General features: G+C 66.0%; 56 protein-coding genes and 1 tRNA gene (2 of these 57 cut by a window edge). 24 read left to right on the forward strand and 33 right to left on the reverse strand.

All coding sequences use genetic code 11. The annotated features are described in order from the left end of the window. From AC1DQQ_RS13965 to AC1DQQ_RS13975, 3 genes are all read right to left on the reverse strand, one after another. Positions 1-255, reverse strand: partial view of an NADH-ubiquinone oxidoreductase-F iron-sulfur binding region domain-containing protein gene (locus tag AC1DQQ_RS13965; RefSeq protein ID WP_478045503.1) — the 5' end (the start) only. The gene continues 1302 nt to the left of window position 1, outside the view; 255 of the gene's 1557 nt are visible here — the first part of the coding sequence; the start codon lies at positions 253-255; the stop codon falls past the left edge of the window. Continuing rightward, entirely contained in the window at positions 252-734 is a 483-nt protein-coding gene (locus AC1DQQ_RS13970) for a formate dehydrogenase subunit gamma (RefSeq protein WP_478045542.1), read from the reverse strand. Before AC1DQQ_RS13970 ends, AC1DQQ_RS13965 begins: the two co-directional genes overlap by 4 nt. A gap of 96 nt (positions 735-830) precedes the next feature. Beyond that, on the reverse strand, positions 831-1718 hold the full coding sequence (locus tag AC1DQQ_RS13975; RefSeq protein WP_478041038.1) for a LysR family transcriptional regulator: 888 nt from the start codon (positions 1716-1718) through the stop codon (positions 831-833). Between the two features lie 128 nt (positions 1719-1846). Between AC1DQQ_RS13975 and AC1DQQ_RS13980 the strand changes: the two genes are divergently transcribed. The 6 genes from AC1DQQ_RS13980 (at position 1847) to AC1DQQ_RS14005 (ending at position 9101) form a co-directional block, all read left to right on the forward strand. Continuing rightward, positions 1847-3232 carry an RNB domain-containing ribonuclease gene (locus tag AC1DQQ_RS13980; protein WP_478045504.1) on the forward strand — a complete coding sequence of 462 codons (1386 nt, stop codon included), beginning with the start codon at positions 1847-1849 and terminating at the stop codon, positions 3230-3232. A gap of 306 nt (positions 3233-3538) precedes the next feature. After that, positions 3539-4483: a sulfate adenylyltransferase subunit CysD gene (gene cysD, locus AC1DQQ_RS13985; protein WP_478045505.1), complete on the forward strand. Its 945-nt coding sequence runs from the start codon at positions 3539-3541 to the stop codon at positions 4481-4483. 115 nt (positions 4484-4598) lie between these two features. After that, positions 4599-6518, forward strand: a complete 1920-nt coding sequence (cysN, locus tag AC1DQQ_RS13990; RefSeq protein WP_478041041.1) for a sulfate adenylyltransferase subunit CysN — start codon at positions 4599-4601, stop codon at positions 6516-6518. Further along, on the forward strand, positions 6515-7267 hold the full coding sequence (locus AC1DQQ_RS13995) for a 3'(2'),5'-bisphosphate nucleotidase CysQ (protein ID WP_478030372.1): 753 nt from the start codon (positions 6515-6517) through the stop codon (positions 7265-7267). Before cysN ends, AC1DQQ_RS13995 begins: the two co-directional genes overlap by 4 nt. A gap of 79 nt (positions 7268-7346) precedes the next feature. After that, positions 7347-8549, forward strand: a complete 1203-nt coding sequence (locus AC1DQQ_RS14000) for a TetR/AcrR family transcriptional regulator (RefSeq protein WP_478045506.1) — start codon at positions 7347-7349, stop codon at positions 8547-8549. Positions 8550-8576: 27 nt separating this feature from the next. Further along, positions 8577-9101: a gamma carbonic anhydrase family protein gene (locus tag AC1DQQ_RS14005; RefSeq protein WP_478030376.1), complete on the forward strand. Its 525-nt coding sequence runs from the start codon at positions 8577-8579 to the stop codon at positions 9099-9101. 200 nt (positions 9102-9301) lie between these two features. On the opposite strand, the gene AC1DQQ_RS14010 is transcribed toward AC1DQQ_RS14005, so the two are convergent. Then, positions 9302-11890, reverse strand: coding sequence for a M1 family metallopeptidase (locus AC1DQQ_RS14010; RefSeq protein WP_478045507.1), 2589 nt, complete (start codon positions 11888-11890; stop codon positions 9302-9304). A 162-nt stretch (positions 11891-12052) separates the two neighbouring features. Here AC1DQQ_RS14010 and AC1DQQ_RS14015 point away from each other — a divergent pair, with 162 nt between their 5' ends. Continuing rightward, a complete protein-coding gene (locus AC1DQQ_RS14015; RefSeq protein ID WP_478045508.1) occupies positions 12053-13006 on the forward strand; it encodes an NAD(P)H-dependent flavin oxidoreductase in 954 nt (317 codons plus the stop codon). Positions 13007-13039: 33 nt separating this feature from the next. Here AC1DQQ_RS14015 and AC1DQQ_RS14020 read toward each other — a convergent pair whose 3' ends face one another. Then, complete coding sequence (locus tag AC1DQQ_RS14020) at positions 13040-13501, reverse strand: DUF1465 family protein (RefSeq protein ID WP_478030381.1); 462 nt, start codon at positions 13499-13501, stop codon at positions 13040-13042. 84 nt (positions 13502-13585) lie between these two features. After that, the gene (locus tag AC1DQQ_RS14025; protein ID WP_066811480.1) at positions 13586-13783 is read right to left on the reverse strand and encodes a YdcH family protein; all 198 of its coding nucleotides are present in this window, start codon (positions 13781-13783) and stop codon (positions 13586-13588) included. 144 nt (positions 13784-13927) lie between these two features. Here AC1DQQ_RS14025 and AC1DQQ_RS14030 point away from each other — a divergent pair, with 144 nt between their 5' ends. Then, complete coding sequence (locus tag AC1DQQ_RS14030; RefSeq protein ID WP_478030382.1) at positions 13928-14083, forward strand: YdcH family protein; 156 nt, start codon at positions 13928-13930, stop codon at positions 14081-14083. Between the two features lie 46 nt (positions 14084-14129). Here the strand turns inward: AC1DQQ_RS14030 and AC1DQQ_RS14035 are convergent, their stop codons facing one another. The 5 genes from AC1DQQ_RS14035 to AC1DQQ_RS14055 all read right to left on the reverse strand — a co-directional run bounded on the left by AC1DQQ_RS14035 (position 14130) and on the right by AC1DQQ_RS14055 (position 16832). After that, positions 14130-14504, reverse strand: a complete 375-nt coding sequence (locus AC1DQQ_RS14035; protein WP_478030384.1) for a PilZ domain-containing protein — start codon at positions 14502-14504, stop codon at positions 14130-14132. A 108-nt stretch (positions 14505-14612) separates the two neighbouring features. Further along, positions 14613-15071, reverse strand: coding sequence for an RNA polymerase-binding protein DksA (dksA, locus tag AC1DQQ_RS14040; protein WP_478030385.1), 459 nt, complete (start codon positions 15069-15071; stop codon positions 14613-14615). 531 nt (positions 15072-15602) lie between these two features. Then, positions 15603-16145 carry a hypothetical protein gene (locus AC1DQQ_RS14045; protein ID WP_478030386.1) on the reverse strand — a complete coding sequence of 181 codons (543 nt, stop codon included), beginning with the start codon at positions 16143-16145 and terminating at the stop codon, positions 15603-15605. Positions 16146-16175: 30 nt separating this feature from the next. Further along, positions 16176-16367 carry a hypothetical protein gene (locus AC1DQQ_RS14050; protein ID WP_478045509.1) on the reverse strand — a complete coding sequence of 64 codons (192 nt, stop codon included), beginning with the start codon at positions 16365-16367 and terminating at the stop codon, positions 16176-16178. Between the two features lie 24 nt (positions 16368-16391). Next, positions 16392-16832, reverse strand: a complete 441-nt coding sequence (locus tag AC1DQQ_RS14055; protein WP_478045510.1) for a host attachment family protein — start codon at positions 16830-16832, stop codon at positions 16392-16394. Between the two features lie 86 nt (positions 16833-16918). On the opposite strand from AC1DQQ_RS14055, the gene serS reads away from it, so the two are divergent. The 5 genes from serS (at position 16919) to AC1DQQ_RS14080 (ending at position 21686) form a co-directional block, all read left to right on the forward strand. Then, positions 16919-18196: a serine--tRNA ligase gene (gene serS / locus AC1DQQ_RS14060; protein WP_478045511.1), complete on the forward strand. Its 1278-nt coding sequence runs from the start codon at positions 16919-16921 to the stop codon at positions 18194-18196. Next, positions 18193-18957 carry a 5'/3'-nucleotidase SurE gene (surE, locus tag AC1DQQ_RS14065; protein ID WP_478030390.1) on the forward strand — a complete coding sequence of 255 codons (765 nt, stop codon included), beginning with the start codon at positions 18193-18195 and terminating at the stop codon, positions 18955-18957. The genes serS and surE overlap by 4 nt, the downstream gene beginning before the upstream one ends. Then, the gene (locus AC1DQQ_RS14070) at positions 18954-20030 is read left to right on the forward strand and encodes a peptidoglycan DD-metalloendopeptidase family protein (protein WP_478045512.1); all 1077 of its coding nucleotides are present in this window, start codon (positions 18954-18956) and stop codon (positions 20028-20030) included. The genes surE and AC1DQQ_RS14070 overlap by 4 nt, the downstream gene beginning before the upstream one ends. A 25-nt stretch (positions 20031-20055) precedes the next feature. Beyond that, on the forward strand, positions 20056-21282 hold the full coding sequence (gene tyrS, locus AC1DQQ_RS14075; protein WP_478045513.1) for a tyrosine--tRNA ligase: 1227 nt from the start codon (positions 20056-20058) through the stop codon (positions 21280-21282). An 86-nt stretch (positions 21283-21368) separates the two neighbouring features. After that, positions 21369-21686 carry a PilZ domain-containing protein gene (locus AC1DQQ_RS14080; protein ID WP_478030393.1) on the forward strand — a complete coding sequence of 106 codons (318 nt, stop codon included), beginning with the start codon at positions 21369-21371 and terminating at the stop codon, positions 21684-21686. A 26-nt stretch (positions 21687-21712) separates the two neighbouring features. Here AC1DQQ_RS14080 and recG read toward each other — a convergent pair whose 3' ends face one another. Then, positions 21713-23764: an ATP-dependent DNA helicase RecG gene (gene recG / locus AC1DQQ_RS14085; RefSeq protein WP_478041050.1), complete on the reverse strand. Its 2052-nt coding sequence runs from the start codon at positions 23762-23764 to the stop codon at positions 21713-21715. Between the two features lie 72 nt (positions 23765-23836). On the opposite strand from recG, the gene AC1DQQ_RS14090 reads away from it, so the two are divergent. The 3 genes from AC1DQQ_RS14090 (at position 23837) to AC1DQQ_RS14100 (ending at position 28382) form a co-directional block, all read left to right on the forward strand. Further along, on the forward strand, positions 23837-24103 hold the full coding sequence (locus tag AC1DQQ_RS14090; protein ID WP_478041051.1) for an FAD assembly factor SdhE: 267 nt from the start codon (positions 23837-23839) through the stop codon (positions 24101-24103). Positions 24104-24259: 156 nt separating this feature from the next. Continuing rightward, positions 24260-27715, forward strand: a complete 3456-nt coding sequence (mfd, locus tag AC1DQQ_RS14095; RefSeq protein ID WP_478045514.1) for a transcription-repair coupling factor — start codon at positions 24260-24262, stop codon at positions 27713-27715. 157 nt (positions 27716-27872) lie between these two features. Further along, on the forward strand, positions 27873-28382 hold the full coding sequence (locus AC1DQQ_RS14100) for a GAF domain-containing protein (RefSeq protein ID WP_478030400.1): 510 nt from the start codon (positions 27873-27875) through the stop codon (positions 28380-28382). Here AC1DQQ_RS14100 and AC1DQQ_RS14105 read toward each other — a convergent pair. After that, positions 28358-28774, reverse strand: a complete 417-nt coding sequence (locus AC1DQQ_RS14105; protein WP_478030402.1) for a hypothetical protein — start codon at positions 28772-28774, stop codon at positions 28358-28360. The two genes, AC1DQQ_RS14100 and AC1DQQ_RS14105, sit on opposite strands and share 25 nt — an antisense overlap. A 353-nt stretch (positions 28775-29127) precedes the next feature. Between AC1DQQ_RS14105 and AC1DQQ_RS14110 the strand changes: the two genes are divergently transcribed. Beyond that, positions 29128-29637 (forward strand): GAF domain-containing protein, encoded by a 510-nt coding sequence (locus AC1DQQ_RS14110; RefSeq protein ID WP_478045515.1) that lies wholly within the window; start codon positions 29128-29130, stop codon positions 29635-29637. A gap of 25 nt (positions 29638-29662) precedes the next feature. Here the strand turns inward: AC1DQQ_RS14110 and AC1DQQ_RS14115 are convergent, their stop codons facing one another. Continuing rightward, a complete protein-coding gene (locus tag AC1DQQ_RS14115) occupies positions 29663-31594 on the reverse strand; it encodes a putative bifunctional diguanylate cyclase/phosphodiesterase (protein ID WP_478045516.1) in 1932 nt (643 codons plus the stop codon). A 162-nt stretch (positions 31595-31756) separates the two neighbouring features. Here AC1DQQ_RS14115 and moaA point away from each other — a divergent pair, with 162 nt between their 5' ends. The 3 genes from moaA to AC1DQQ_RS14130 all read left to right on the forward strand — a co-directional run bounded on the left by moaA (position 31757) and on the right by AC1DQQ_RS14130 (position 33659). After that, entirely contained in the window at positions 31757-32755 is a 999-nt protein-coding gene (gene moaA, locus AC1DQQ_RS14120) for a GTP 3',8-cyclase MoaA (RefSeq protein ID WP_478045517.1), read from the forward strand. Next, positions 32752-33516, forward strand: a complete 765-nt coding sequence (locus AC1DQQ_RS14125) for an NAD kinase (RefSeq protein ID WP_478030409.1) — start codon at positions 32752-32754, stop codon at positions 33514-33516. Before moaA ends, AC1DQQ_RS14125 begins: the two co-directional genes overlap by 4 nt. Positions 33517-33584: 68 nt before the next feature. Next, positions 33585-33659 (forward strand) — tRNA-Asn (locus AC1DQQ_RS14130). Positions 33660-33703: 44 nt separating this feature from the next. On the opposite strand, the gene AC1DQQ_RS14135 is transcribed toward AC1DQQ_RS14130, so the two are convergent. Beyond that, positions 33704-34096, reverse strand: a complete 393-nt coding sequence (locus AC1DQQ_RS14135; RefSeq protein ID WP_478045518.1) for a MerR family transcriptional regulator — start codon at positions 34094-34096, stop codon at positions 33704-33706. A gap of 67 nt (positions 34097-34163) precedes the next feature. Between AC1DQQ_RS14135 and AC1DQQ_RS14140 the strand changes: the two genes are divergently transcribed. From AC1DQQ_RS14140 to AC1DQQ_RS14155, 4 genes are all read left to right on the forward strand, one after another. After that, a complete protein-coding gene (locus AC1DQQ_RS14140; RefSeq protein ID WP_478045519.1) occupies positions 34164-34814 on the forward strand; it encodes a cation efflux transmembrane domain-containing protein in 651 nt (216 codons plus the stop codon). Positions 34815-34897: 83 nt separating this feature from the next. Then, a complete protein-coding gene (locus tag AC1DQQ_RS14145) occupies positions 34898-35176 on the forward strand; it encodes a hypothetical protein (protein ID WP_478045520.1) in 279 nt (92 codons plus the stop codon). Between the two features lie 76 nt (positions 35177-35252). Next, positions 35253-36389, forward strand: a complete 1137-nt coding sequence (locus AC1DQQ_RS14150; RefSeq protein WP_478045521.1) for an efflux RND transporter periplasmic adaptor subunit — start codon at positions 35253-35255, stop codon at positions 36387-36389. Positions 36390-36392: 3 nt separating this feature from the next. Beyond that, a complete protein-coding gene (locus tag AC1DQQ_RS14155) occupies positions 36393-39581 on the forward strand; it encodes an efflux RND transporter permease subunit (protein WP_478045522.1) in 3189 nt (1062 codons plus the stop codon). A gap of 208 nt (positions 39582-39789) precedes the next feature. On the opposite strand, the gene AC1DQQ_RS14160 is transcribed toward AC1DQQ_RS14155, so the two are convergent. The 18 genes from AC1DQQ_RS14160 to AC1DQQ_RS14245 all read right to left on the reverse strand — a co-directional run. Continuing rightward, the gene (locus AC1DQQ_RS14160) at positions 39790-39927 is read right to left on the reverse strand and encodes a hypothetical protein (protein WP_478041060.1); all 138 of its coding nucleotides are present in this window, start codon (positions 39925-39927) and stop codon (positions 39790-39792) included. 146 nt (positions 39928-40073) lie between these two features. Then, complete coding sequence (locus tag AC1DQQ_RS14165; protein ID WP_478045523.1) at positions 40074-40913, reverse strand: HAD-IIA family hydrolase; 840 nt, start codon at positions 40911-40913, stop codon at positions 40074-40076. Beyond that, positions 40906-42375, reverse strand: coding sequence for a biotin carboxyl carrier protein (locus AC1DQQ_RS14170; protein ID WP_478045524.1), 1470 nt, complete (start codon positions 42373-42375; stop codon positions 40906-40908). Before AC1DQQ_RS14170 ends, AC1DQQ_RS14165 begins: the two co-directional genes overlap by 8 nt. Further along, entirely contained in the window at positions 42375-43733 is a 1359-nt protein-coding gene (locus AC1DQQ_RS14175; RefSeq protein WP_478041063.1) for an acetyl-CoA carboxylase biotin carboxylase subunit, read from the reverse strand. Before AC1DQQ_RS14175 ends, AC1DQQ_RS14170 begins: the two co-directional genes overlap by 1 nt. A gap of 3 nt (positions 43734-43736) precedes the next feature. After that, positions 43737-44189, reverse strand: coding sequence for an acetyl-CoA carboxylase biotin carboxyl carrier protein (locus tag AC1DQQ_RS14180; RefSeq protein WP_478041064.1), 453 nt, complete (start codon positions 44187-44189; stop codon positions 43737-43739). Then, positions 44186-45226, reverse strand: a complete 1041-nt coding sequence (locus AC1DQQ_RS14185) for a PEP/pyruvate-binding domain-containing protein (RefSeq protein ID WP_478041065.1) — start codon at positions 45224-45226, stop codon at positions 44186-44188. The genes AC1DQQ_RS14180 and AC1DQQ_RS14185 overlap by 4 nt, the downstream gene beginning before the upstream one ends. Further along, on the reverse strand, positions 45219-47060 hold the full coding sequence (locus tag AC1DQQ_RS14190) for a PEP-utilizing enzyme (protein WP_478041066.1): 1842 nt from the start codon (positions 47058-47060) through the stop codon (positions 45219-45221). Before AC1DQQ_RS14190 ends, AC1DQQ_RS14185 begins: the two co-directional genes overlap by 8 nt. A 114-nt stretch (positions 47061-47174) precedes the next feature. Beyond that, on the reverse strand, positions 47175-48134 hold the full coding sequence (locus AC1DQQ_RS14195; RefSeq protein ID WP_478041067.1) for an AraC-like ligand-binding domain-containing protein: 960 nt from the start codon (positions 48132-48134) through the stop codon (positions 47175-47177). 50 nt (positions 48135-48184) lie between these two features. Then, the gene (locus tag AC1DQQ_RS14200; protein WP_478045525.1) at positions 48185-49186 is read right to left on the reverse strand and encodes an alcohol dehydrogenase catalytic domain-containing protein; all 1002 of its coding nucleotides are present in this window, start codon (positions 49184-49186) and stop codon (positions 48185-48187) included. A gap of 3 nt (positions 49187-49189) precedes the next feature. Continuing rightward, the gene (locus AC1DQQ_RS14205; protein ID WP_478045526.1) at positions 49190-50311 is read right to left on the reverse strand and encodes an NAD(P)-dependent alcohol dehydrogenase; all 1122 of its coding nucleotides are present in this window, start codon (positions 50309-50311) and stop codon (positions 49190-49192) included. Positions 50312-50337: 26 nt separating this feature from the next. Then, complete coding sequence (locus AC1DQQ_RS14210; RefSeq protein ID WP_478045527.1) at positions 50338-51186, reverse strand: SDR family NAD(P)-dependent oxidoreductase; 849 nt, start codon at positions 51184-51186, stop codon at positions 50338-50340. A gap of 7 nt (positions 51187-51193) precedes the next feature. Next, entirely contained in the window at positions 51194-51727 is a 534-nt protein-coding gene (locus tag AC1DQQ_RS14215; RefSeq protein ID WP_478045528.1) for a 2,4'-dihydroxyacetophenone dioxygenase family protein, read from the reverse strand. Positions 51728-51739: 12 nt separating this feature from the next. Then, positions 51740-52276 (reverse strand): 2,4'-dihydroxyacetophenone dioxygenase family protein, encoded by a 537-nt coding sequence (locus tag AC1DQQ_RS14220; RefSeq protein ID WP_478045529.1) that lies wholly within the window; start codon positions 52274-52276, stop codon positions 51740-51742. A gap of 13 nt (positions 52277-52289) precedes the next feature. Continuing rightward, the gene (locus tag AC1DQQ_RS14225; protein WP_478045530.1) at positions 52290-52823 is read right to left on the reverse strand and encodes a 2,4'-dihydroxyacetophenone dioxygenase family protein; all 534 of its coding nucleotides are present in this window, start codon (positions 52821-52823) and stop codon (positions 52290-52292) included. A gap of 18 nt (positions 52824-52841) precedes the next feature. After that, complete coding sequence (locus AC1DQQ_RS14230) at positions 52842-53627, reverse strand: SDR family oxidoreductase (protein ID WP_478045531.1); 786 nt, start codon at positions 53625-53627, stop codon at positions 52842-52844. Further along, entirely contained in the window at positions 53624-55234 is a 1611-nt protein-coding gene (locus tag AC1DQQ_RS14235) for a flavin-containing monooxygenase (RefSeq protein WP_478045532.1), read from the reverse strand. The genes AC1DQQ_RS14230 and AC1DQQ_RS14235 overlap by 4 nt, the downstream gene beginning before the upstream one ends. After that, positions 55231-56133: an alpha/beta hydrolase gene (locus AC1DQQ_RS14240; RefSeq protein ID WP_478045533.1), complete on the reverse strand. Its 903-nt coding sequence runs from the start codon at positions 56131-56133 to the stop codon at positions 55231-55233. The genes AC1DQQ_RS14235 and AC1DQQ_RS14240 overlap by 4 nt, the downstream gene beginning before the upstream one ends. 61 nt (positions 56134-56194) lie before the next feature. Next, a protein-coding gene (locus AC1DQQ_RS14245) for a TonB-dependent receptor (RefSeq protein ID WP_478045534.1) crosses the window boundary here: on the reverse strand, positions 56195-56557 show its 3' portion. The gene runs 2226 nt beyond the window's last position; only the last 363 of its 2589 coding nucleotides appear in the window; its start codon lies off the right edge, out of view — the gene reads right to left on this strand; the stop codon is at positions 56195-56197.

The raw sequence follows: 56557 nt of genomic DNA on the forward strand, positions 1-56557 counted from the left end.
GAATGGCATAGCGGATACGTCGCCAAGCCGCGCGGGATGGCTGCCGTCGAGCACCAGGGTGGCATCGGCGGCCGCGACCGGGCCGAACCCGACCCTGCCTTCCGGCGTATCCACCTCGACCAGCGGCTCCAGCCGAAATAGCCCGCGGCTACCCGTCCGCACGACCTGAGCGCCGGCGGCAGAAAGAGCCTCAGCCACAGCATCGGCGCCGAGCGCGACCGCCGCCATGTCCTTGCTGACATAGACGCGCGTCATCGCGTCAATTCCCCGAGCAGGCGATCGAGCGTCGCGGGATCGATCCGCGACACCGGGACGCCGTCGATCATCGCATTGGGGCCGGTCGCACAAAGCCCCAGGCAATAGACGGCATCGAGCGTCACCTGCCCATCTGCGCTGGTCTCGCCCATCCGCAGGCCCAACCGGTCGGTCGCAATACGCTCGATCGCCGCGGCACCGCGCGCCTGGCAACTCTCGGCGCGGCACAGCCGTACCCGGTGCCGGCCAGCGGGCTGGCGGCGGAAATCGTGGTAGAAGGTCACCACGCCGTGTACATCGGCGCGACTGATGTTAAGCGCCGATGCGATCGCCGGCACCATCAGGTCGTCGATATAGCCGAATTCCTCCTGCAGCGCGTGCAGCATCGGCAGCAGCGCGCTCTGTTCGCTGCCGAAATCCTCGACCAGGCGCGCAACGGCTGCGGCGTAATCGTTCGCATGGGTCGCATCGCTGGCGATCGACCTGTCATTCCGTGCTGCACTCACCCAGAGATTAGGAGCCCGAGCCGGCGCCAAGTCAAATCGACAATCCTTGATTTCGATAGAAAGTCTCTATCACAGCAGCGCCGCTAGCGATCGGGCAGTAGCAAGCGCGGCGCTCGCCAGCGGACCAATCGGCGCGCGATCGAGCACGATCAGGCCGATGCGGCTCGGCGGAAGCGGATCATCGAACGGAACGATCCTGGCCCAGCCGCCACTAGGGATGATTTCGGCATAAGTATCAGGAACGATCGTCGCGAACGGCCCCGCCTCGACCATTGCCAGCAAGGCGACATAGCTGTCGGCAGTCGCCGCCGGCCGCACGGCCAGTCCTTTACGCGAAAGATGATCGTCGAGGATGCGCCGGTTCTGCATGCCTTCGTGAAGCAGGCAGAGCGGGAAGGAAAGCGCCGCGCTCCAGCCGATCCCCGCGCAATCGGCGAGCGCATCGCGGTGACACAGGAACATCGCCCTTTCCGCATAGAGCGGCGCCGCCAGCACCGAGGTCGGCGGCTCGTGATCGAGATAGGTGATCCCCGCATCGAGCTCGAATGCGGCGAGCCCGCGCTCGATTTCGCGCGAGGTCAGCGATCGCACGCTCAGCACCAGATCCGCATGTGCTGCCGCGAGCGCGCGCGCGAATTGCCCGACCACCGGCATCGCCGCGGGGATGACGCCGAGGCGCAATGTGCCGGTCAGCGGCCCGTGTGCCAGTTCAGCGGCATGCTCCAGTCCTTCGATCATCGCGATGGCCTGTTGCGCCCAGGGCAGCGCCGCGCGTCCTTCGTCGGTCAACCCGGTAAAGCGCCGATCGCGCTGGATCAGCCGTCGCCCGAGCTGTTCCTCCAAGGCGGCGATGCCGGCCGACAAGGTCGGCTGCGACACGTTGCACGCCGCCGCTGCCCGGGCGAAATGCCGTTCGCGTGCGACCGCCACGAAATATTCGAGTAACCTGAGATTCACGCCGTATCGATTTACCTCGCGACGGCGGGTGTCAACCGGCGCCGGGATCTCGCAGCCCCTGCCTCACTCGCGCTCCGCTGCTGCGCCAGGGCTTTCCCCGCCTTGATCGCCCGCTATACCGACCGGCGATGAAGACGCTCGTCGATCCGTCCAATGCGCTCGCGCAGGGACTCGCTACGGTCCGCAGCCAGTTCAAGGTTCCCGCCGCTTTCCCCCCGACTGTGCTCGCCGCCGCCGAAGCGGCCGCGAAACGCATGCCGACCGAGCATGTCGATCGCACGACCGTGCCCTTCGTCACGCTCGACCCGGCGACCTCGACCGATCTCGATCAGGCGTTCGCGATCGAAGCGGCCGGCAGCGATCTGTTGCTCCGCTATGCGATCGCCGACGTCGCCTGGTTCGTTGGCGATGGCGACGCGATCGATCTTGAAGCATGGGCACGCGGCACGACGCTCTATCTGCCCGACGGCAAAGCGGGCCTTTATCCGCCGGTGCTGGCCGAAGGCGCCGCCAGCCTGCTCCCCGACGGGCCCCGCCCCGCGATCATCTTCACGGTGCGCGTCGCGTCCGATGGGTCGGTCAAGCTCGATGGCGCCGAACGCGCGCTGATCCGCAGCCGGGCCAAGCTCGCTTATGACAGCGTCCGCGACAGCGACTTGCCGCCCGATTTCGCCGAACTCGCGCGCCGTATCACCGCCGCCGAGGATGCGCGCGGCGCCTCGCGCGTCGATCCGCCGGAACAGGAAGTGTCCGAGCAAGCCGACGGCACGTTCGAACTCCATTTCCGCCCGCGGCTGGAAGCCGAGGACCGCAACGCCGCCATGTCGCTGGCGACCAATCTGGCGATCGCCAATGCGCTCCAGGCGCACCATACCGGCCTGTTTCGCGTCATGCCCGCGCCGGACGAGCGCGCGATCCTCCGCCTGCGCAACACCGCCCGTGCGCTCAAGCTCGACTGGCCCGCCACCGTCGCGCTCGAGGATTACGAAAAGGGCCTCGACCCCAACGACCCGCGCCAGGCCGCGTTCATGCTGGCGATCCGGCGCGCGGGCGGCGGCGCCTCGTACCAGCCCTATCGCGATGGGGTCGTACCGTGGCACGCGCCGATGGCGGCGACCTATGCTCAGGCGACCGCGCCGCTGCGCCGGCTAGCCGATCGCTATGTCGTGCGCGCGACGCTGGCGATCGCCAACGGCCAGCCCGTGCCGGGCGTCGTCGTCCAGGCCTTCGAGAAGCTGCCCAGCGTGATGGCCCATGCCGACGCCACCGGCGGTCAGATCGATCGCGCCGTGATCGATCTGGGCGAAGCAGTAATGCTGAAGGACCATGTCGGCGAGATTTTCGGCGCGGTCGTAACCGACCTCGACGATCGCGGCGCGCGCATCCAGTTGAGCGACCTACCGGTCGTCGCACGAGTCGACGCGCACGGCGTCGAACCCGGCGACACGATCCGCGTGAAGCTAACCGTCGCTGACCCGGATCACCGGTCGATCACCTTCGCCAGGGTCAACTGATCAAGGAGTTTCGCTACGCGAAGCTCAATCGACCTGCGCGCCAACCAAACTTTTCTCTTCTTTGCGCCTTCGTGTCTTTGTGCGAGCCAATTATCCCGTCGGGCTCGCACCGTCGGCCTGATTTCAACTCGCACGAAGACACGAAGCCACAAAGGAGGTCCGCATTGGATACGCCCGGACTCAACCGACCCTTTCCGGCGCTAAAGAAAGCGCAGTTATGCCTGCGGCGCACTATCCCTATGTAGCGCTCTCGAAATTGGTGCATTTCCGGCGCAGCTGGCTAGGCTGCGCCCCGAAAGGTAAAGCATGGCGACCCGGCCGTTGGCCCAGACTTCCGAGACGATCGAACCCGCGGCGCTCACACACCTGCAGCGGTTGGAAGCGGAGAGCATCCATATCCTGCGCGAAGTGGTGGCCGAAGCCGAGCGTCCGGTGATGCTCTATTCGGTTGGCAAGGACAGCGCGGTCATGCTGCATCTGGCGCGCAAGGCCTTTTACCCCGCGCCGCCGCCCTTCCCGCTGCTCCATGTCGATACGACCTGGAAGTTCCGCGACATGTACGCGCTGCGCGATCGTGCCGCGCGCGAGGCCGGGATGGAATTGCTCGTCCATCACAATCCCGATGCGATGGCACGCGGGATCAACCCGTTCGACCATGGCGCGCTCCACACCGATCTTTGGAAGACCGAGGGGCTGAAGCAGGCGCTCGACAAATATGGTTTCGACGCGGCATTCGGCGGCGCGCGGCGCGACGAGGAGAAGAGCCGCGCCAAGGAGCGCGTCTTCTCGTTTCGCTCCGCCTCGCATCGCTGGGATCCCAAGAATCAGCGTCCCGAGCTCTGGCACCTCTATAATGCGCACAAGGCCAAGGGCGAAAGCATCCGCGTCTTCCCGCTGTCGAACTGGACCGAGCTCGACATCTGGCAGTACATCCATCTCGAGGGGATCGAGATCGTTCCGCTCTATTTCTCGGCGCCGCGTCCGACGGTCGAGCGCGATGGGCTGATCCTGATGGTCGATGACGACCGCTTTCGCCTCAATCCCGGCGAAGTGCCGGTCGAACGCTCGATCCGCTTCCGCACGCTCGGCTGCTACCCGCTGACCGGCGCGGTCGAGAGCGATGCGGCGACCTTGCCGCAGATCATCCAGGAGATGCTGCTGACCACCACGTCGGAACGCCAGGGCCGCGCGATCGACAAGGATTCCGGCGGCGCGGGGATGGAGAAGAAGAAGCAGGAGGGGTATTTCTGATGCGGCGGGAGCTATCCAAGATCGTCGCCCCGGCGAAGGCCGGGGCCGCTGGCGATCGCGCCCTCCCGCCTGCCGCCGGCGATCCCGGCCTCCGCCGGGATGACGGTGATCCGTCATGACCACCCCAACCTACCGCCCTGACGCGCTCATCGCCGAGGACATCGACTCCTATCTCGCACAGCATCAGCGCAAGACGCTGCTGCGCTTCATTACCTGTGGCTCGGTCGATGACGGCAAGTCCACGCTGATCGGACGGCTGCTCTACGACAGCCGGATGATCTTCGACGATCAGCTCGCCCAGCTCGAGGCCGATAGCAAGCGGGTCGGCACGCAGGGGCAGGAGATCGATTTCGCCCTCCTCGTCGACGGGCTTGCCGCCGAGCGCGAACAGGGCATCACGATCGACGTCGCCTATCGCTTCTTCGCGACCGAAAAACGCAAGTTCATCGTCGCCGATACGCCGGGCCACGAGCAATATACCCGCAACATGGTCACCGGCGCGTCGACCGCCGACCTCGCGGTGATCCTGATCGACGCGCGCAAGGGCGTCCTCACCCAGACGCGGCGTCATTCGTACCTCGCCCATTTGATCGGCATCCGCCACATCGTGCTGGCGGTGAACAAGATGGATTTGGTGGGCTACGATCAGGCAACGTACGATGCGATCGTCGCCGACTATGCCGACTTCGCGACCAGCATCGGTATCGAGCACTTCACCCCAATCCCGATTTCGGGGTTCAAGGGCGATAACGTCACCGCTTTGTCGGGCAACACGCCCTGGTATGTCGGCCCGACGCTGATCGAGTATCTCGAGACGGTCGAACTCGACAGCGAGACCGACCGCGCCAAACCGTTCCGCATGGCGGTGCAATGGGTCAACCGTCCCAATCTCGATTTCCGCGGCTTTGCCGGATTGATCTCCGAAGGGACGATCGCGCCGGGCGACGCTGTGCGCATCCTGCCCTCGGGGAAGACCACCCGGGTCGAGCGCATCGTGACCTTGGATGGTGATCTCGACGTCGCGGTCGCTGGCCAGTCGGTCACCCTGACGCTGGCTGACGAGATCGATTGCTCGCGCGGTGACGTGATCGCCGCAGCCGATTCCCCGCCCCAAGCGGCCGACCAGTTCGAAGCGACGATCGTGTGGATGGCCGACGAGGAACTGCTCCCCGGGCGCGGTTATTGGCTCAAGCTCGGCACGCAGACCGTCAGCGCGCAGATCCACCAGCCGAAATATCAGGTCAACGTCAACACGCTCGAGCAGATCGCGACCAAGACGCTCGATCTCAACGCGATCGGCGTCGCCAATCTGGTCACCGACAAGCCGTTGGTGTTCGAGCCCTATGCCGACAGCCGCGATCTCGGCGGGTTCATCCTGATCGACAAGCTGACCAACGCCACCATTGCCGCGGGTATGCTGCACTTCGCGTTGCGTCGCGCGCGCGACGTCCATTGGCAGTCGATCGACATCGGCCGCGCCGCGCACGCGCAGCAGAAGGGTCAAGAGCCCAAGGTGCTGTGGTTCACCGGCCTGTCGGGTTCGGGCAAGTCGACCATTGCCAATCTGGTCGAGAAGAAGCTCTACGCGCTCGGACGCCACTCCTATCTGCTCGACGGCGACAATGTCCGCCACGGGCTCAACAAGGATCTGGGCTTCACCGATGCCGACCGCATCGAGAATATCCGCCGGGTCGGCGAGGTGGCCAAATTGATGACCGATGCCGGGCTGATCGTCCTGACCGCCTTCATCTCGCCGTTCCGCGCCGAGCGCGATATCGTACGCGCGATGCTGCCCGAAGGCGATTTCGTCGAGATATTCGTCGACACACCGATCGAGGTCGCCGAAGCGCGCGACGTCAAGGGGCTCTACAAGAAGGCGCGCTCGGGCGAGATCCGCAACTTCACCGGCATTTCGAGTCCCTATGAACGCCCCGAGCGGCCCGATATCCGGGTCGACACGACGCGCGAAACGCCCGAAGCGGCGGCCGAGCGCATCGTCGAGCATATCATGGGCGTGTGGAGCCCCGACCTGTGAGCTGGACCCAGGCCGACGCCGATTTCGCGGCGGAGATTGCCGCGGCGGCAGGCAAATTGCTGCAGGAAGTCCGCGCCTCACGCACCTGGGATGCCAAGGAACTGGGCAAGGTTGGCGACGCCGCCGCCAATGAATTACTGTGCCACGCCATCGGCACCGAGCGGCCCGACGACGGCCTGTTGTCGGAAGAGCGCAAATGCGACGGCAGCCGCCTGGCGAAGTCGCGGACCTGGATCATCGATCCGGTCGACGGCACGCGCGAATATGGCGAGGAACGCGACGATTGGGCGGTCCATGTCGCCCTCTGCATCGATGGACGGCCCGAGCTGGGCGCGGTCGCGCTGCCCGACGCCGGTCTGGTGCTGCGCTCGGACGCTCCCCCTGCCCTGCAGCCGCTCAACGACCCGCCGCGCATGGTAGTCAGCCGCACGCGCCCGGCGCCCGAGGCGATCGCAGTCGCCGAAGCGATCGGCGCCGAATTGGTGCCGATGGGATCGGCCGGCGCCAAGGCGATGGCGGTCGTCCGCGGCCTCGCCGATATCTACCTTCATTCCGGCGGGCAGCATGAATGGGACAATGCGGCGCCGGTCGCGGTTGCCCTCGCCGCCGGCCTGCACGCGACGCGGCTCGACGGATCACCCTTCGTCTATAATTGCGCCGAGACCTGGGTCCCCGATCTGCTGATCTGCCGCAAGGAGTTGCTCGCCCAGGTGACAGACGCGTTGCGTGCGACGGCCGTGGCCGGCTGATCGAAACTTCCGCATCTCAAGCAGAGACCGCTCTTCAGCGACGATTTGTCTCGCTTGGGCTAGCCAGTATAGTGGCGCCATGACCGTCGACCCCGCCCGCCAGACGCCACGCTTCGCGCGGCGCCGCGGCGAGATTCTCGACGTCGCCTCGAACCTCATCAATGTACACGGCACGCGTGGCATGACGCTGACCGCGGTCGCCAAGGCACTCGGGCTCGATACGTCGAGCGTGACCTATTATTTCAAACGCAAGGACGTGCTGGCGGCGGCCTGTCTGGAGCGCACCTTGCTTCGCCTGCGCGACAGCGCGGCGACGGCCGCGCACGGGCCCGATCCCCGCTCGCGCGCCCGCGCTTTCCTGCACGACCAGTTCGAACTGCATCTTCGCCAACGGCTGCCGGGCGCGACGAAACTGGCGCTGCTGTCCGATATGCGTGCGCTCGACCCCGACACGCGCGCGCCGCTCGATGCGCTCTACACCGAGATGGCGCGGCTGGTGCGTGGCTTTTTCGACGCCGGCGAAGCGCCCGAGGCGGAATCGCGCACGCTCATTGCCAGCTCGATCCTGATCCACAATGTGCATTGGCTGCCGGCCTGGCTGCCGCATTATCTCGAACGCGACCTCGATCGGGCCGAGGCGCGGTTGTTCGACATCCTCGATCGCGGTCTTGCTGCCGCCCGCGACTGGCCGGTCGACATCGCCCCGCTCGATCCGCCGGACGGCGGTGACGCGCAGACGCGCTTCCTCCATGCCGCCACCAATTTGATCAATCGCGAAGGCTATGTCGGCGCGAGCGTCGAAAAGATCGCCGCCGAGCTCGGCGTGTCGACCGGCAGCTTCTATCATCACCTGGAGAACAAGGACGATCTGGTCGTCGCCTGTTTCGACCGCAGCTATGCGTTGCTCGATGCGGCCCAGGCGCGCGCCGACGCGTCCGGCAGCGACGAAGGCGAGCGGCTGGCGATCATGGTGTCGAGCCTTGTCGCGCTGCAATTCGCCGCCGACAGTCCGTTGCTGCGCACCAGCGCCTACCAAGCGTTGCCGATCGACCTGCGCGAACAGATGTTGCAGCGGACCGACCGCGTCACGCGGCACATCGCCGGCACTATCGCCGACGGCGTCGCCGACGGATCGGTTCGCGCGGTCGATCCGGAGATTGCCGGCCATGCGATCATGGCCGCGATCGACGCCGCCGCATCGTTGCGGCGTTGGGCGGGACAGCACCCGCTGGGCGATGCCGTCGCGCAATTCTCCGCGGCCTTGCGCTCCGGCATCTTCTGATCTTAGTCGCCTCGCGAGGAGAACCAGGTGCCCATCTACGAACTCGACGGGAAAGTCCCGGTCATCGGCAGCGGCGTGTGGATCGCCCCCGACGCGCATGTCATCGGCGAGGTCGTGCTGGGCGACAATGTCGGCGTGTGGTTCGGCACAGTGATCCGCGGCGACACCTCCCTGATCACCGTCGGCAGCGGTACCAACGTCCAGGATGGGACGATGCTGCATTCCGATTATGGCGTGCCGCTGACGATCGGTGAGGATTGCACGATCGGCCATCACGCGATTCTGCACGGCTGCACCGTCGGCAATCGAGTCCTGGTCGGCATGGGAGCGACAGTCCTCAACCAGGCGGTGATCGGCGACGAATCTGTGATTGGCGCCAACGCCTTGATCACCGAGGGCAAGACGTTCGAGACAGGCAGCCTGATCGTCGGCTCGCCGGCGCGCGCGACCAAGACGCTCGACCCCGGCAAGCGCGCGTTCCTGAAGGCGTCGGCGGAGCATTACATCGCCAATGCACATCGTTTCGCGAAAGGGCTGAAGCGGATCGACTGATCCGCACCAGACTCCGGAGTCCCAATCGTCACCCCCGCCTTGTGCCCGTTCGAGTTTTGGCTTGCCCCCGGCAAGCCAAGATCGTGTCCGGGGGACAGGATCTCGCTCGAACGCCAACCCTCCACAACGGAATCCAGCCGCCGTTGCGCGTTGGATGCCGGGACAAGCCCGGCATGATGATCGTGGCTTAGATTAGCCCCTCAGTTCCCCTTCGCCGCCCAGGCCATCACCCCCGCTCGCAGCCGATCCGCCGCAGCCTTGCGCACGGCGATCGTCGCCAGCGCGCGCTTGGCGCCACCGCGCGATGCCGCCGGCAGGTTCTTCTCGGCATAAGCGGTGATCTTGCCCGGCATCGCCGGATCGTTCGACCCCGCTCCCAGGCGGACGATATAGCCAGCGCGCGTGCTCGCTTCGAGGAAGCCGTTGACCATGTCGGCGTTGGCGACGGCATAGTCGAACGCCAAATCGGGATTCCCGCCCGCCACTGCGCCCAGGATCACCGGCTTTTGCTGCGCGGTCAGCACGTCGGTCTTGAGTAGGTCGAGCGCCTTCTGCGCCAGCGCAGGATCACGCGTCGCCCCGAGCAGGCGGACATATTCGTTCTTCACGACTGGATTCGTCTCCGCTTTGGTCAGCGCGAGCAGCGCGTCCCAATCGGCCGGCGTCGCATTGCGGGCGAAGGTGGCGAGGATCGGCGCGCGGATCGCCGGCGGGATCGCCGAGCTATCGGTGCGGAGTTTGGCGAAATAGGCGCGGGCCCGACTCAGCACGTCCGGATCGCCGGCCGCCCCCAGGCGCCCGACCAGATCCTCGCGCAAATTGGTTACCAGCGGCGACTCGCCGGCCTTGGCCTCAAAACCGATCGACGCGAGCACGGGATCGAGCCGCCTGATCGTCAGCGCGTTGACCTGATCGCGGAGCGGACTGCCTTCATAGAGGCCGGACAGCGAACCCAGCTCGGCCGAGAGCAGCGACCATTCGAGCGGGCTGGCATCGTGCGGCACCGCGGCAAACGTCGCCGCCCAGGCCGAGAAATCCTGATCGCCCGATCGCGCCAGCGCGAAATCGTCGCCCAACGTTCCCAGCCGATCGGCGAGCGCCAGCTTGGCGTAGTCAGCTACCAGCGCCGCATGGGCGTCGCCCGCATAGCGCGCGCGCAAATAGCTGCCCTTGCCGACGTTGAGTACCACCGGGCCGCAGCCCGGCATGGTGACGTTGGTCGACGCACCGGTGGCGATCGCCCGTACCGGCTCGCCGCCGACCGTCCCGACCCGCAACGGCACACGCCAGGTCGTCGCCGCCTTGGAGGCATCGTCGAGCCCGAACCGCCCCTGCGCCAGCGCCGCGACAGTCTGGCCGTTGACGCACTTGCTCGACGCGAGCGTCACCATCGGCACGCCGCCCTGCAAGGTGAAATCGTGCGCACTATCCTTGATCTTGACGCCCGACGCCGCTTCCAGCTCGTCCCACAACATATCGGTCGAGGTGTTGCCGTATTTGTATTTCGCCATGTAGCGGCGGATGCCGTCCCGGAACTTGTCCGGACCCAGCACCGACTCGATCATCGTTATGACCGCCTGGCCCTTTTGATAGGTGATGCCGTCGAACGCTTCGCCAATCTGATCGACGGTTTCGACATGGCGGATGATCGGGTGCGTCGCGCTGGTCGCGTCAGTCCCGATTGCGCCTTCGCGGTCGAACGCTACCGCCGATTCGCGGGCGAACCAGTCGGGATTGAGATCACCCGAGGTCTTGTTCTCCATCCACGAGGCGAAGCCCTCGTTGAGCCACAGATCGTCCCACCAGCTCATCGTGACGAGGTCGCCGAACCATTGGTGCGCCATTTCATGCGCGACCACGGCGAAGATGCGCTGCTTGTCGCTCTCGGTCGCGCGCTTCGGGTCGAACAGGAGCTCCGGCTCGAAATAGAAGATCGCGCCCCAATTCTCCATCGCACCGAAGAATTGCGACGAGCCCGGACCAGCGATCATGTCAAGCTTGGGCAGCGGATAAGGCTGGCCGAAATAGTCGTTATAATAGGTCAGCAGCCGCTTGGCCGAGGCGAGCGCGTAATCGCCCTGATCCTTGACGCCCTTGCGCGTGATGACGCCGATCTCGGTCTTGCCGGCCATCACGGTCTTGCGCTCCATGTCCCCCATGCCGAGGAACAGGAGGTAGCTCGACATGATCGGGCTCTGCCGGAAGCTATAGAGTTGGGTGCCGTCGGGACGGTTGGTCATGGTGGCGGGCATGTTGGAGAAAGCGAGCTGCCCCTTGGGCGCCACCGCCGACAGCTTGAACTTGGCCTTGAAGCTGGGCTCGTCCCACATCGGTGCGAAACGGCGCGCATCGGGCGCCTCGAACTGGGTCGCGAGCATCCGCGCCTTCGACCCGTCGTCATTGGTGTAATCGATCGCGAAGAAGCCGGCGGCCGATTCGTTGATCTTGCCGATCCAGGCGAAGGTAATGACATGGTTGCCGAGCTTGGCCGGCGCCGGGAGCGTCAGGGTCAATTGCTGCGCATCGTTGTCGAGCTTGAATGGCACCGCCTTGCCGTCGATCGTCGCGCGGCTGATCGTCATGTCGGCGGCATTGAGGATGATCGTGCTGGTCGCCTTCTTCACCGTGACGTTGACCGTCTCGGTGCCGGTGAAGGTCATCTTCTGCGCGTCGGGATCGACTTTGATGTCGTAGGACACCGGCAGGACGTCGGTCGGCAGCCGCGCTGCGGCGAGCGCCGGCGTGGAGACGGTGGCGAGCAGCAGCACGGCAGTGACGGCGATCTTCATGCGATTCTTGGACCTTGGTGATATGGTGTATTGTTTGGCCATAACGCGGTGCGTGCGAATGGCAAATGGATCGATTCGGCCCGATTCGCCCATTCCGTACCGTCAATTCGAAAATTTGTCCGGGCTGCTGGACTGTGGTTTCGGTTGCGCTATGAAACCGGCATGAGGACGCCGATATTCGATCGCCTGCGCCTGCCCGTGATCGGGTCGCCGCTGTTCATCATCTCCGGACCCGATTTGGTAATCGCCCAGTGCAAAGCGGGAATCGTCGGGTCCTTTCCGGCCTTGAACGCGCGGCCGCAGACCCTGCTCGACGAATGGCTGCATCGGATCACCGAGGAACTCGCGGCGTGGAATCGCGACAATCCCGATCGCCCCGCCGCCCCCTTCGCCGTCAATCAGATCGTCCACAAGTCGAACGACCGGCTGATGGGCGACCTCGCGATTTGCGAGAAGTGGCAAGTGCCGATTACCATCACCTCGCTCGGTGCGCGCGAGGAACTCAATCAGGCCGTGCACGCTTGGGGCGGGATCACGCTTCATGACATTATCGACGACCGTTTCGCGCGCAAGGCGATCGAAAAGGGCGCCGACGGGCTGATCGCGGTCGCGGCGGGCGCCGGTGGCCATGCCGGACGCCTGTCGCCCTTCGCGATCACCCAGGAAATCCGGCAATGGTTCGATGGCCCGCTGGTCCTGTCGGGCGCGATCGCGACCGGCGGCGCGGTGCTTGCCGCCCAGGCGATGGGCGCCGACCTCGCCTATATCGGCTCGCCTTTCATCGCGACCGACGAAGCCAATGCCGTCGAGGCCTACAAACGGGGCATCGTCGAGAGCAAGGCGGCGGACATCGTCTATTCGAACCTGTTCACCGGCGTGCACGGCAATTATCTGCGCGGCTCGATCGTCGCGGCGGGCATGAATCCCGACAATCTGCCGGAGGGCGATCTCAGCACGATGAACTTCGGCGGCAATCGCGARGCGAAGGCCTGGAAGGACATCTGGGGATCGGGCCAGGGCATCGGCGTGATCGACAAGGTCGAGTCGGTCGCCGCACGCGTCGATCGGCTTGAAGCAGAGTATAAGGCAGCGAAGGCGCGCATTGCCGCGCTGTAACCCTCACATAGTGCGACGGGCGATGACGACCTTCTAAAACGCCATTGCCAGACGGGCCTGCATCCACTGCACCGGGCTATCGGCGGGCAACGAGTCGGCCTGCGCGCCGTCCAGACGCGCGACGCGACGATGGAGATCGATGCTGGCGGTGATCAACGCGCGCGCATCGGCCGGCATCTGCTCGATCACCCCGCGGTCGGTGATCGGCGCATCGCCAAGACGCCGTGCGGGATCGAGCGCGTCGCGTGGCGACAATTCCCCCGAATCGACCGCGCGCTGGGTCAGCAGCCAGGCGATGACGTGCATCAGCCGCGTCGTCACCTTGAGCGATTCGCACGAGAAGGTGACGCGGCCGAGCGGATCCAGCGCCTCGCGCTCGACGCGCGCGCCCTGGTCGAAATAGCCGCGCGCCTCGTCCGCCAGCACCATCGCCTCGACGTAGAGCGAGTCGATCATTTTGCGATGGATGCGCAGTTCGGTGACTTCACCTGTCATGCGCAACACGATTGCCACAAACGACGGTTCCCGCAAGCGGCGAAAGGACCACCGCGTCCCAAATTCGATCAGGGCCGGATTCGATCACGCGATGATGTCGGGAATCAACTGGTTCTCCAGCGCGGTAACCTCATCCTTCAACAACAGCTTGCGCTTCTTCAGCCGGGCAATCTGGAGCTGGTCGCTCGACCCCAATACCCGCAACGCCTCGATCGCCGAATCGAGGTCGCGATGCTCGGTCCTGAGGGCGTCCAGCCGTTTGTGGATCTGCGCTTCGTCCATCGCTCTCCGCGTCCCTTGGGCCCTCGAAGACCGATCTGTCGCCAAAACGATGCGCCGCGTCGAATCGAAAGTGAAATCGATGGCGACAAATCGCGCGACTCGTGTTCTATTGGTCCACCCACCTTGATGAAGGAGGTCGCTCCCATGCAGAACTCGCACCTTTCAGCTCTTGAGGCGAAGCATTTGGTGTTGGACCGGCAGATCACAGCCGAAAGCCAGCGCCCAGCGCCCGACACCCGCATCCTCGCGAATCTCAAGAAGCAGAAATTGCGTGTGAAGGAAGCAATCGCGGCGATCTGATCCCGCGTGCACCGGGGCCCGGGTGCGATGCGCCCGGGTCGTCCCGTCAGAATAGCGGCTTGATCGGCTTGTCCTTGACCGGACCCGAGTTGGCTACGACCGGCTTGCGCGCGGCCTGAGGATCGATCGGGTGATCGAATGCCACGCCGGCGCGGCCAGCCGCGATCCAGGCGATGCGGCCATTGACCCAACCGACGCCGCGCACCTCTATCTCGACCATCGTACCGATATCGATCGGCTTGGGCACGTCGGCCATCAGTCCGCCGGATGACAGGTTACGGACGCGCACCTGCGTGGTTTCAGTCGAGCCTTCGATGCGAAACCGCGCCACCAGCAACAGACTGTCGCGCGCGTCGTTACGCTGTGCCACCGCGTCTTCGGCGCCGCCGTCGGTTAAGGGATCGTGCGAAACGTGGTCCATATGCCTGCCAAAAACGCGTCCATGCCGCCCGCGAACGCTTAGGCCGAAAGATTATCGAAAGCGTTAAACCGCAGGCCCAACGAAAAATCCGATCCAGAACGGATCGGATCAGTCCTCGCGCGACACTTTCTCGTTGCGCTCGTGACGCTCCTGCGCCTCGACGGTCATCGTCGCGATCGGTCGCGCCTCGAGCCGGCCGAGCGAGATCGGTTCGCCGGTGACTTCGCAATAGCCGTATTCGCCTTCATCGAGCCGGCGCAGCGCGGCATCGATCTTGGAGATCAACTTGCGCTGGCGATCGCGCGTGCGCAATTCGATCGACCAGTCGGTCTCGCTCGATGCGCGGTCGGTTAGATCCGCCTCGCGCAGCGGCTCGACCTGAAGCTGCGACAGCGTCGTTTCCGCTTCCTTGAGGATCGCTTCCTTCCAGCGCAGCAGCTTGTCGCGGAAATATTCCTGCTGACGCGGATTCATAAAAGGTTCGTCAGGGCTCGGCCGATAGCCGTCGCCATCGTTGGCCGGTACGCTGAAACTGGAATCATCCATGCGATTCAAAGCCGTTGCCATCCCCACTCTCCGTTTGGCCCTTGGAACACTGTTCCCGTGCGCCTGTCGGACCCCTAATGACGAGCGGGCCTATAGCGGCGTGGAAGCGGCTCCACAAGCGATTGGCGACAAACAAAAAGCCCGTCGCGTCCGCGGCACGATAATGGGGAGTTGATGACGACGGCGTGAACCGCCCCTTCACCCTTTGGTCACATGTCGAGACCCTGGATCGGGCGAAGAAGTTAACCCAGGCCGTATCACAATGACACGTTAACCATAACTGCACCTCCATCGATCGATATAAAGATCAAATCGGGCGACTATAATTGGTTAACGGAATTGCGCTTAATTCTTTGTTTTGCACTATCGCACTAGCAGCGAAGTAACTGCGAGAATCACCACCGTCTCTGTGGGGTCAGCGACGGTTAGAGAGAAAGTAGACGCGATGTCTGTCCGGATGGCGATGGCTAAACTATGCGCCTGCGCATGCGGGGGCGCCATTATCGGCGGCGGTGCGGTCAAAGTGGCCGACGGCGCCAAGGCTCGTCCCGTTTATGCCAAGACGTACAAGCGACATGTCGTGCGGGCCCGGGTAGCGAGCGCCGCCCGATCGCGCGTTCGCAAGGTGGTGACGACCACGACGACCTGCCCACCCGCGATCGTGACGGTCGCCGGTGGCGCTCCGTTGCCGATGCCGCCTGCCTTCACCGGCTCGAGCGGCGGTGTGCCGATCGTTGGCGGAAGCGGTGGAGGCTGGGGCGGCGGCGGTGGCGGATTCTTCGCCGGCGGCTTTGGTGGCGGTGGCGGTGGCAGCGGCGGGATTGCGATCTCGTCGACCTCGTCCAGCTCGGGCGGTTCGTCCTCGACCTCTTCCTCAACCGGCGGCTTCTCGTCGGGCAGCACCTCCTCTACCTCGTCGGGTAACGTCTCCTCGTCGTCGTCGGGCGACGTGTCGTCCTCAACCTCATCTTCGGGTGACGTCTCGTCCTCCTCGTCGACCTCGAGTTCCTCTAACGGCTCGTCGTCTTCGACGTCTTCATCCTCGAACGGATCGAGCTCGTCCAACTCGTCCGCCAGCTCGGGCTCTTCCTCCACGTCTGGCTCCTCGTCGACCTCGTCGTCGAGCTACGGCTCGTCGTCCAGGGGCTGGAGTTCGAACGGCGGCTGGTCGTCGAACGGCGGCTGGAGCTCGACCGGTGGCCACGGCTCCTCGACTGGGTCGACCGGCGGCACACCAGCCCCGGTCCCCGCGCCGCCGATGATTCTGCTCTTCGGTGGCGCCGCGGCCGCGATGGTCGCGCGCAAGCGCCTGGCCAAGAAGAAGGCTGAAACTGTTGCGGCCTAAGCCGCGCTCAACGCTTTCTCGATTTCGGGAATAGGATGGCCGGTGAGGTTCTTCGGGACTTCGCCGGCCAATCTGTTGGCGACCTCGACATGATAATGTTTGCGCAACTCGCCCAGCGTGTGCGGCGGCGCAGCAATGATCAGTGATTCGAATTCGTTGGCGAGCGCGCGTTCCTTGAGCATCGCCCCGACATCGGCGGCGAAGCGATCCTCTTCCTGCTGGTGAAAATCGACTTCCTGCATCGAACTGCGCGCCGATCCGACCGAGCTGGCGGTGCTGCCCGGCGCGTCGGTTTTCTGGTCGCGATCCGCCGGGTTGATCCGGCCCTCGGCATGTTCGACCACCAGATTTGGGTGCACTCCATCGCCCTCATTGCGCAGGAACAGCGCCTTGCGCCCATCGGCGACGACGACGAGGGTATTGTGACGAAGCTGCATGATGTTCTCCTCGGGTTTGGGAGTTGAACGCCGCAGTACGCCACCGGGTTGCGCGCCTCGTCCCGCCCCGCCATAGCCTCGCCGCTATGCATGACATCCGCCTGATCCGCGACAATCCCGAAGCTTTCGATGCAGGACTGGCCCGTCGCGGCCTGTCACCGATGGCATCGGACCTGCTCGCGTTGGACGAAAAGCGCCGCGCTGTGATCACCGAATTGCAGGCCGGCCAGACTCGCCGCAACGAGGCGTCGAAGGCGATCGGCGCGGCCAAGGCGGCCAAGGACGAAGCGACCGCGGGCGCGCTGATGGCCGAAGTCGCGACGCTCAAGACGCGCTTGCCCGAGTTGGAGGAAGAGGAACGGACCACCGAGGCGGCGCTGAATGAGGCGCTGGCCGCGATCCCCAATCTGCCGCTCGACGACGTGCCCGCCGGCGCGGATGAAGATGATAACCAATTGATGCACGAGCGTGGCACCAAGCCCGTTTTCGCGTTCGACAGTCGCGAGCACGACGCCATCGGCCCGGCGCTCGGACTGGACTTCGAAACCGGCGTGGCGCTTGCCGGCGCGCGCTTCACTTTGGTTCGTGGCGCCGCGGCGCGACTCAACCGCGCGCTCGGCCAGTTTGGGCTCGACGTGCTGACCAAACACCATGGATATGAGGAAGTCGTGCCGCCGCTGCTCGTGCGCAGCGAGGCGATGTTCGGTACCGGGCAATTGCCCAAGTTCGCCGAGGACCTGTTTCAGACCACCGATGGTCGCTGGCTGATACCCACCTCCGAAGTGTCCTTGACCAATATCGTCCGCGAACAAATCCTGGCCGGCGCCGAGCTGCCGCTGCGCTTCACCGCCCTGACGCCCTGCTTCCGCTCGGAGGCAGGCGCCGCCGGACGCGACACGCGCGGCTTCATCCGCCAGCACCAATTCGAAAAGGCCGAGATGGTCTCGATCGTGCCGCCCGATCAGTCGGAAGCCGAGCATGAGCGGATGACCGCCGCCGCGGAAGACGTGCTGACCCGGCTCGGCCTGCCTTTCCGTCGGATGAAGCTGTGCACCGGCGACATGGGTTTTTCCGCGGCCCGCACCTACGATCTCGAAGTCTGGCTGCCGGGCCAGGGGCGCTATCGCGAGATTTCGAGCTGCTCGACCTGCACCGATTTCCAGGCGCGGCGGATGAACGCGCGCTTCCGTGGCGAGGACGGCAAGCCGGCGTTCGTCCACACGCTGAACGGCTCGGGGCTGGTCGTCGGGCGGATGATGGTCGCGATCCTGGAAAATTATCAGCAGGAAGACGGCGCGGTGGCGATCCCTGATGCGCTGCAACCGTATCTCGGTGGGCTGAACCGGCTCGAGCCCAAGGCGTGAGAATCCTTCTCACCAATGACGACGGCTATCACGCGCCCGGACTTGCCGTGCTCGAACGTCTGGCGCGGTGCTTTTCCGACGACATCACCATCGTGGCGCCGGCCGAGGAGCAATCGGGCAAGGGTCGCTCGCTCACACTGACCGAACCGCTGCGGGTCAAGCGGTTCGACGATAAGCGCTACGCCGTCGGCGGAACGCCGACCGATGCGGTAATGTTCGCGCTGGCCAATGTCATGCGCGACGCCAAGCCCGATCTGATCCTGTCGGGAGTCAATCGCGGCGCCAATCTGGGCGAGGACGTATTCTATTCGGGCACGATCGGCGCGGCGATGGAAGGCGCGCTCGCCGGCATCCGCTCGATCGCGATCAGCCAGCGTTATGGTGCCGAAGCGCCCGGCCACGACGTTACGTTCGAGACCGCCGAGGCGTGGGGCGAACGCGTGCTGGCGCCGTTGATCGCTGCACCGGTCGATCCGCGCGTCGTGGTCAACGTCAACTTTCCGCCGATTCCGCCCGATGATGTGCAGGGCGTGCGCGTCGTCCATCAGGGATTGCGCGACTATGGCCGCGTCAAGGTGATCGAGCGCACCGACCCGCGCGGGTTCGCTTATTATTGGATGGGCCTGGGCCGCGTCGAGCACACGCCGGCCGCCGATACCGACCTGGAGGCGATCGAGCGCGGCTTCATTACCGTGACGCCGTTACAGATGGACCTGACGCATCGTGATTCATTGGCTATGCTGGAGAAAGCGTATCGATGACGCAGGGGGGGCCCGCGATGCGAATGATCACACTTGTCCTTTTGATATTCGGACTCTCGGGATGCATCCCGCAGACCGATTATGCGCGGCCATCTGACGCGGGGTCGCCGCCCGTCGCAGATTACGACCCGCCGCCGCCGCAGGCCGAAATGACTGCCCCGCCCTCGGCGCCGCCTGCCTGGGAAGCAAAGCCGGTCACACCCGATGCGCGAACGATCGCTGAATCGAGCTATATCGTCCGGCCCGGCGACACGTTGCGCGGCGTTGCCGACAAGACCGGGTCAGGTTCGGAGATCATCGCCAGGGCAAATGCCCTCGAATCGCCCTTCACCATTCGCGCCGGGCAGCAATTGCGCATTCCGGGCGGCCGCTACCATCTGGTCCGGCCGGGCGAATCGGGCATCGCGATCGCGCGGGCCTATGGCGTCCGCTGGGCCGACATCGTCGCTGCCAATAACCTGGTCGAACCCTATGTGCTGCGGTCAGGCCGTCGTATCCTGATCCCCGGCGGCACACGGCCGCCCCAAACGCTCGCCGAGCGCGCGGCAGCGTTCAAGATCGACCTTGGCGACATCGCCACTGGCGGCGGCGAGCCCGCCATTCCGGATAACGTCAGGCCGGTTCGCCCCGCGACTTCGGTGACCAGGGCGCTGCCCTCGACTGTCGCGGTGGGCGCGCCCTCGCCGCTCAGCGGGCCTTTCCTCTGGCCGGTCGCGAGCGGCAGGGTCGTCAAGCGGTTCGGCGGCGGCGCGAGCGGGGAGCGTAATGACGGGATAAAGATCGCGGTGCCGCTGGGGACGCCGATCCGGGCCGCGGCCGATGGTGTGGTGATCTACACTACCGACAGCATCGCCGGACTGGGTGGCTTGGTCATGGTCCGCCACGGCAATGGCTGGACCAGCGTCTATGGCCATGCCAGCCGCGTCATAGTGACTCGTGGCCAGGCGGTGAAACGCGGGCAGACGATCGCGCTGTCGGGCGACACCGGCTTCGCCGACCGCCCGGAAGTGCATTTCGAACTCAGGCAAGGCCGTACGCCGGTCGATCCCTTGTCGAAGTTGCCGAGTCGCTAGTGGCGGTGCTACCCGCGCCGCCATCATGACCGATTACAAATCCGACCTGCTCCGCCTGCTCGACGAGCGCGGCTATATCCATCAAGTGACCGACGCAATCGGACTCGACGCGTTGGCGACCAAGCAGATCGTACCCGGCTATATCGGCTTCGACGCCACCGCGCCGTCGCTGCACATCGGATCGATGGTGCAGATCATGATGCTGCGCCGCCTGCAGCAAGCGGGCCACAAGCCGATCGTGCTGATGGGCGGCGGGACGACCAAGGTCGGCGATCCATCGGGCAAGGACGAAAGCCGACGGCTGCTCGACGACGCCACGATCGATGCCAACATCGCCTCGATCCGTCGCGTATTCGAACGCTTCCTGACCTTCGGCGACGGCCCGACCGATGCGGTGATGGTCAACAATGCCGACTGGCTCGACAAGCTCGAATATATTCCGTTCCTGCGCGACGTCGGGCGGCATTTCACGATCAACCGCATGTTGGCGTTCGATTCGGTCAAACTCCGGCTCGATCGCGAGCAGCCGCTGACCTTCCTCGAATTCAACTACATGATCCTCCAGGCCTATGATTTCCTGGAATTGTCGCGCCGCTCGGCATGCCGGCTGCAAATGGGCGGATCGGATCAATGGGGCAATATCGTCAACGGCATCGAGCTGTCGCGCCGAGTCGACGGGACCGAGGTATTCGGGCTGACCACCCCGCTGATCACCAATGCGGACGGATCGAAGATGGGCAAGACCGCGGCCGGCGCGGTGTGGCTCAACGACGACGCGCTGCCGGCCTATGATTACTGGCAATATTGGCGAAACGTCGACGACCGCGACGTCGGCCGTTTCCTGCGCCTGTTCACCGACCTGCCGCTCGACGAAATCGCCCGGCTCGAATCGCTCGAGGGTGCAGAGATCAACCAGGCCAAGATCGTGCTCGCCAACGAGGCGACGGCCTTGTGCCGCGGCCAGGAGGCAGCGAACCTGGCCGCCGAGACTGCACGCAAGACGTTCGAGGAAGGATCGGCGGGCGCCGACCTGCCCACGTTTGCGGTGTCCGGCTCGACCGGCCTGGTCGATGCGCTGATCGGGCTCGGCTTCTGCACATCCAAGGGCGAGGCGCGGCGGTTGATCGCCGGTGGCGGCGCGCGGGTCGATGGGGAGAAGGTGGCGGACGAGGCGTTCACCATCGTGATGGCGGGAAATCCGGTGCGCGTGTCGGCGGGCAAGAAGCATCACGGCTTGCTCACGCCGGCGTGAATATGGCTAACAGCCGTTAAACACGTTCCTTTTCAAGCTTTTCATGGGCTGGTCGTTACTCATTGTAGCGAACGGGAAAGGACTCGATGGGCGCGGCACTGGCCTATAGCGATCAACGCGATGCTCCACGGGATGAGGTTCATTACCGTGCGCGCGCTTTCGGCGGCGATGCCCGGCCGGTATCGGTGCTGGTCGTCAACATGTCGGCCCAGGGGCTGATGGCGCGAGTCGATGCCGACCGCCCGATCGGCGAACGGCTGCACATCACCCTTCCTGTGGTCGGCGTGATCGTCGCCGAGGTCCGCTGGTCGCTTGGCGGGCGGATCGGCTGCGAGCTCGACCGGCCGATCGGCATGGCCGAATATTACGAACTGCTCTCGGCCTTGCTCAAGAACGTTCGCTGAGGGCGGTTGCCCAGGGGCAGGCCGCCCTAGCCCGACCGCAGCAATTGCACCCCGGCATCGCGCTCGAACAAGTACAGCGCGATCCGCGCCGCCTGACCGCGCGGGCCGTCCAGGCCACCGTCGCGATCGATCATCAGTCGGGCGTCGTCATGCGCGGTTTGTTGCAGCGAAGCGAAATGCTCGGGCGTCGCCAGGCGATAGCCTTGCTCGCCGGACTGACGCGTCCCGAGCATCTCGCCAGCCCCGCGCAACCGCAAATCTTCCTCGGCGATACGGAAGCCGTCGTTGGTCTCGCGCATCAACGCCAGCCGCGCGCGCGATGTCTCGCTCAGGCCGTTGCCGCGGATGAGCAAGCAGATCGAGCGCCCCGTGCCGCGCCCTACGCGACCGCGCAACTGATGAAGCTGGGCGAGACCGAACCGATCAGCATGCTCGATCACGATCAGCGTCGCATTGGGTACGTCGACCCCGACCTCGATCACCGTGGTCGCCACCAGCACGCCGAGATCGCCGCTGGCGAAGCGCGCCATCACCGCATCCTTCTCGGCCGGTTTCATGCGGCCATGGATCAGCCCGACACGATCGCCGAACCGCGCCTGTAGTGACCCCGCACGCGCCTCGGCCGCGGCGAGGTCCGATTTCTCGCTTTCCTCGACCAAGGGGCACACCCAATAGGCCTGACCTCCGCTGTCGAGATGCCGGCCGAGCGCTTCGACGATCTCGCCCAGCCGGTCCTCCGACATCACCCGCGTTTCGATCGGCTGGCGTCCCGGCGGCATCTCGTCGAGCCGGCTGACGTCCATCTCGCCATATTGCGCCAGGGTCAGCGTGCGCGGGATCGGCGTCGCGGTCATCGCCAGCAAATGCGGCGCGGTACCCTTCTCCTGCAGCAACAGCCGCTGCGCCACGCCGAAGCGATGCTGTTCGTCGACCACGACCAGCCCCAGATCGCGATAGGCTACCGCTTCCTGGAAGATGGCGTGCGTCCCAACCAGGATATGGATCGATCCATCCGCCAGTCCCATCAAGGTCGATTCGCGCACCCTGCCCTTGTCGCGTCCGGTCAGCACCGCGACATTGACCGACAGCCCGGCGAGCATACGCTGCAGCGTGTCGTAATGCTGCCGCGCCAGGATCTCGGTCGGCGCCAGGAACGCCCCTTGCGCGCCCGCCTCGACCGCCATCAACAGCGCCATCGTCGCGACCAGGGTCTTGCCCGAGCCGACATCGCCCTGGAGCAGCCGCAGCATCGGCGCCGATTGCGCGAGGTCGCCCTCGATCTCGCGGATCGTCCGTGCCTGGGCATTGGTCGGCGCATAAGGCAGGTTGAGCATGGCACGCAGCCGCCCGTCGCCGTTAAGCGCGCGTCCACGCCGCGCGCGGGACGATTGCCGCACCAGCATGAAAGCGAGCTGGTTGGCGAACAATTCGTCATAGGCGAGCCGCTCGCGCGCCTTGTGATCGGCGGGATCGGCATGCGCCCGGGCGAGCGCTTCGCGCCAGTCGGGCCATTGATGCTGCGTCTTGACCCCCGGCTCGATCCACTCGGGCAGATCGGGCGCGCGCTCGATCGCCTGATGCGCCATCTGCGCCAGCCGGCGCGAGGTCAGCCCCTCCGACAACGGATAGATCGCCTCGCGCTCGCGAAAGCCCTCGCCGGGATCGGCCAGGTCGGGATGGACGATCTGCAATTCCTGTCCATACATTTCGAGCTTGCCCGAAATGCGCTTGGCCTCACCGAGCGGCAGCAATTTCTTCACCCAGCCCGACGAGCCGCCGAAATAGATCAGGCTGACATAATTGCCCTTGGCGTCGGTCGCGTGAACCCGCGTCGGCCCGCGCGGACTGCTGCTGATGCGGTAATCGACCGGCGTCACGGTAATCGCGATCGTCCGTCCGGCATCGGCCATGTCGAGCTCGTCGCGCGGTAGCCGGTCGATGAACCCGGTCGGCAGATGGAAGGCGACATCGACCACCCGGTGCAGCCCCAGCCGGTCGAGTGGCTTGGCGAGCGCCGGTCCCACGCCCTTGAGCGCAGTCACTTCGGCAAAGAGCGGGTTGAGGATATCGGGGCGCATAGCTATCTCGCTCTCCCTAGCCCCAGCCGACTGCGCGTCAAAGCGCTGCCGGCCAATTGTCGTTGGAGACCAATGGACCGCGATATCCGCCTCAAGCGCCTGCGCTTTCGCGCCTGGCACCGCGGCACCAAGGAAGCCGATCTGATGATCGGCGGATTTTTCGACGCGCATGGCGCGACGTGGAACGATGCCGAGATCGACTGGTTCGAAACCTTTCTGGAAGAACAGGACGTCGACATCATGGCCTGGGCGATCGGAACGCAGGACGTGCCCGCGCAATGGCAAGGGCCGATGATCGAGGCGATGAAGCAGCTGAATTTCGTGCCGATCCAGAAGTAGTTCTCCCCTCCTTGCATGGGAGGGGATTAAGGGGTGGGTCGCGACCCCGGCGCAAGCCGGGCGGGCGTCCGGAACGAGCCCTAAGCCAATCGATCGGCGCTACGCGCCGAACCCACCCCTAACCCCTCCCTTGCAGGGAGGGGAACAAGAAGAAAAATGACCGACCCGCGCAAGATCCTCTCCGCGAAAGCACCCCTGACCCTCGCCGGCGTCCCGGCGGGGTTCCTGCCGGTGTTGCTTGCCGACCTCGCCCGCGCGCAGGCACCGGGCCGCGTGGTGCTGATCGCGCCCGACGAGGCCGAAATGCGTGCTGTCGCGGCGACCGCGGGGTATTTCGCGCCCGAGATCGAGATCGTCACCTATCCGGCCTGGGATTGTCTGCCCTATGACCGCGCCAGCCCGACCTTACGCGTCATGGCCGAACGCCTGGCCGCGCTCCACCGCTTGCAACAGGCGCCGAAGAAGCCGCAGCTCGTCGTCACCACCGCCAATGCCGCGACTCAGCGCACGCTGACGCCGTTCCGCATCCGCCAACTCGTCGCGCGCCTCGCGCCGGGCGAGCGGATCGGCCGCGACAAATTGGCGATATTGCTGTCGGCCAATGGCTATGTCCGCACCGACACGGTCCACGACCAGGGCGAGTTCGCTGTGCGCGGCGGATTGGTCGACCTGTTCCCGAGCGGTGAGGAACAGGCGTTGCGCCTCGATTTCTTCGGCGACGAGATCGAGAGCGTCCGCACCTTCGATGCCGCCGACCAGCGCACCACCGGCCGAGTCGATGGATTCACTCTGCTGCCGGCCTCCGAAGCCCTGCTCGACGAGGAATCGGTCAAGCGCTTCCGCACACGCTATCGCGAGAAGTTCGGCGCCACCGCGACCGGCGACCCGCTCTATCAGGCGATCAGCGACGGGCGTCGGCTGGCCGGCATGGAACATTGGTTGCCGATGTTCGAAGAGCGGTTGGAGACTCTGTTCGACCATCTCGGCGACGACGCGCTGGTGATCCGCGAATCGGGCGTCACCGCGGCGGCCGAACAGCGGTTCGAGGCCGTCTCTGACTATCACGCCAATCGCCTGAAGGCGCAGTCGAGCGATCCGGGCAGCTATCGTCCGCTCGCGCCGAACGCGCTCTATTTGTTGCCCGACGAATGGGCGACGCGGCTCGATCAGGCCAAGGTGCACCTTGCCACGCCGTTCCACGAACCACCGAGCGACACCGTGCTCGATTTCGAGGTCGATGGCCCGCGCGACTTCACGCCCGAGCGCGCGAGTGGCGTCAACATCTACGAAGCGGTCGTAGAGCATCTCGACAAGCTGCGGAAAGACGGCAAGAAACCAATCCTGGCGAGCTATTCGGCCGGGTCGCGCGAACGCCTTGCCGGGTTGCTCAAGGACCATGAGCTGACCGGGCTGAAGCTCGTCGACACCTGGCAGGAAGCGCAGGGCGCCGCGGAGCACGGTGTCGCGCTCACGATCCTGCCGCTCGATCATGGCTTCACCGCGCCCGATATCGCCTTGCTCACCGAGCAGGATATGCTCGGCGACCGCCTGGTGCGCCGCAATCGCCGCAAGAAGTCGGCCGATGCCTTCCTTGCCGAGCTCGCGACGCTCACGCCGGGCGATCTCGTCGTCCATGCCGATCACGGCATCGGCCGCTACGAAGGCCTGACCCAGATCCCGGTGCAGAAGGCGCCGCACGATTGCGTCGCTTTGACCTATGCCGGCGGCGACAAGCTCTACGTTCCGGTCGAGAATCTCGAAGTCCTGAGCCGTTACGGCGGCGACGAAGGCGGCACGCTCGACCGCCTCGGCGGCGAGGCGTGGCAGCGCCGCAAATCGCGGATGAAAGAGCGCATCCGCGAGATTGCCGGCGAGTTGATCGCGACCGCCGCGCTGCGCGCGCTCCGCCAAGCCGATGTCGCCGAGCCCGATTCGTCGGGCTATCCGGCGTTCGTCGACCGCTTTCCCTATCAGGAAACCGACGATCAGGACCGCGCGATCGCCGAATCGCTCGACGATCTCGGCTCGGGCAAGCCGATGGACCGGCTGATCGTCGGCGATGTTGGTTTCGGCAAGACCGAGGTCGCGTTGCGCGCCGCCTTCGTCGCGGCGATGGGCGGGATGCAGGTCGCGGTGGTGTGCCCGACCACTCTGCTCGCCCGCCAGCATTACAACAATTTCGTCGCGCGGTTCGAAGGCTTCCCGATCAAGGTCGGGCGGCTGTCGCGCCTGGTCGGCAGTGCCGAGGCAAAGGCCGTCAAGGAAGGTCTGACCGACGGCACGATCGACGTCGTCATCGGCACCCACGCGATCCTGGCCAAGGGCATCGAGTTCAAGCGGCTCGGACTCGTCGTAGTCGACGAGGAGCAGCGTTTCGGCGTCACTCATAAGGAACGACTGAAGGCGCTCAAGACCGACGTCCACGTCCTGACGCTGACCGCCACGCCGATCCCACGCACCTTGCAAATGGCTATGTCGGGCTTGCGCGAATTGTCGGTGATCCAGACGCCGCCGGTCGATCGCCTGGCGGTACGCACCTATGTCATGCCCTGGGATCCGGTGGTGCTGCGCGAGGCGTTGCTGCGCGAACATTATCGCGGCGGGCAGAGCTTCTTCGTGACGCCGCGAGTCAAGGATGTGCCCGAGATCGAGGAATTCCTGCGCGAACACGTGCCCGAGGTGCGCTATGTCGTCGCGCACGGTCAGATGGCGGCCGGCGAAGTCGAGGAGCGGATGTCCGCTTTCTACGACAAGAAGTTCGAGGTTTTGGTGTCGACCACGATCGTCGAAAGCGGGCTCGACATCCCCAGCGCCAATACGATGATCGTCCACCGCGCCGACCGTTTCGGCCTCGCCCAGCTGTATCAGCTGCGCGGCCGCGTCGGGCGGGGCAAGACACGGGCTTATGCCTATCTGACCACGCCGGCCAATCGCATCATCACGGAGACCGCCGACAAGCGGCTCAAGGTACTGTCGGATCTCGACACGCTGGGCGCCGGGTTCCAGCTCGCCAGCCACGATCTCGACATTCGCGGCGCGGGCAATTTGCTCGGCGACGAGCAATCGGGGCATATTCGCGAAGTCGGCTACGAACTCTACCAATCGATGCTCGAGGAAGCGATCCTCGACGCCCGCGCCGGCGGCCTGGCGCAGCGTCCGCGCGATTTCAGCCCGCAGATTACCGTCGACGCGGCGATCATGATTCCCGAGGATTACGTCCCCGATCTCGACCTGCGCATGGGCCTATATCGCCGCCTCAACGAACTCGACGACCAGAACGGGATCGAGGCCTTCGCCGCGGAGATGATCGACCGTTTCGGCCCCCTGCCCGAGCCGACCGCGAACCTGATCAAGCTCATCGAGATCAAGCTCAACGCCAAGAAGGCCTGTGTCGCCAAGATCGACGTCGGCGCGAAGGGCGCGCTGGTCAGCTTCCACGACGACAAGCCGCCCAATATCGATGGCCTGCTCGCTTATGTCGCGCGGCTGCAAGGAGTCGCCAAGCTGCGTCCCGACAGCAAGCTGGTGATCGCGCGCGAATGGGGCGATCCGCAGGCGCGGCTCAATGGCGCGCTGCAATTGTCGAAGGGACTGGCGAAGGCAGCAGGATAAGCCCATCGCTCTAAATCCCACGCTGACCATCGTCGCCAACGCGATGCGGATCGGCGTGCATTTGCGCGATCGATTGACCTGGCAAGAAATTGGTCCAAAAAGAATTAATCTTTACTCCCTGAACGTAACGCCAGGATTCGCGCGTGGGGTAGGAGCGATGGAGAAGACGGTCCGTTTCAAACGCTTGCGGCTCATGACCGCCGCGACCGAGGCACTGACGAAAGCCCAGTCGCTCGCCGAGATACTGGAGATATTACGGTCGCGCGCGCGCGCCATCCTGGGCAGTGACGGGGTGACAGTGGCGATGCGCGAGCGCGATCAGGTCCATTATGTCGGAGAGGATTCGATCGCGCCTTTATGGGCAGGGCGACGCTTTCCGATCGGTTCGTGCATCTCGGGCATTGCGATGACGCAGCGCCGGACGATCGTCATTCCCGACATCCGCGTCGATCTCCGCGTGCCGCTCGACGCCTATCTTTCGATCTATTTCGTCGGCCTGGCGATGGCCCCGATCGGTGTCGGCAAGCCAGTCGCGGCGATCGGCGCCTATTGGCGCAGCGGCCGCCCGATCGACGAGGACGCGTTGGTATTGCTCGACATGCTGGCCAAGGGCGCCAGCGCGCAATTCGAGCGGATCGTCGATCAGCGGATGAAGTGGGCGTCCTGAGGGCCGACAAGTTCGACCTCCTCTTCGCGTTCGAGGTCGATCTCGGCGAATTTCTCGCGGCGCATCGTGAAGATGCCGTGATGGCTCACGATTATCCAAGTGCCTGATATCTCGGTCGCGTCACTATTGATCTGGCCCGAATAGCGGACCGCATGCGCTAGCGCGCCACCGTCATATTGCTTCACGAACCGCAGTCCGGATCCGTTTCGGCTGCCACTGACGAAGGCCCGCCGCACGCCTGTTCCCCCGCTGGTATCGGGCTCGGTGATCGTTCCGGAGATCGCGCCGCCATCGTCGTCGAGCCGCGCGACGAAATTATTGGTATCGGCATAGCCCAGCGCGTCGTAGCGACCATACCAGACCCCGCCGAGATTCTGCGGATCCTCGCTCACACCGTGACCAGATCGGCAAGCGCCTGTCGAAAGGGCTGGCCAAGGCGGCGGGTTGAGCCCTGCCCGTCATGTCAGGTTTGTTCCGGCATCCAGGGAGCAACGGCAGTTTGATCTGCCGGGAGGACGATCGAGCCTCGGTACAAGTCCGGAGTGACGGCCGGGGACGAATTGGCTGTAGAAGCGATACCGTGACGAAACGAGTCCGCGACCGCGCGTTGATACCCGGTACGTCGTCCAACATTGGCGCGGCAGCGTACACCTGCGTGCTAGCCCATAACAAAAAATTGATCCAAAATGGACTAATCTGGACTTCTCCGAGCCTAACGCTAGGTTTTGCGCACGGGATAGGAGCCATGGGGAAGACGGTCCGTTTCAAGCGCTGGCGGCTGATGACCGCGGCCACCGAGGCTTTGATGCAAGCTGGCTCGCTTGCCGAGATATTGGAGGTATTGCGATCGGATGCCCGCGCGATCCTGCGCAGCGACGGCGTCACCGTGATCATGCGCGAGCGCGACCAGGTTCGTTATGTCGGCGAGGATGCCATCGCTCCCCTATGGACGGGTCAGCGCTTTCCGATCGGCTCGTGCATCTCGGGCATGGCGATGACCCAGCGCCGGACGATCGTCATTCCCGATATTCGCGCCGATCCGCGTGTGCCGCTCGACCTCTATCAGTCCACTTTCGTCTCCCGCGTGGCGATCGCCCCGATCGGCGTCGGGAAGCCGGTCGCGGCGATCGGCGCCTATTGGCGCAGCGGCCATCCGATCGACGATGACGCACTGGTGCTGCTCGACATGCTGGCCAAGGGTGCCGGGGCGCAACTCGAACGCATCGTCGATCAGGAGATGAAGACGGCGTCCTGAGGGCCGGCGGCTTCCGGCTCCGCGCTCACGCCGCGACCAGATCGGCAAGCGCAGCGCTGGTCAGCGGCTCGGCGCACAGAAAGCCCTGATAGTATTGGCAGCCTTCCTTGGCGAGCAGGTCGAGCTGTTCGGCGGTTTCGACGCCCTCGGCGATCACCGACAGGCCGAGCGACAAGGCCATTTCGATCACACCGCGCACGACGATGCGGTCGCGCGGCGATCCGCCGATGTCCTGCGCCAGCTTGCGATCGATCTTGAGGTAATCGAGCGGCAATGCCTTGAGATAGGCGAGGCTCGAATAACCGGTGCCGAAATCGTCGATCGCCACGCGGCAGCCCGCTTGCCTCAGCCCGGTAAGTAAAGTCGACGCCGCACCAAGATCGTCGATCAGGCCGCTTTCAGTGATCTCGACGGTCAGGCGCGACCGCGCGAATCCCGAAGCATCGATGCGGTCCAGCAGGATATCGGCAAAGCCTGGCCGCGCGATATCGGCGGCGGTCAGGTTGATCGACAGCCGCTGACCGGACAGCGTTTCGGGCCAGGCCGCCGCCCGGCTGAGCGCCAGCCGCTGGATATGGTCGGACAAGGCCAGACCCAAATCGGCGCGGTCGGCGGCGGCGAACAATTGATCGGCGCCGATCGCTCCGAAGCGCGGATGCTCCCATCGAGCGAGGGCTTCCACCCCGACGATCTTGCCCGTCGCGATCGCCACCTGGGGCTGGAACAGCACCGCGATCTCGTTGCTGTCGATCGCCCGGCGCAGATCGACCGACAAAGCCTCGGCGATCGCGGGTTCGTCGGCGATGCGGATCGTCGCGCCGTCGGACGCGCGCGCATCGTCCAGCGCGTCATTGGCGCGCCGCAACAGCGCCTCGACCGTTTCGTTCGCCCGCGCCGCGGCGACGCCCAGCCGCGCGCCGACGGCCACCAATGTGCCGTCGATCGCGAAAGGCCTCGCCAATGCTTCAGCGAGTGCCCCAGCCAGCGCTTCCGCGTCCGCCGCTTCCTCGAGCCCGACCAGGAATTCGGGGCCTTTTTGCCGCGCGACGATCTGGCGCTTACCGAGGGTCGTGCGCGCGACGCCGGCGATCCGCCTGACTGCCGCCCGGATCAGCGCGTCGCCGGCGGGGCGGCCATAACCGCTATTGACCAGATCGAAGCGGCTGAGCGCGATCAGGATCGCGCTGGCGCGTTCGCCACGCTGCAGACGGCGATCGAGCCATGCACGGGCCGCGCCGGCGTCGAACGCGCCTTCGATCGCCTCCTCGGTTTCCGCCGCCGCGTTGGGCGCGGTGCCGAGTTCCTCGATCAATCCGTGAACCCAGGGATCGCCCGTCGTCGCCTGGACATGATGGACCAGCCGCCCGACTCCTGGATGATCGTGCGCGAAGGCGGTCGCCCCGCCGCGGCCGACACGGCGGACTGCCGCCGCCGCTGCCGCGCGATCGTCGGGCGGCAGCGCGCGAAGCGCCGTACCGAGCGAGACCTCTTCGCCCAGATCGAGCCGTTTGCCCAAAGCGGGCGTCAAGCGCACGCGGCGCGTGCGGCGATTGTAGCGCCAGCCGAGCAGATCGACCGCGCGGCCGCGATCCCAATCGCCGGCGATCCGTTCGACGAAACGCCAGGCGAACCGCAGCGCCTGGGCGAATTCGAGCTCGGTGAACGGGCTGGCCAGGAAATGCGTCGCCCCGGCGGCGTGGAAGTCGCCCAGCGCGGCGACGTCGTCGCGAGACACCAGCACGAGCAAGGCACCACCGCGGACGCGCGCTGCCTCACCGAACGCCTTGGCGGCGGCAAGTCCTTCGCCGAGCGCCCCGCGAGCGTCGAGCACCGCCAAGGCTGCGCCGCTGCCGAGATACCGCCGTGCCGCTCCGTCGCCGCGCCGAGCAGCCACCACCCGCCATCCGGCCTCCGCCGCGATCGCCGACAATTCGCCGCGCTGCCTGAACGACAGCAAGAACAGGGAGTTTCCGGTTTGAGGATCGCTGGGGACCATTGCGCGCGGTTCTACGCATGCCGACGCGACTTCGCCAATCCGCAATCGGCCATGCGCAATCGGAACGCGCGCAGCTAATCGGGGTTGCCGCAGGGGGGACGACGCCCTAGCTGTTGAAGCACGATGGCGACCGCCCCCGCCTTGATCGACCGACATGGCCGCACGATCAGCTATCTGCGCGTGTCGGTGACCGATCGCTGCGACCTGCGCTGCCGGTATTGCATGAGCGAGGATATGCGCTTCCTCCCGCGCGAAGCGTTGCTCGAGCTCGACGAGATCGCCGTCATTGCCGAACGCTTTATCGCGCGCGGCGTGACCAAGATCCGGCTGACCGGCGGCGAGCCTCTCGTGCGGCGTGGCGTTATCGATCTCGCTCGGCGGTTGGGGCGGCAAGTCGGGAAGGGTCTCGACGAACTGACGCTGACGACCAACGCCACACGGCTGGCCGACTGTGCCGGGGATCTGCGGGCCGCCGGCATTCGGCGGATCAATGTCAGCCTCGACAGCCTCGATCCCGATCGCTTTCGCCACATCACCCGCCATGGCGATCTGTCGCGTGTGATCGAGGGCATTGCCGCCGCCAAGGCGGCGGGACTGGCGATCAAGATCAACATGGTCGCGCTCAAGGATCTCAATCAGGACGAAATTCCGGCAATGCTCGCCTGGTGCGTCGAGCAGGGTCATGATCTCAGCCTGATCGAAACCATGCCGCTGGGTGCGATCGACGAGGATCGCGCCGACCGGTTCGTGCCGCTGACCGCGGTGTTCGACGATCTGTCGCGGCGGTTCGACCTGATCCGCGACCCGCGATCGACCGGCGGTCCAGCACGCTATTGGCGCGTCGGCGCCAGCCCTACCCGATTGGGACTGATCTCTCCCCTCACCGCCAATTTCTGCGATGGCTGCAACCGCGTCCGGCTGACGACCGAGGGACGGCTCTATGCCTGTCTCGGCCATGACGATCAGGTGGATCTGAAGGCGGCATTGCGCACGGACGGGATGACTGGGCTCGATGCCGCGATCGACGAGGCGCTGGCGATCAAGCCCGCGCGCCACGATTTCCGCATCGCCGCCGGCGCCGCGCCCGCGGTCGGGCGGCATATGAGCGTGACCGGCGGATGAAGCGCGCGCTGGTCGCGTCGCCGACCCCACCCGCCCAGGCCGCCGAGCGCGAGCTGCGAGACAGCTACGAGTGGGTGCCCGTCGAACAGGCCGATCTGGTCGTCGCGCTGGGCGGTGACGGCTTCATGCTCCAGACGCTGCACGCGATGCTCGATCGGCGCGATCCGGTACCCGTATTCGGCATGAACCTGGGCACGGTCGGTTTCCTCATGAACGACTGGCGGCGCGACGGGCTCGACGCGCGGCTCGAGCGCACGCGTCCGTTCAAGGTCACGCCGCTTCAGATGACCGCGCGGACGATCGCTGGAGAGACGTTCGTCCACCCGGCGATCAACGAAGTCTCGCTGCTCCGCGAAACGCGCCAGACCGCCAAGCTGGAAGTCACGGTCAACGATCGCGTCGTGATCCCGGAACTGGCCTGCGATGGTATCCTGGCCGCGACGCCGGCGGGATCGACCGCGTATAATCTGTCGGCCAACGGCCCGATCCTCCCGCTCGGCTCGGCGATGATCGCTTTGACCCCGATCTCGGCCTTCCGCCCGCGGCGCTGGCGCGGCGCCATCCTGCCCGAAAAGGCGCGGATCACGCTCAAGGTACTCGAAGCGGCCAAGCGGCCGGTATCGGCCGTCGCCGACCAGCACGAGGTACGAGATGTCGCACAAGTCGATATCGCGATCGACCGTTCGCGCGAGCTGACCCTGCTGTTCGACCCCGAGCATGCGCTCGACGACCGCATCACCATGGAGCAGTTCGCCGCCTGAGGTTTTAACGGGAAATCAGGGGTTGCATCGTTAATGCGCGAAGGTATAGACGCGCGCTCCGGTGACGTTCCCTGATAGCTCAGCGGTAGAGCTCTCGACTGTTAATCGAGCGGCCGTAGGTTCGAATCCTACTCAGGGAGCCACCGCCGTAACGATCCGAGACGGGCAAATAATCCCGGACCTGCGTTCAGAGTGCTGGCGAGAGCGCCTCGATGATCCGACAGTCGGCAATAGTCGAGCCAGCACAGGTATCCAGGCGTCGAACCAGCTCACCGCGCAGCGCTTGCAGGTCCGCGAGCTTGCGGTCGATCTCGGCGACATGCGCGGTCGTGATCGCGTCGACTTCGGCGCAGGGCGCATCGCGGTCGTCCGCCAGATGCAGCAGTGTGCGCACCTGGTCGAGCGTGAAGCCTAGGTCACGCGAGCGGCGGATGAAAGACAGGCGCACAAGATGTCCCTGCTCATAGATGCGATAGTTGCTATCGCTGCGGGCAGGCGAGGGAATCAACCCCTCCGCCTCATAGAAGCGGATCGTCTCCACCTTGGTGCCAGTGGCCCGTGCGAGATCGCCAATCTTCATAGCTTGACCCTATAGTGGCTTCAGGGTGCATGGGTCCAGCCGCACACCGACGACTCGGGATCCACGCGTGGCCGACGAATGCTGCTCCAGGAAGGGTGACACGCTTGCCGCACTCGCCGCGAAGGCCGGGCAGCGGCGGGTGCTGGTCATCGTCATGGCCATCAACCTCGCGATGTTCCTCGTCGAGTTTGGCGGCGGTCTAGCCGCGCGATCCTCCGCGCTGATGGCGGATTCGGTCGACATGCTCGGCGATGCGCTCGTCTATGCGCTGAGCCTCTACGCGCTGCACCGCGGCCCCAGATGGGAAGCCGGTGCGGCGATCGCCAAGGGCGTGATCATTCTCGGGTTCGGCATGGTGGTGCTGGTCGAGATCGCCGACAAGCTCGCGCATGGCATTCCGCCGTCGAGCACGCTCATGCTTGCCTTCGGCTCCGGCGCACTCGCCGCCAATCTCCTCTGTCTGGGCCTGCTCTGGCGCTTCCGCGGCACCAATGTGAACATGCGCAGCACCTTCGAATGCTCGCGCAACGACGTCCTCTCGAACATCGGCGTCCTCGTCGCGGCTGGACTGGTGGCCGCCACCAGCGCGGCCTGGCCGGACGTTGCGGTGGGCACGGTCGTCGCGTTGCTGTTCCTGCGCTCGGCGTGGCGCGTGCTCGCTGAGGCGATCCCGGCATGGCGTGGCGCGCGGCCGCAACGCCCCGAGGCTTTGCGATGACAGCGCGATCGCTAACCGCTATCCGGGCATCGATGCTGCACCGTGCATGGCTCCTTCTCCTCTGCCTGCTCGCGTCGTCCCTGGTGGCGACGTCGACCGTACACGCACAGGAGAACTATCTAGCAGAGGCCGCCTGCAGCGAAATGGCGCATGTCGAAGGTGATGCGGACGAGACTCCCGCCGATAGCAGCCAGCCCTATCCCCATCAGCATGGCGCGTGCCACGGGCACAACGTCACGGCACCGGTCGCCTCTCTGGCGCTTCCGCCGATGCTGATCGCGCTCGATACGCCCAGGGCATCCGGCACATCGCGCCTCGCTCAAGGCATGGTCAGTCCAGCGCTCGAACCGCCACGCGCCTGATCCCGCGCGCCCGCGCACCCGCCCATCCTTGACGCTCGACCCGCGCGGACTTTCCGCCGGTCCTGGGAAGTTGCCCATGAAGCCCAATATCGCGGCCTTGCCGCTCCTGCTTGCCCTGGCCGCTTGCGGCGGCGCTAGCCAGCCCATTGAAAACAAGGCCGAGGCCGAAGCCAGCCATGGCGAGGAAGGCGTCGTTACCCTCACGCCTCAACAGATATCCACCGCAGGGATCGAAGTCGTCAGTCCGACGATCGGCGGCAACGGTGGCGCGATCGACCTGCCCGCGCTGCTGGCGAGCGATCCCCAAGCGACACGGATCGTCGCTGCCACCGTGCCAGGCCGCATCGTCGAGCTCCGCCGCAATCTCGGTGACAGTGTGACGCGCGGCGAGACGCTGGCAGTGCTGGAAAGCCGCGAGGCGGCGGGTCTTCAGGCCGAGGTGCAGCGCGCCGCCGCCGCCGCCGAGCTGGCGCGAACCACGCTCGCGCGCGACGAGGCTCTCTACGCCAAGGGCTTCCGACCCTTACGCGAAGTCGAGATCTCGCGCGCCGCCGCCAAACAGGCGAATGTCGCCCTGCAGCTCGCCCGCCAGCAGGTCGCCGCCAGTGGCGGGCGCGGCGGTAGCGACAACCGCATCGTCATCACCGCGCCGATTTCGGGGCGGGTCATCGCGCGATCCGCAATGCTCGGACAGAATTTCGCGGCGGATGCGTCCGAGACCGAACTGTTCCGCATCGCTCGTCTCGATCGGCTGAGCGTCACCCTTTCCTTATCCCCTGCCGATGCCGGACGCGTACGGCCGGGCATGACGGTCGCGGTCGCCGCACCGGGGCGCAGCCAATCGGCGCGGATCAGCTTCGTCTCGCCCGTGCTCGATGCCGAAACGCGCCAGGTGCCCGTCATCGCGATGCTGGACAATCGCAGCGGGCAATGGCGCGCCGGCGAGCCGGTCACCGCCTCGATCCAGCTGCCAGGCACGAGCGACGGCACGATCCGGGTCCCGTCGACCGCCGTGCAGACAGTGGAAGGCAAGACCGTCGTGTTCGTGCGCACCGGCACCGGCTTTCGCGCGGTTCCGGTCACGCTCGGGCGGCAGGACGGCGCGATGGTCGTGGTGACCAACGGGCTCACCGGCCGCGAGCGGATCGCCGCAGCCAACAGCTTCACGCTCAAGTCCGCGCTCGGTGCGGCCGAAGCCGGGCATGAGGACTGAGCCATGATCGACCGCATCGTCACATGGGCAGTCGACCGGCGCTGGCTGGTCCTGCTGCTCACTACCGTCGCCGCGATCATTGGCGGCATCTCGCTCGCACACCTGCCGATCGACGCGGTGCCCGACATCACCAACAACCAGGTCCAGGTGAATGTCCTTGCGCCCGCGCTGTCGCCCGAGTTGATCGAAAAGCAGGTGGCCTTTCCGATCGAGACCGCACTCGCCGGGATCAAGGGGCTGGAAAACACCCGCTCGCTTAGCCGCAACGGCTTCGTCCAGGTCACCGCGATCTTCTCGGATTCGACCGACATCTATTTTGCGCGCAGCCAGGTGCAGGAGCGGATGACGGCGGCACAAGAAGCGCTCCCCGCAGGCGTGAAGCCAGCAATGGGGCCGATCGCGACCGGCCTGGGCGAGGTCTATATCTGGACCCTGCGCTACGCCGAGCGCGCGCATGAACAGCATCGCCCCGGCGAGCCCGGGCTGCAGCCCGATGGCAGCTACATCACACCCGAAGGCGACAGGCTGGCGAGCGAGGCCGACAAGGCGACCTATCTCCATACCGTCCAGGACTGGATCGTCGCGCCGCAGATCAAGACGGTCGAAGGCGTCGCAGGCATCGACTCGCTTGGAGGCTTCGAGAAGGAATATCTCGTCGTCCCGGACGTCCAGCGGCTCGCCGCGTTGAAGCTGTCGCTGGCCGATCTCGCCGCCGCGCTCGAGCGCAACAATGTCGCGACCGGCGGCGGCACGGTGAACCGCAACGGCGAGGGGCTCGCCGTCCGCGCCGATGCACGCATTCGCAGTCTCGCCCAGCTGCGCGGCACGGTGATCGCGACACGCGAAGGCGTGCCGGTCACGCTCGATCAGGTCGCCGAAGCACGGCTCGGCCAGGGCGTCCGCATGGGCGCCGGTTCGGAGAATGGCCACGAGGTGATCACCGGCACCGCGATCATGCGGATAGGCGAGAACAGCCGCACCGTCTCCTCAGGGGTCGACGCCAAGCTCAGGGCGATCGCCCCTTCCCTGCCGCGCGACATCATGGTCGAGCCGGTGCTCGACCGCACCAGGCTGGTCAACGCCACCATCACGACCGTGGCAAAGAACCTCGCCGAAGGCGCACTGCTGGTCATCGTCGTGCTGTTCCTGCTGCTCGGCAATTTTCGGGCGGCACTGGTCGCGGCACTGGTGATCCCGATCACCATGCTGCTCACCGGTTTCGGCATGCTGCGGGTCGGCGTCTCGGCCAACCTGATGAGCCTCGGCGCGCTCGATTTCGGGCTGATCGTCGATGGCGCGGTGATCATCGTCGAGAATGCGCTCCGCCGCATCGCCGAGCGTCAGCACAGCGAGGGCCGAACGCTGGCCCTGGCGGAGCGGCTCGCCGTCGTCGCCGGCGCGGCGCGCGAGATGATCCGACCCTCGGTCTATGGCCAGGCGATCATCATCCTCGTCTATGTGCCGTTGCTGACCTTGAGCGGCGTCGAAGGCAAGACGTTCGAGCCGATGGCGCTGACCGTCATCATGGCGCTCGTCTTCGCGTTCATCCTCTCGCTCACCTTCGTACCCGCGGCGATCGCGGTCGCGCTGTCGCGCCCGGTCGAGGAGAAGGAAGGGAGCACAGTACGTTGGCTGCGGCGGCGCTATGAGCCCGGCCTCGACCGAGCGATGCAGCGGCCGAGCCTGACTATCGGCATCGCTGTCGGTGCGCTCGCGCTGGCCGGCGCCGCCTACACCACGCTCGGCCAGGAGTTCCTGCCGCAACTCGATGAGGGCGATGTCCTCGTCTCGGCCTTCCGCGTGCCGGGCACCTCGATCGAGCAAAGCCAGAAGATGCAGGCGCAGATCGAGCGCGCCCTTGCCGGCATGCCCGAAATCAAGACGGTCTTCTCGCGAACCGGCACCGCGGAAGTCGCATCAGACCCGATGCCGCCTAATGCCACCGACACGTTCATCATGCTCAAGGATCGGAAGGATTGGCCCGATCCTTCCGAAGAGAAAGCGGCGGTCGTCGAACGGATCGAGGCACGGCTCGCCCAGGTTCCCGGCCATGCCTATGAGGTCACGCAGCCGATCCAGATGCGGTTTAACGAGCTGATCGCCGGCGTGCGATCGGATGTCGCGATCAAAGTGTTCGGGGAGGACTTCGCCGAGATGAACGCGACCGCTGCCAACATCGCCGGCGTGCTCCGGCGCACGGCTGGTGCCGAGGACGTGAAGGTCGAGCAGACCGAGGGTCTGCCGATGCTCGACATCGCCTATGCCCAGGACCGCGCCTCGCGGGTCGGGGTCAGCGCGCAGGATGTCGCCGACACGGTCGCCACAGCGGTGGGCGGACGCGAGGCGGGCCGAATCTTTGAGGGCGACCGCAGCTTTCCAATCGTCATCCGCCTGGCCGACGCGGCGCGCGCCAATCTGGAGACGCTCGGTCAGACGCCCGTGCCGACACCTGGTGGCAACTTCGTCCCGCTCGCTTCGGTCGCCGATATCCGACTGATCGACGGCCCGAACCAGATCAGCCGCGAGAATGGCAAGCGGCGCGTGGTGGTGCAAGCCAATGTCCGCGGCCGCGACGTGGCGAGCGTCGTCGCCGATGCGAAAACGGCGATCTCAAGCGAGGTGCAGCTTCCCGCAGGCACCTGGCTTGAATGGGGCGGCCAATTCGAGAACCTGGCTTCCGCACGCGACCGGCTGGCCCTGGTGGTGCCGGCATGCTTCGTGCTGGTCCTGCTCCTGCTGTTCGGCGCGCTCGGCAACATGCGCGATGCCGGAATCGTGTTCACCGGCGTGCCGCTGGCGCTGGTCGGCGGCGTACTCGCGCTGGTGCTGCGTGGCATGCCCTTCTCGATCTCGGCTGCTGTCGGGTTCATTGCACTGTCGGGCATCGCGGTTCTCAACGGGTTGGTAATGCTGACCTCGATCCAGCAACTCGTGGCCGAAGGGCGCGATCGCGTGACCGCGGCACGGGAGGGCGCGCTTGCCCGGCTGCGTCCGGTGGCGATGACAGCGCTGGTGGCGAGCCTGGGCTTCGTACCGATGGCGCTCGGCCACGGCGCCGGCGCCGAGGTGCAGAAGCCGCTGGCAACGGTGGTGATCGGCGGGTTGATCAGCGCTACGCTGCTCACGCTCTTCGTGCTGCCGACGCTCTATACACGTTTCGGTAGCACGAGCCCCACAAGGTCCAATTCATAGCGGCCAGGCCGATGCGGCTATAGCTGTCGAGCGGCACGCTGATTTCCTTCGTGTTCTCCCGTAGAGAATTTCGAATGTGTTCCACGAACCGGAGCCATTTTCTGGTTTTGGGTGCTCTCGCGCCTGAATCCGCCCTCGCAAGGGTCTCGCGGTGAAAAATTTTCACTATTGTATTGAACGTCTTACGGTAGTTTTCTGAGATTGTCCCCTACGTGCAGTTCGATAGTAGAAGCGACAGGATCCGTTTGCGACCTTCCCGGTCGGCCTTCTGGAACATCCGCCTGGCGTCTTTGGCGACGCCGATCAGTCGAATCCCTTCGTCCAGATAGCCGTGATCGGCGTCCATGCGCCGTTCCAGCTCCCGAATGATCTTCCGCTCGTCCTGCTTGTAGTCGGCGATCAGCCAGCCGAAAATCGTCGTCGATATTGTCGATATAGGCCAGCTTCATGCGGTTGCGGATATCGTCCTGCTCGCCGCCAAACCGATCGGCGTCACAAGTCAGCGTGGCCCGATCCGAACAGCAATCGCGCCAGGTCGCCGACGCCGTTGACCACCAAATGTGCGCGCTGCGCCTCGGGCGCGGCGGCCCATTCTGCCGCGCTGGTCGTGCCGGTCGTGACGCCGATTCCGATCGCGCCGCCGGCGCGCGCCATGACCGTTTCCACTTTCGGGTCGTCACCGACCACCGCCACGCGATCGACCGGCACGCCAAGCCTGGCGGCGACAAAGCGCAAGGCGGCCTGCGACGGTTTGCCCGTCACCTCGGGTTCGATTCCGGTCACGCGCGCAACAGCGCCGCCGATCGCGCAACTATAGCCGAACGCGCGGCCCGATTTGCTGGCGAAGAAGGGAACATCCGACGCGCTGTAGAGCGCGGCGCCGTCGAGCACTGCCGCAGCGGCGGCGTGGATATGGTCCATCGTGCACTGCGGATGCCACGCGATATAGACCGCATCGGCATCGGAATCGCCAGGCGCACAGGTGGTGACGCCTTCCACCTCCAACGCCGCGACCACGCCGTCGGTGCCAAGCACCATGACCCGCTCCAGCCCGCGCGCCCTGAACAGGCCGGCGGCGACGCTGTTGGGCGTGAACAGCCGGTCGTCGGCGATCGGCAACCCGAGCGCGCGCAGCCGCGGCGCCTGCTCCGATGCGGGATAGGCGCTGCCGTTGGTCAGCGCGACGAACGGCATGCCCCGCCGATCGAGCTCGGCGAGCAGCTCGACCGCGCCCGGCAGCACTTGATAGCCGCCAAGCGCGCGGTCGCTCAGGATCAGCGTGCCGTCGAGGTCGAACATCACGCCGGCGGGCGCGGGAAATGCCTCAGTCACCGGCCGCCTCCAGCTCGAGCCGGAAGCCGGGTCGCTCGACCGTGACGCGCGTCAGGTCAGTCCGTGCGAGCAATTGCTCCACCAGCGCCATGACTGGCCGCACCGCCGGATCAAAATCGCGCGGCGCGGGGCCGGCGGCCTGCATCGCATCGATCATTGCCGCGGGCATGGTTGCACGGAGCAGGAATTCCTCGTCGGACAGATGCGCGCCGACCTTGCGGCGAAGGTCCGGCAGCGGCGCCATGGCCGGCTCCGCATCGAGTTCGCGCGCGCGCGGCGACGACAGGATGCGGTCCATCACTTGCGGATCGATCGGGCGATTGGGACGGCCGAACCGGCCAATCGCATAGCGGATCACCTCATCGGGGATCGTCGCATAGCGTTCGGCGCCCGTCACGTTCATCACCGCCTGGGTCTGCAGCATCTGCGCGAACGGCGTCATCACGATCGGCCAGCCCAGTTCCTCGCGGACGCGGCCGAGTTCCTCGATCACCGCGCCTTCGAGGTGCGGCACGCGGTGGTCGGCAAGGTGGCGGCGCATCGTGCCGACCATCCCGCCGGGCAATTGGTGGCGGACGTAGCCGGCATCATAGGCCATGGGCGCGCCGGTCGGCAGCCCGTCTGCGGCGGCGAGCGCGGCGAAATAGCGTGCGACCTCGGCCACCGCGTCATCGTCGATGGCAACCTCGTGCCCCGCCTCGCGCAAATTGCGTATAGTGCGCTCGATCGGCGGGTTGGACGTGCCGTCCGCCGCGCCGCCGCTCGCGCATTGCAGCGCCGATACGCCGAGCGCGGCGCTTTCGACATAGGTGCGGTCGGCCAGCCCGATCGTGCAATGCGCGTGGAGTTCGAGCGGCTTGTCGCCGATCTCCGCGATGATCGCCGGGATCAGCGTGCTCGCCCGCTCCGACGTCAACAACCCGCCCGGGTCCTTGATGTAGAGCGCGTCGATATCCGGGCTCGCCGCCATCGTCCTGGCCGCCTCGGCATAATGCGCGTCGTCGTGGATCGGGCTGAGCGTGAAGACCAGCGCGCCGATCACCTGGTCGCCGCCGCCCTGCTTGACCAGCCGCGCGGCGTCGACATTGGCCGCAGCGTCGTTCATCGGATCGGCGAGCGCGAAGCGGCGGATGCCGTTGCGCGCCAGCGTGGCGAAGGCGAGCGCCATGAAATCGGGGCTCGCGGTCTCCCACGAAATGAAGCGGAAGCCGGTCGAGAGGAACTGGAGCGGCGTGGTCGGGCAGGCCGCCGCCATCAGCCGGATGCGCTCCCACGGATCCTGCTGCTTGTAGCGCACCGCGACGCCCATATGGGTCGAGGTCGTGAAGTCGATCGCGGCATAGCCGGCACGCTCCATCACCGGCGCGATTGCGAGCGTGCGCGCGGTGTCGACGCCGAGCGCTCCCCACAGGCATTGGTTGCCGTCGCGCAGCGAGGTTTCGACGAGGCGGATGGCGGCCATCAGGCAGCAGCCTTCGCACGATCGAGGAAGCGGGCGAGAAAGCCGGTGTCGACACCGCCGCGTGCGAAATCGGGATCGGCGAGCACCGCCTGCTGGAAAGCGAGATTGGTCGCGACGCCCGCGATCCGCACATCCGCCAGGGCAGTCCTCAGACGCGCGAGTGCGGTAGCACGATCGGGCCCGTGCGCGATCACCTTGGCGATCATCGAATCGTAGAAGGGCGGGATACGCGCGCCGTCGACGATATGCGTGTCGACCCGGATGCCCTCGCCTGTCGGCCAGCGCGCTGCGGATATTGTACCGGGCGACGGCGCGAAATCATGCTCCGGGTCTTCGGCGTTGATGCGGCATTCGATCGCCGCTCCGTCGCACGCGATGTCGTCCTGGGCTATGTCGAGCCCACGGCCATCGGCGATCGCGATCTGCTCGGCGACCAGGTCGATGCCGGTCACCGCCTCGGTCACTGGATGCTCGACCTGGATGCGCGCGTTCATCTCGAGGAAGTAGAAGGCGTCGCGCGGGACGTCGTAGAGGAACTCGACCGTTCCCGCGCCACGATAGGACAGCCGCGCGGCGAAGCGGATCGCGGCGTCGTGCATCGCCGCGCGGGTCGCGGAGGGCAGGTGCGGCGCCGGCGTTTCCTCGACCAGTTTCTGATAGCGGCGCTGTACCGAGCAATCGCGCTCGCCGAGGTGGATCACACGGCCCTCGCCGTCGCCAAGCACCTGCACCTCGATATGTCGCCCGGATCGGACATACCGCTCGAGATAGACCCGTGCGTCGCCGAACGCGGCCTCGGCCTCGGCACTCGCCATGTCCATCGTCGCGGCGAGGTCCTCCGCTTGTTCGACCAGCTTCATGCCGCGCCCGCCGCCGCCGCCCGCCGCCTTGACCAGCAACGGCACGCCGATCGCCTCGGCCAGCCGGCGCGCTTCATCGGGAGAGGCCGCCGCGCCGCCCGGAATGATCGGCACCCCGGCCGCTTCGGCCGCGGCGCGCGCGCGCAATTTGTCGCCCACCGCCTCGATCTGGTCCGCGGTCGGGCCGATGAAGATGACACCCTCGGCTTCGCACAAGTTCGCCAGATCGGCGCGTTCTGACAAGAATCCATAACCAGGATGGATTGCGTCGCATGCGCTTCCCAGAGCTGCCTGGACTATAGTCTCGACGCGGAGATAGCTGAGCGCCGGTTGCGCCGGGCCGAGACACAGCACGCGATCGGCCATCTCGGCGCCAAGCGACGCGCGATCCGCCTCGGACACGCCGAGCACCGTTTCGATCCCGAGCGCACGGCACGTGCGCAGGATGCGGACCGCGATCTCGCCGCGATTGGCGACGAATATCCGCCGGATCGCCATGACTCAGCAGTCCGGCCGGACAAGCAGCAGCGTCTCGCCATGCTCGACCAGTTCGCCGTTGCGCGCCAGTATCCCGACCACCTCACCGCTGACGCCGGCGCGCGCGGTGTTCATCAGCTTCATCACCTCGATAATGCCGATGATCGTATCGGGCTCGACCCGCGCGCCGATCTCGACGAACGGCGGCTCGCCGGGGCGCGGCGCGCGGTAGTAGATGCCGAGAAGGGGCGACTTCACCTCGACCAGTCCGACCTCACGCGTGGCGACCTCGGGAGGTGGCGGTGGCGCGGCCGGTGCCCCCGGGGCGAGCGGCGGCGGTGCAGGCCGAGCGACAGGCGCGGCCCCGTCGCGCACCAGATCGAGCTTGAGCCCGTCCATCTCCAGGCTCAGCCGGTCGAAGCGCGAGGCGTCGAGCAGCGCGATGATCCGGTCGACATCGGCGGCGGTCAGCGTCATCGCCGCCCCCCGAACACGCCCATGATGTGCCCGAGCGGATTCGCCAGCGGTTCGGCGACAGGCGCCGCCGCCCTGGTCGACCAGATCGTTTCCGGCCGGCTCTGGAGCAGCAGCACTGCACCGTCGCGGTCCACCGCCCATTCGATGTCCTGCGCGGCGCCGTAATGCCGCTCGACGCGCCGCCCGATATCGCGCAGCGCCTGCAGCGTGGCGTCATCCAGGCACGGCGCATGCCGGCGATCATCGGGCACCGGGCGCTCCTCGAGGCCACCGCTTACGAGCGGGCAATGTTCGACATGCTTGTCCGACACTTCGCGGACCGAGATTTCGCCGGTAATCTTGCCGAGCACCCAATGGTCGGGCGTCACTTCGCCCGACACCACTGCCGAACCGAGCCCCCAGGCCCCTTCGATCGTGACGACCGACTTGTCGCCGGTGGTCGGGCTGCGGGTGAACATCACGCCCGCGGCGCGCGCGTCGACCATCTGCTGGATCACGACCGCCATCGCCACCCCGGCTTCGGGAAAGGATTGGCGGCGGCGATAGGTGATGCTCTCGACCGAATAGAGGCTGCCCCAGCATTCGCGCACGCGTGCGACCAGGTCGGCGGCGTCGATCACCCACAGGAAGGTGTCCTGCAGACCGGCGAAGCTCGCATCGGCCGCATCCTCGGTCGTCGCCGAGGATCGCACCGCGACCGGCGTCTCGCGCTCGCCGGACAAGGTGCGATGCGCGGCAAGTAGCGCCTCCTCGACCTCGGCTGGCATCGCTTCTTCCTCGACGCGTCGGCGCAGGTCGCGCGATAATGCGGTGACCGCGGCCAGGTCGTCCGGATCGCACGTCTCGATCCTGGCGCGGACCGGCGCGCGCGCTTCCAGCGCGGCGAGGAACAGATCGAACGCACGCGTCGTCACGACAAAGCCGGGCGGCACCGCGATCCCGGCGCGGGTCAGCTCGCCGAGGCTGGCGCCCTTGCCCCCCGCGATCGGGCGATCGCCGATGCCGAGATCGGCAAACCAAGCGATCGCGTCAGCCATGGTCGGTCACCCCTTCCTCATCGAGGATCGTGACGATTCCCCTGCCACCGTCGACGCGGATGCGCTGCCCGGTGCGGATGCGTTGCGTCGCCGATCCCGTCCCCACCACCGCCGGCAGGCCATATTCGCGCGCGACGATCGCCATGTGGCTCATCGACCCGCCGATGTCGGAGACGGCGGCGGCGATTTTCTGGAAGATCGGTGCCCAGCTCGGGTTGGTCACCTGACAGACGAGGATCTCGCCCTGGCGCAGCGTCCCGATCTCCGCCGCCGAAGTGACGACCCGGGCCGGCCCCTCGACTACGCCCGAAGACGCCGCGAAGCCTTTCAATTCCCGGCCGTCGTCATCGCCGTTCTCGGCCAGCCAGCGATCGAGATTCTCGCGCGTGATGCCCCACAGCATCACGATCGCGGGATCGTCGATCACGTCGGGCACGGCACCCAGCGCCGGTGGCACTCGGTGCTCCGACCATGAAGCGATCGCCGCCTTGCGCTCGGCGACGATCGCCGGCCAGCGCTGGGGGCCCAGTGGCCGCGATCCGCTCGACCAGGCGAGCGACAGATCGACGATCGCGCTTTCCAGCTCGTAATGCGTCAGGTGGAAGACGTCGGCTTCCTCAGCGAAGAAGCCGTGACCCGCGAGCAGCGCCCCGAACTCCCTGATCTTGTTGAAGAACAGGTTGGTGTACCAATGTTCGCAATAGAATTTATGCCCCTCGACATAGGGGAAGACGCGATGCGCCAATGTGATGAGCTGGTCATAGGTCGCGCGATCCGCGTCGCTGTCGAGCAGATCGCGATAGTCCGCGACCAGCTGGTCGCGCTCGCGGATCAGTTGCGCGACCGGGCGGTCGATCGGCTCGCCTGCCTGGAGCTTGGCGATATAGCCGGGCAATGCCGAAAAGGGCATCGACAGATCGTCGTTCCACGACCGGTGATAATGATAGAAACCGTCACCGACATTGACGTTGAACCACGGATCGCGGCTCGTCTCCAGCTCGTCGCGCCAGGCGGCACCGCTGTTGCCGAGCGCATCGAGGCGCGCGAACACCTGGTCGACGGTCATCCCCTCTTCGAACACGTCGTCGATGCCGAGCTCGACCGCGCGCCGCGCGAGCCGCCGCACTTCCTCGTCGGGGCGGAAGATCTCCGCCTCCATCCCCGCGACCATGCGGCTGATCGTCTGGTCCGAAATCTCCGGGAACGCGCGCTTGCAGAAGTCGAAAAAGGTCAGATAGGCGCCATAGCCGAGCAGCAGGAACTCGAAATGGTATTGCCACATGCGGTAATAGCCATCGAGCTGCCGGCGATAGGTGTCGAGCAACGCGTGGTTCGACGCGATGCCCTTGCCGCTATGCGTCGTCTCGATCGGCTCGATGTCGGGAAGCTCGACCCTGGGCAGGTCGTTCGCCTCGTCGATCAGCGCCTTCATCTTGACCTTCCACTGGTCGTAGAGGCGCTCCCAATTCTCATAATAATAGAACGCGCGCTGCTGAAAGAGCTCCAGCCGCTCGGCGATTTCGGCGGGATCGGTCACCGCGACGCCGCCGATATAGACGCGGCCGTTGACGATGCGGTGATCGATCCCCTTGGTCGTGGGCAGGATGTGGACGCGAGTGTTGAACGCGCCGAGCGCGCAATAAGCGGCTTCCGCCGTCACCATGTCGAAATGGTGCATCGGCTCGGGGAAATGCATCGAATTGTAGAACCAGAAGCGCTCGTCGTCCTCTGGCACGAACTGGGTGTAATAAGGATAGGCCGCCTGCGCGGCTTCGGTCCCCGGCACCACCGCGACCGAGCTCGGCAGCGGGAAGCTCTTGATCTTGTCTGCCATCGATCCTCTCGCCCCGCATGTCGCCTTGTGGCGCCTTGGGACCCGGACTCTAAAGCGAGGACGGCGGGAGCGCGTAGGATTCGCGCGCAACGATCATGGGACAAATGCGCACGATCAATGTTCCGTTCGCCAATCGCGCGGCGAGGTGCCGAACCGCTTGCGGAACTGGCGCGCGAAATAGCCGGGATCGAGGAAACCGCACCGGAACGCGATCTCGGCGATCGAGACATGCTGACCGTGCGGATCCACGAGCAAGTCGCGCGCGCGATCGAGCCGCGCGCCCGACACTTCGCGGACGAAGCTGGTGCCGCGCCTGGCGAGCAATGCCTGGAGATAGCGCGTCGAAATGCCCAGGCTCGCCGCGACCGTATCGGGCGTGAGATCGGGATCGGCGAAATCGCGCCGGATTCGGCACAGGATGCGGTCCGCCAGCGCGGCGCGATGCCCGGCGGGAACAGCGTCCTCGGCATCTCCCACCAGCGTCAACAACGCACCGATCCGCTCCGCGAGAAGCGGTCGCAATCCGGGGCTGTCGTCGAGGTGCCGCACCATGGTCTCGATCAGACTGCCGAGCGGTGCCCCCCAGCCGTTGCGCGCCGATAGCGGCCGCGCGAGCAAGGCGTCGGGGTCGGCGACCCAGCGCTCGACCCAGGCGCGCGGCATCATCAGGTCGAGCGCTTCGTGCGGCGCGTCCATGTCCATCTGATAGAAGCGGGTATTGTCGAGCAGCACGAATTCGCCGGGGCCGACGGTGAATTGCGCCCCGGCGATCCGCGTCTCCAGAGCGCCGCGCCGCGAATAGACGAGCTGGATCGACGGTACGGCGCTTCCGGCGCTGCCACCGCCGCGATGAACGACGCGCTGTGCCGGGGCGAGGAGCTGGAGCAGGCGCAGCTCGCCGAGCCCGTAGCTGCGCCACCCCGCGGCGAAGGCGTCGCGGTCGCGGACGCTGATGTCGATCGGCGCGATCGTGCTGGCGGCCCATTCCTGCCATTGGTCGATCGCATGGCGCGTGCCCAGCCCGCGCGACGACCAGCGCATGTCGGGCAGAATCGGCGGAGTCGCTGGCAGCATCATTCCTCCACGCCCGCGATCATGCTCCAAATCGCGCCGCGCCGCCATCGTCACGGCGCGATCAGAACCTTGCAGTCATGCGTGCGACGGCGAAGCGCCTCGAATCGTTCGGGCGTATCGTCGAGCGCGATCGTGCCGGTGACCAGATGGCGCGGTTCGGCGGCACCGGCGTCGAGTGCGTCGAGCGCGGCTTCATATTCCTGGCGCGTGAAGAAGGCCGACGTGACCAGCCGCACTTCCTTGGACAGCATCGCGAAGCTGTTGAACGTGTCGGGGCGCGTGCACAGCCCCAGCAGCAGGATCGTGCCGCGATTGCGCACCTGGTTCACCGCCTGCGCGATCAGACCCGGCACCCCGACGCATTCGAACACGATATCGGCCTTGCCGCCCAACGCGCGCTCCGCCGCCCCGATCGGATCGTCGGCATCGGCAACGAAGCCCGACGCGCCCATCGCGATGGCGCGGTCGCGCTGGTGGTCGGCAATATCCTGCACCACCACTTTCGCCGCGCCCGCGCGCCGCGCCCAGAAGGCGACCGCCAGTCCGATCGGTCCGGCACCGAGGATCAGCACCTGGTCGCCGGACCGCAGCCCGCTCATGTTGACGCCATGCAGCGCGACCGCCAGCGGCTCGATGATCGCACCGTCCGCCAGGCTCGCCGATTTGGGCAGGATCACGCATTGGTTGGGGCGGGTCACCGCATATTCGGCGTAGCCCCCGCCTTGCAGCCCGAAATGCTCGCACCAGGCCGGCTCGCCGGCGAGGCAGGTCGCGCACTGGCCGCAGCTCGCCAGCGGGATCACCGAGACGAGATCGCCTGTCGCGACCCCCTCCACGCCGCGGCCGAGCGCGACGACTTCGCCGGCGAATTCGTGGCCGAGCACGTCCCCCGCGACGCGCCCATAAGCGGCATCCTCGGTCATGTGCAGATCCGATCCGCAAATCCCACAGCGCCCGACGCGGACGACGACGTCGCCGGCCTGGGGCGTGGGGTCGGGCAGTGTCTCGACCTTGAGCGGCCGGTGGAGCCCCTGCATCACGACCGCGCGCATCGCCTAGGTCTCCGCCGCCATCCGCAGCACCGGCTTGACCACCCTGCCGCTCTCGCTCGCGGCGATCGCCTGGTCGATCTGGGCAAAGTCGAAATAGCCGATCAGCTTTTCGAACGGAAATTGTCCCGCAAGGTGCAGTTCGATCAGTTCCGCCACGAACGGGCCGACGTCGCTGTCGCCGCCCAGGATGCCCTTCACCGTGCGGCCGCCGCCCATGAACTGGCTTTCGTTGAACACGAGCATATCGGCCGGATCGGACGCGCCGACGATCCCGAGCACGCCCCTGGGCGCGAGCAGCGCGAACGCGTCCTCGATCACCGCCTTGATTCCGGTGGTGTCGAAGGCGTAGCCGACTCCCACCGGACACAAGGCGCGAATCTTCGTGGGGGCGTCGTCGCGCGCGTTGAAGGCGTGCGTCGCGCCGAGCTCGCGCGCGAGCGCCAGCCGTTCGTTATTGACGTCGACCGCGACGATCGGATCGGCGCCCGCCACCTTCGCCGCCATGATCGCCGCCATCCCGACCGTGCCGGTGCCGAACACCACGATCGGCAGGCCGCTGCGTACCTTCATGCTGCGCAGCACGGCCCCCGCCCCGGTCATCAGCCCGCAGCCGATCGGCGCGAGTTGTTCGAGCGGCAAATGCGCCGCGCTGTCGGGCACGCGCACCACGTTGCGCTGATGCGCGATGGCATGGGTGGCGAAGCTCGACTGGCCGAAGAAATTGGCGTTCATCGGCGCGCCGCCCACGAACATGGTCGGCGTTCCGTCGGCGCGCGTCCCGGTCCAATTGTTGGGGAAGAAATTGTAGCAATAGGTCGGCGCGTCGACCGCGCAGCTGGGGCAGTCGCCGCAACTGTTGAAGCTCATCACCACCCGGTCGCCCGGCCCGGCGACGGTGACCGCGTCGCCAACCGCCTCGACGATCCCCGCACCCTCATGCCCCAGCACGATCGGCAGCGGCACGGGCAATTGCCCGTCGCGCACCGCGAGGTCGGTGTGGCAAATACCACAGGCGACGATGCGGATGCGCAGTTCGTCGGCGCGCAGTTCGTCGAGCTCGACCTCCTCGATCGCAAAGGGCTCGTGCTTGCCGCGGCAGATCGCCGCTTTCGCCTGTGTCGTCATCGGTGTCGCATCCGCTAAGGATCCTGTCAGTCGAGCGGTTTGACGGGGCCGAGCTGCATCCCGCCATCGATCATCACATGGCTGCCGGTCATGTAGCTCGACGCGTCGGACGCCAGCAGCAATGCCAGCGGCTTGATCTGATAGGTCTCGGCGACGCGACCGACCGGGACCAGTTCATCCCACGCCTTGCGCGCCGCGGGGTTCTTCTTGAGCCAGCCGCCGCCGATATTGGTGACGAACGGTCCCGGCGCGATCGCGTTGACGCGGATGCCGTAAGCGGCGAGCTCATAGGCCGCGTGGCGCATGAAATGCTTCACCCCGGCCTTGGCGGGCATATAGGGCACGCCGACGATCGCCTCGTTGACCTCGGCCGCGTTCGACGAGGTGCAGATGATCGATCCGCCACGACGGCCGATAGTCGCCTCGTTCGCCTTCATCACCCGCGCCGCCTCGCGCACGGTGTGGAACACCCCGGTCAGATTGATCGCGATCGACCGGTACCAGCGTTCGGGATCGTAGACGTCGATCTGCCCTTCCGGATTGCGCTTGTTCTCCGGGCTCCAGAACCCGTTGCCGGCGTCCCAGCCGGCATTGGCGAAGGCGATATCACAGCCGCCATAAGTTGCGGCATGGCCGTCGAACGCCGCCGCGACCTGCGCGAGGTCGGCGACGTCGCAGGCGACCGCGCGCGCGTCGAATCCCTCGCCGCGCAGCCGCGCAGCCTCACGCTCCGCGCCCTCGGCATCGATATCGGCGAGTGTCACCCGCACGCCCGCCTCGGCCATCACCTCGGCATAAGCGAGACCGAGCCCCGATGCCGCCCCGGTGACGAGCGCCGAGCGCCCGGCGATATCGAACTGGTCGAGCGTGTTCATCGCCGGATCACAGATAGAGCTGGGGGTTGGGCGTCAGGCCATGCTCGCGGCAGTAACTCTCATAATGGTTCATGAACCACCAGACATCGAGCGTTTCGACGTGATTGCCGTCGGCATCATAGAACTCGTTGGCGCCCTGCATCCAGAACAGCGCCTTCATCCCATTGGGATCGTCGGTGACCAGCGTGTGCGCGGTGCCGGGCGTTTCGGTGATGAAATCGCCCGGGCGGCAGACCCAATCATATTCGAGATAGCGGAAGCTGCCCTCCAGCCCGATCGCCCAGACCGGCCCGCGATGCTTGTGGGTGCCGATCACTCCCGGCGATTTGATCCACAGGATGTTGCAATAGACGTTCTGCCGCACGTCGAACGCGAGGTGCCGGATCGCCGCATTGTCGCCGAACGGCACCCAGGGACTCTCAGCGTCGGACGACCCGACATAGGTGCCCTCTTGTCCCTTGCGCCGGATCAGGTCGAGATATGGCTCCGCGATGTCGACGATCTTGTACGCACTCGACGGCGGCGCGGTCATGGTGCCCATGATACGGCTTCCTCAGATATAGAGCTTGGGATTGATCGGGATGCCGTTGGCGCGGCAGTGGGTCTCATAGTGGTTGATGAACCACCAGACGTCGGTGGTTTCGACGAAGTTCGCCTGGTCGTCGTAGAATTCGATCGGCCCCTGCATCCAGCCGAACAATTTGACCCCGTTGGGATGGTCGGTGACCAGCGTGTGGCTTTCACCCGGCACTTCCAGGATCAGTCCGCCGGGTGAGGCCACCCAGTCATATTCGAGATATTTCACGCTGCCTTCGAGGCAGACCATCATGATCGTGCCGCGGTGCAGGTGCGTGCCGATCACGCCCGGCCCCTTGATCCACAGGATGTTCGAAAAGATGCCTTGCCGCACGTCGAAGGCGAGATGCTTGATCGCGGCATTGTCGCCGAACGGCACCCAGGGGCTGTCGTCGTCGCTCTGCGCGTCGATATAGCGCCCGCCAGGGCTCAACCGCGCGACGATCTCGCGGTGAGCGAAGGGGACATTGACGATTTCCGCCTTGGTTGACGGCGGCGCTTCCATCACGCTCATGGTGATACTCCTCTCAACGGATCAGTGTGTCGACATAATCGGCGCCGATGCCGACCGCGGCATAGTGCGCCCGCGCGGCCGCGATATAGTCGTAGACGTCGTAATGGCCGGTGGTGTTCCCGTCCTCGTCGAGCCACATCAGCGGACCTGACACGACGAAGAAGACCTTCATCGGATCGGGGTGATCGTAGCAGACCAGGGTATGGCTCTCGCCGGGCGTTTCGTAGACGAAATCCCCCGCGGTCGCGGTCCAGTCATGTTCGAGATAGGCCCATTTGCCGCTGATCGTGTAGGCCCAGATCGGGTGCGGATGGTAATGCCGGTTCACCAGCCCCGCCGATTTCGACATCAGCACGTCGGCCCACATGTTGCGCGACGGGCTGATCCATACCGGCTTCGACGACACCGTCTCGCTGATCGGCACCCAATAACGTTCGTCGCCCTCGGCGATCTTGGACGCATAGATTTCGGGTAGTCCGCCTTCGCGAAACACCTTGGCGACCGGCTTCAAGTCCTTCCAGAATTCGGCATGCGCCTGTTCGGGCATCTTTACGCTCCCACGTCGCTATCCGGCACTGATCACGCTCCAACCGCCATCGACCCGGAACGAGGCGCCGGTGACATAGGTCGCGTCGTCGCCGACCAGATAGGCGATCATCCCGGCGACATCGTCGGGCGCGCCGCGCACGCCGAACGGCACTGCCGAATTGATCCCCGCTTCCGCGTCCGCCTCGGAAATGCCGGTATTGGCCGCGTAGCTCTGGATGATGCTGTCGGTCATCCGCGTGCGGATCACGCCGGGATGGACCGAATTGCACCGCACGCGCCCCCCGTCCGCCGCGCCGATGATCGCCAGCGAGCGCGTCAGTTGCTCGACCCCTGCCTTGCTGACGCCGTAAGCGAGCGCCGACGGAGTCGCCATGAACGATACGATCGAGGCGATGTTGACGATCGCGCCCGTCGCTTCCGCGATCATGTGCGGCATCACAGCGGTGCAGCCGAGGAACGTGCCGTCGAGATTGATCGCCAGGACACGGCGGAACTCGGCATAGCTCGTCGCGAGTCCCGCCTGGGCGAGATCGCCCTCTATTCCCGCAGCATTGACCAATATGTCGATGCGACCGGTTGGCCGGAGCGCGACATCCACCACCCCGTGCCATCCCTCGGGATCGGAGACGTCCTGGAGCAGGAATGTCCCGCCAGTTTCGGCCGCCAGCGCCTTGCCGGATCCTTCCGCGACATCGGTCAGTATCACGGTCGCGCCGTCGCGCGCCAATCGCCGCGCGGTGGCGGCGCCGATCCCGCCGGCTGCCCCGGTGATCAGCGCGACTCTACCCGCCAGCGCGCTCATGCCGGGACCTTTTCGAGGGAGAATCCGGCATAGTCCGCTGCGGCTATTTCATCGCATTTCGCGCGATAGGCGCCGACGCCGCCGACATAGGGCATGAACACGCGCCGTCCGTCGCGGGTGCGGCCCTGATACCAGCTGTCGGCGCGCGGAAAGAGCGTCTGGTGCGCGACCGCATCGGCATGCTCCATCCAGTCGCGCTCGGCATCGGCATCGGCCTCGATCGTCGCGATACCCCGTTCGCGCAGATGGATCAGGCAATCGGCGATCCAGTCGACATGCTGCTCGATCGAAACCACGACGTTGCTCAGCACCGATGGGCTGCCCGGCCCGGTGATCGTGAACATGTTGGGAAAGCCGGCAACCGCGAGCCCCAGCAGCGCGCGCGGCCCGTCCGCCCATTCGTCGGCGAGCGCCCGGCCGCCGCGGCCGCGAATGTCGATCGCCCTGATCGCACCGATACAGGCGTCGAACCCCGTAGCGAAGACGATCGCGTCCGCCCGATACGTCCCGCGATCGGTGACGATGGCATGATCGGTGACCGCAACGACCGGTTCCTCGCGCACGTCGACCACGGCGACGTTGCGGCGATTGAGCGCTTCGTAATAGCCGATCTCGGAGCAGAGCCGGCGCGATCCGATCGGGTAGCCGGTCGGGGTGACTTTGCGCGCCGTCTCCGGGTCGCTCACCAGCTCGCTGATCTTGCCGCGCGCGAAAGCGGCGGCGTAGGCGTTCGATTCCTCGTCGAACAACAGATCTTCATAGGCGCGCAACAGCCCGGTCGTGCCGCCGGCCCAATAGTCCGCAAAGCGCCGCGCGCGCCCGGCATCGTCATCCGTCTTGGCCGATCCCGGTCCCGGCCCGTCGAACCAGCCGAGCGGCGATTGGCGCGCCGCGGCGCGCAATTGCGGCAGCTGCGGCTCGATCGCGGCGAGTTCGCCCTCGCTTAGCGGACGATTGCCCGCCGGCACCGCGAAATTGGGCGTGCGCTGAAACACGGTCACGGCATCCGCCCGCGTGGCAAGCTGAGGCAGCACCTGGATGCCCGACGACCCCGTGCCGAACAGCGCGATATGGCGGCCGGCCAACGGCACCGTCTCATCCCACCGCGCGGTATGAAGAATGTCGCCCGCGAAGCGGTCGAGTCCCGGCAGATCGGGCGTCTTGGGCGCCGATAGCGCGCCGGTTGCGAGGATCAGATGGTGAGCATCGAACCTCGCGCCGCTATCGATATCGACATGCCAGACGGCGGTCCGATCGTCCCAGGTCGCCCGTGTAACGCGCGCGTCGAACCGGATGTCGCGGCGGAGATCGAAACGATCCGCGACATGGTCGAGATAGCCTAGAATCTCGGGCTGTGCGGCATAACGCTCCGTCCAGCGCCAGTCGCGTTCCAGCTCCGGCGAGAAGGAGTAGCTATATTCGACGCTCGGAATGTCGCAGCGCGCGCCGGGATAGCGGTTCCAATACCAGGTGCCGCCCACGCCCGACCCCGCTTCGACGACGCGAACCGAAAAGCCGGCTTCGCGAAGGCGATGGAGCATGTAGAGCCCGGCAAATCCGGCCCCGACGACCAGGGCGTCGAGCGGCGTGGCGGCGTCGGAGCTCATGTCGCGCGCCTGGCGGCGACGTGCTCGCGCAGGAAAGCCCCCGCCGCAGCGACCGCCGCCGCACCTTCGGGCAGCATGAAGGCGAAGGCGTGCCAGACATGGATCAGCCCCGGCCAGAGGTCGAGCGTCAGCGCGACGTCGTCACGTCCCGCCGACGCGGCGAGGCGGACCGCGTCGTCGAGCAATATCTCCGCCGTTCCGACATGGACCAATAATGGCGGCAACCCGCTGAGATCGGCATGGATCGGAGAGGCGAGCGGATCGGCGGGGTCGGTCGATCCGAGATAATAGGCCGCCAACCTGCGCAAGCCGAGCTCGGTGAGCGCAGGATCGGCGGCGGCCTTGCCGGTCATGCTAGCGCCGCTGCAAGCGAGATCCGTCCAGGGCGAGATCAGGAATCCGGCCCCCGGCATCGGTGCGCCGGTATCGCGCAAGCGGAGCAACGTCGCGACGGTCAGCCCGCCACCCGCCGAATCCCCGGCAACGACAAGATTGCCCGGGTCAGGGCCCTGATCGAGCAACGCGCGAAATGCCGCCGCGGAATCGTCGATCGCGGCAGGGAACGGGTGTTCGGGGGCGAGCCGATAATCGATCGCATAGGCAGTCATGCCCGACGCGTCGGCGAGCGCCGCGACCAGACCGCGATATCCCCAGGCGTTGCCGACGACATAGCCGCCGCCGTGCAGGTACAGCAATGTCGGCGCGGACGGATCGGCGGGACCGTAGCGCAAGGCCGGGATACCGCCGAGCGTGTCGTGCTCGAACGCCGCGTCGGGTGGCGCGGGCATCGCCCCGACCATCGCATCGAATGCGGCGCGCGCCTGTTCGGGCGGTGCCGATAGATCGGGACCGCCCTGACGCATCGTCTCGATGATCTGGGCAAGGGCGTCGCTGGGCAATGTCGTTCTCTGTTTTCTGGACTGGAAAAGCGGGGCGGCGCGGACGCCGCCCCGAGGCGCGTCAGAAATTGAAGCCGACCCGCACGTACCATTCGGCCGGACGACTATAGGTGCCGTAGATTTGGCCGCCGGCGATCTGCGCCTGGCCGGTCACCAGGTAGCGGTCGTTGGTCAGGTTGGTGCCGCCGACCGTCAGGTTCCAGTTCTTGCTCGGCGCATTGTAGGTCAGGCTGGCGTTGACGATGTCGGTCACCGGCCGCATCAGCAGGAAGGTGCCCTCGGTGTCGTTGCGCATGCCGGTCGTATGCGTCCAGTCGCCGAGCAGCACGACCGACCCGTTACCCACCGGCAGTTCGAGCCGCGGCGACAGATTGATCTTCCAATGCGGCGCCTTGGGCAACGCCGAGCCCACGCCGACGCCTTC

This window comes from Sphingomonas sp. P4_G3 (assembly GCF_056401105.1).

Excerpts from the sequence above, each read along its gene's own strand:
- AC1DQQ_RS14170 (WP_478045524.1), bottom strand. The coding sequence starts at position 42,375 with ATGGCCGCCATCCGCCTCGTCGAAACCTCGCTGCGCGACGGCAACCAA.
- AC1DQQ_RS14110 (WP_478045515.1), top strand. The coding sequence starts at position 29,128 with ATGGGGAAGACGGTCCGTTTCAAGCGCTGGCGGCTGATGACCGCGGCC.
- mfd (WP_478045514.1), top strand. The coding sequence starts at position 24,260 with ATGACCGACCCGCGCAAGATCCTCTCCGCGAAAGCACCCCTGACCCTC.
- dksA (WP_478030385.1), bottom strand. The coding sequence starts at position 15,071 with ATGGCAACGGCTTTGAATCGCATGGATGATTCCAGTTTCAGCGTACCG.
- AC1DQQ_RS14025 (WP_066811480.1), bottom strand. The coding sequence starts at position 13,783 with ATGGACGAAGCGCAGATCCACAAACGGCTGGACGCCCTCAGGACCGAG.
- AC1DQQ_RS14010 (WP_478045507.1), bottom strand. The coding sequence starts at position 11,890 with ATGAAGATCGCCGTCACTGCCGTGCTGCTGCTCGCCACCGTCTCCACG.
- AC1DQQ_RS14215 (WP_478045528.1), bottom strand. The coding sequence starts at position 51,727 with ATGGGCACCATGACCGCGCCGCCGTCGAGTGCGTACAAGATCGTCGAC.
- AC1DQQ_RS14070 (WP_478045512.1), top strand. The coding sequence starts at position 18,954 with ATGACGCAGGGGGGGCCCGCGATGCGAATGATCACACTTGTCCTTTTG.
- AC1DQQ_RS14195 (WP_478041067.1), bottom strand. The coding sequence starts at position 48,134 with ATGCTGCCAGCGACTCCGCCGATTCTGCCCGACATGCGCTGGTCGTCG.
- recG (WP_478041050.1), bottom strand. The coding sequence starts at position 23,764 with ATGCGCCCCGATATCCTCAACCCGCTCTTTGCCGAAGTGACTGCGCTC.
- cysD (WP_478045505.1), top strand. The coding sequence starts at position 3,539 with ATGGCGACCCGGCCGTTGGCCCAGACTTCCGAGACGATCGAACCCGCG.
- AC1DQQ_RS14235 (WP_478045532.1), bottom strand. The coding sequence starts at position 55,234 with ATGAGCTCCGACGCCGCCACGCCGCTCGACGCCCTGGTCGTCGGGGCC.
- AC1DQQ_RS14000 (WP_478045506.1), top strand. The coding sequence starts at position 7,347 with ATGACCGTCGACCCCGCCCGCCAGACGCCACGCTTCGCGCGGCGCCGC.
- AC1DQQ_RS14020 (WP_478030381.1), bottom strand. The coding sequence starts at position 13,501 with ATGACAGGTGAAGTCACCGAACTGCGCATCCATCGCAAAATGATCGAC.
- AC1DQQ_RS14035 (WP_478030384.1), bottom strand. The coding sequence starts at position 14,504 with ATGGACCACGTTTCGCACGATCCCTTAACCGACGGCGGCGCCGAAGAC.
- AC1DQQ_RS14225 (WP_478045530.1), bottom strand. The coding sequence starts at position 52,823 with ATGCCCGAACAGGCGCATGCCGAATTCTGGAAGGACTTGAAGCCGGTC.
- AC1DQQ_RS14155 (WP_478045522.1), top strand. The coding sequence starts at position 36,393 with ATGATCGACCGCATCGTCACATGGGCAGTCGACCGGCGCTGGCTGGTC.
- moaA (WP_478045517.1), top strand. The coding sequence starts at position 31,757 with ATGGCGACCGCCCCCGCCTTGATCGACCGACATGGCCGCACGATCAGC.
- AC1DQQ_RS14220 (WP_478045529.1), bottom strand. The coding sequence starts at position 52,276 with ATGAGCGTGATGGAAGCGCCGCCGTCAACCAAGGCGGAAATCGTCAAT.
- AC1DQQ_RS14175 (WP_478041063.1), bottom strand. The coding sequence starts at position 43,733 with ATGGCGATCCGGCGGATATTCGTCGCCAATCGCGGCGAGATCGCGGTC.
- AC1DQQ_RS14230 (WP_478045531.1), bottom strand. The coding sequence starts at position 53,627 with ATGAGCGCGCTGGCGGGTAGAGTCGCGCTGATCACCGGGGCAGCCGGC.
- AC1DQQ_RS14100 (WP_478030400.1), top strand. The coding sequence starts at position 27,873 with ATGGAGAAGACGGTCCGTTTCAAACGCTTGCGGCTCATGACCGCCGCG.
- AC1DQQ_RS14090 (WP_478041051.1), top strand. The coding sequence starts at position 23,837 with ATGGACCGCGATATCCGCCTCAAGCGCCTGCGCTTTCGCGCCTGGCAC.
- AC1DQQ_RS14030 (WP_478030382.1), top strand. The coding sequence starts at position 13,928 with ATGCAGAACTCGCACCTTTCAGCTCTTGAGGCGAAGCATTTGGTGTTG.
- serS (WP_478045511.1), top strand. The coding sequence starts at position 16,919 with ATGCATGACATCCGCCTGATCCGCGACAATCCCGAAGCTTTCGATGCA.
- AC1DQQ_RS14160 (WP_478041060.1), bottom strand. The coding sequence starts at position 39,927 with ATGGACGCCGATCACGGCTATCTGGACGAAGGGATTCGACTGATCGGC.
- AC1DQQ_RS14180 (WP_478041064.1), bottom strand. The coding sequence starts at position 44,189 with ATGACGCTGACCGCCGCCGATGTCGACCGGATCATCGCGCTGCTCGAC.
- AC1DQQ_RS14150 (WP_478045521.1), top strand. The coding sequence starts at position 35,253 with ATGAAGCCCAATATCGCGGCCTTGCCGCTCCTGCTTGCCCTGGCCGCT.
- AC1DQQ_RS14125 (WP_478030409.1), top strand. The coding sequence starts at position 32,752 with ATGAAGCGCGCGCTGGTCGCGTCGCCGACCCCACCCGCCCAGGCCGCC.
- cysN (WP_478041041.1), top strand. The coding sequence starts at position 4,599 with ATGACCACCCCAACCTACCGCCCTGACGCGCTCATCGCCGAGGACATC.
- AC1DQQ_RS14205 (WP_478045526.1), bottom strand. The coding sequence starts at position 50,311 with ATGACGACACAGGCGAAAGCGGCGATCTGCCGCGGCAAGCACGAGCCC.
- AC1DQQ_RS14200 (WP_478045525.1), bottom strand. The coding sequence starts at position 49,186 with ATGCGCGCGGTCGTGATGCAGGGGCTCCACCGGCCGCTCAAGGTCGAG.
- AC1DQQ_RS14210 (WP_478045527.1), bottom strand. The coding sequence starts at position 51,186 with ATGAACACGCTCGACCAGTTCGATATCGCCGGGCGCTCGGCGCTCGTC.
- AC1DQQ_RS14055 (WP_478045510.1), bottom strand. The coding sequence starts at position 16,832 with ATGCAGCTTCGTCACAATACCCTCGTCGTCGTCGCCGATGGGCGCAAG.
- AC1DQQ_RS14080 (WP_478030393.1), top strand. The coding sequence starts at position 21,369 with ATGGGCGCGGCACTGGCCTATAGCGATCAACGCGATGCTCCACGGGAT.
- tyrS (WP_478045513.1), top strand. The coding sequence starts at position 20,056 with ATGACCGATTACAAATCCGACCTGCTCCGCCTGCTCGACGAGCGCGGC.
- AC1DQQ_RS14185 (WP_478041065.1), bottom strand. The coding sequence starts at position 45,226 with ATGGCTGACGCGATCGCTTGGTTTGCCGATCTCGGCATCGGCGATCGC.
- AC1DQQ_RS13980 (WP_478045504.1), top strand. The coding sequence starts at position 1,847 with ATGAAGACGCTCGTCGATCCGTCCAATGCGCTCGCGCAGGGACTCGCT.
- AC1DQQ_RS14190 (WP_478041066.1), bottom strand. The coding sequence starts at position 47,060 with ATGGCAGACAAGATCAAGAGCTTCCCGCTGCCGAGCTCGGTCGCGGTG.
- AC1DQQ_RS14135 (WP_478045518.1), bottom strand. The coding sequence starts at position 34,096 with ATGAAGATTGGCGATCTCGCACGGGCCACTGGCACCAAGGTGGAGACG.